Raw genomic sequence first — 57,671 nt, forward strand, 5'->3', positions numbered from 1 at the left:
AGATTATGGGGTTGATAGGCCGGATCTGGAAGCACAGTAATGTGTGGAGGTGACCGGTACTAATTTACCAACACAACAAACACACCTTCCGCCTAGGCGAAACAAAACATTGGATCATCACCTTGTGGTGTGGTTACTCGCGTTCACTGTGCAGTATCTCTTACAGCACACCACCTACTGTTGGTGGTGGTTGTTAGGGACAACAATGATGTGTCGGTGGTTATTGCGGCAGGGGTACGCCCGGTCCCTTTCCGAACCCGGAAGCTAAGCCTGTTTGCGCTGATGGTACTGCACCTGTGAGGGTGTGGGAGAGTAAGTTGCTGCCGACCTAAAACTTGATACGGCGGTGTGTGGCACATAATAACCCTAGGGTTGTTGTGTACCACACACCGCCTTTTTCTATGACTACCTAAAAATTTCAAAACATACTGTATATATATAGGGCCTAGCGAGGGCAGCCTTCCAAAGCGCCGCCAGCCACCGGCCAGGCTTGACTGGCCACCTCACCAACGGCGAGGAGCCTCAAAGAAGCGTTCCTCACCACTGATCGGGTCAATAAAGCTGATACTGCGCGACATTAAATGCAGTGTCGTGTCATCTTCTGCCTCCGGCAGCACCACCGGATACAGCGGATCCCCCAGAATCGGAACCCCAGCATCATTCATATGGCGGCGAAGCTGATGGGTTTTCCCGGTATACGGACGCAAAGAATAACGCGCCATACCCGGCTTCCCAGGCAGCGGTTCCACCGCTAATACTTCAGTCAACGCATTGTGAGGCTGAGTATCCGTTGAACGGGCCTGTAAATCGCCCACTTTCTTTTCCATAAAGGAACTCCACCGCGTACCCGCGCTAATCCGCGGATCATGAGCGGCGAGTGCCTCATAAGTTTTGCGCACCAACCCGGGCTTAGAAAACAAAGACTGATAGGCCCCACGTACTGCTGGGTTCGCAATGAAGACCAAGATCCCAGAGGTCAAGCGATCCAAGCGATGCGCCGGCACCAGATCTGGGTTCGAGGTTTTCATCCGCAACTGCACCAACGCTGTTTGGGTTTGGTGCCGCCCTCGCGGCATGGTTGCCATCCCGGCTGGCTTATCCACCACCAACAGGTGCTCATCGCTAAATAACACGCAGCACTCTTCTCCCAGTGGCGTTTCTGGTGCGGGCATGCGATAAAACCACAGGTCCTGACCGGGGAAGAGAAGATCATCCGGTTCACAGGGGCCATCGACTGTGGCCACCAACCCCTCGTGGAAGCGCTGCATGATTGCTTGCTCACCATCGTCGGGGTGGCGGTGACGCTGAGTACTAATCATGTGGGTGAGGACATCAAAGGCACGCATCCCATCAACCGCGGATTCGGGGATACGCACCCGAGTGGGATTTAAACCATTGCGCACCCCCAAAGGCGAACGCTGTAAGCGTCGCGAACGCCGCGATCGCATACCGCGTGTTGAGTCTCCGCCGGGCACCGATTCCCCCTGGGATTCTACTTTCTCGCGATCCTGATCACCATCCCGCGCTATCCTATGAGCCATGGATATCCTCGCATTTCTTCAACCAGTGATCGACTTCTTCAATAACGATATTGGGCGGGTAGTACTTCAGGTGCTCCGCGCAATCTATGCCATTATCTCGCCATCTAATACCGATGCCGCGCACCCCGTGCCTATCCCGGCCTAAGTTTATTGGCGAGGAAAATTTTCTTCGCCCGCACCCCTGCCTAGCCGCACCGCTGCTAGGTACACTTGAATTAGTGGTGAGGTGTTCACAACCACAGAGCCGAACAACTGTTGCCTGTGCCGCTACTTCGGCGCCCGCAACCCAGGCTTGAGGCATGAAGGCACCTACGAACTAACACACAATCACCGCGCGGAGTACCTGTGCGCGGGCGAAAGCAGATCCTGAAGAAAGGTCGATGCACACCATGACCAGGGAAGACATTGTCGTAGCCGCAGTTGACGGCTCCGAAGCCTCCAAGACCGCTGTCCGCTGGGCCGCCAACACCGCAGCCAAGCGCGACATCCCATTGCGACTTGCCGCCAGCTACACCATGCCCCAATTCCTCTACGCCGAAGGCATGGTTCCCCCGCAGGAACTTTTCGATGACCTCCAGTCCGAGACTTTGGAGAAAATCGACGAAGCTCGCGCCATTGCCCACGAAATCGCCCCGGATATCAAGATCGGGCACACCATCGCCGAAGGTTCGCCAATCGACATGCTGCTGGATATGTCCCGCGATGTCACCATGATCGTCATGGGTTCCCGCGGTCTCGGCGGGCTTTCTGGCATGGTCATGGGCTCGGTGTCCGCAGCTGTTGTCTCGCACGCTGACTGCCCGGTCGTGGTGGTCCGCGAGGATAACCACGTCGATGAATCTACCAAGTACGGCCCCGTCGTCATCGGTGTGGATGGTTCCGAGATTTCCCAGAAGGCCACCGAATATGCTTTCGCCGAGGCTGATGCCCGCAACTCCGAGCTAGTTGCCGTGCACACCTGGATGGATATGCAGGTCCAAGCTTCGCTCGCCGGCCTGGCGTCTGCGCAGCAGCAATGGGATGAAGTTGAGCGTGAACAAATGGGGCTGCTCACCGAGCGCCTCCAGCCGCTCATTGATGAATATCCGGATGTTCCGGTCAAGAAATTGATTACCCGCGACCGTCCGATCCGTGCGCTCTGCGATGCCGCGGAAGGTGCGCAGTTGTTGGTCGTCGGCTCCCATGGTCGCGGCGGATTCAAGGGTATGCTGCTCGGCTCCACCTCCCGTGCACTCCTGCAATCCGCGCCCTGCCCCATGATGGTTGTGCGCCCGGATTCGGAGTAAAACTTCGCTCTCTAGCCCTCGACGACCTGATGGTTGCCGGGGGTTTTGGGCTTTACCCGAGATCGGGACTTTCCGCGGCCAGGTTACGCCCGCGAAGGTTCGTGCCCGGGGCAGACAATGGTGATTGCTGCTTAAGAAGGGAGTGTGAACTTGCTACGCGTTGGGGGTAAAACGCGCCTAGTTTTGGGGGTGATTCTCAGCATTGGCGGGTAACAACAGGGTCGAGCTGACCTAACATTTTGGCAACAAACACGGTGCGTAAATTGTGCACAAGTGAGAATCGGGGGTAATACAAACTACTATTAGCGCTTGCTCGAAAACCAAACTACCTGCAGAAATTGGCCTGAACTAGTCTCCCCCCGCGGCTCCATTGAACCCTGTATTCCCTCGCAAGGTGGGGTTAGGGTGGTGTGGAAATCCCCCGGGACATATGCAAAAATTGCGATTGCACAAATTAGTCCAACATGAAGAAGTCCGGTTCGATATCCTGAACCGGAACGTTTGAGGAGGAAAACATGGGACTAGGACTTGGAATCTTTGGCTGGATCATCATTGGCGGTCTGGCCGGCTGGATTGCTTCCAAGATTAAGGGCACCGATGCCGAACAGGGCCTCGGTCTCAACATCATCGTTGGTATCGTCGGCGGTCTGCTTGGTGGCTGGCTGCTCGGCCTCTTCGGTGTTGACGTCCAAGGTGGCGGGCTGATCTTCAGCTTCCTGACCTGCCTGCTTGGTGCAGTCATCCTGCTGACCATCGTGAATATGGTTCGCGGCCGGAAGTAAACACTTTCAACTTTAGACTTACCGTCGCCATCGTCCCTATGTGGGTGGACATGGCGGCGGTATTTTTTTATGCCTACCTGCAAAAAGCCACAAAAGTGGACCGGGTTGTCTATATTGGGTGAGACGAGGTTCAGCAAGGAATCACCGCACGAGTTAAGGGAAGGATACTTTAACGTTGGCCACCACGCGACGCCCGGCTAAGACCCAGGGCACTGGCGCTGCAACGAATGAAAGCAGCAGCACCAAGGGACGCCGCCGCCGCGACCGCCCCAGCCCCCGCCAACGCCTTCTCGCTAGCGCCACGCAGCTTTTTAGCACCGAAGGTATCCGCGTTATCGGTATTGACCGCATCCTGCGCGAAGCAGATGTAGCCAAAGCATCGCTATATTCCCTTTATGGTTCCAAAGACAACCTGGTGATCGCCTACCTGAAGAACCTCGACGATATTTGGCGTGCCGAGTACGCCGCCCGCACCGAAGCGCTGAAAGACCCGGGCGATAAGATCCTCGCCTTCTTTGACCAATGCATTGCCGAAGAACCCGGCAAGAACTATCGCGGCTCGCATTTCCAAAATGCCGCCAGTGAGTTCCCACTCCCGGAGACCGAAGCAGAATATGGGATCTTAGAAGCCGTGATGGATCACCGCCGCTGGTGCCGGGAAACCCTGTCTGAATTATTGACCTTGCGCAATGGCTACCCAGGCTCCAGCCAAGCAGATCAGCTGATGTTATTGCTTGATGGAGGGCTAGCGGGCACCAAGCTGGCGCATTCGGTGGAACCGCTTCTTACCGCCCGCGATATGGCGCGCCAATTGATTAGCGCACCACCAGCGGATTATTCGATCTAAGGTTTATCCGAGGGCGTATCCGCCGAAGCATCAGGTTGATCTGGCAGAGCTTCGGGAGCCTGCGGGTCCGCAGATTCCACCTCAGCGGCAGTGTCGTTCTCGGAGGAAGCTTCTTGCTCAGCCTTCTTTTGCGCAGCCTTCTCGCGATTGGCTTGTTGTAGGGACTCGAGCTTTGCCTTGCGCAGTCGTTTCTTTTCTTCCTTCGCGCGTTGTTTCTCAGCCTTGATTTCGGCTTTGTGCTCGCGCAGCTGTGTGCGGGCCTCTTGGCCGCCTTGGGTGGGCAGGATCCCCTTGACGCGGGTGCGGCGGCGCCACCACTTGGTGGAGCGCTTGGTGCGCATGCGCTCGCGGTGTTCGCGTAGGTGAGCCTTGCGGGCGGCGCGATACTCCTGGGAGTAAGGCATTTCTTTTTCGAGCTTGTAGTCAATCACCGCGGATTGGATGAGGGTCCACAGGTTATTGGCGACCCAGTAGACGATAATCGCCATGGGGATGGGGCCAGTTAGGCCGGCGCTAAAGAGCATCAGCGGGATGAAGATCAGCATGAAGTAGGTGAGCTTCAAAGAGAAGCGAGCTACCTTGGAATCCCAATCCAGGGAGGGACGGGTGCGGCGCACGGAGAGCAAGAGGTTCACCATGGTGGCCACCACGGCGATAATCAGCAGCGGCCACAGGAAACCGAGGACGGCTTCTTTGGTGGTGCCGAGTTCCGCGAATTGTTGGGGGGTCATGCTGGCGTAGGCCGGCAGTGGCACATCCGCGATGCGGGAATCAAGGAATTCGCTGACATCCTGCGGGGTGAGGAAACCGATGGCGCGATGCTGGTTAGACTCTAAGCCCTCAGACGGGCGCGCCATGCGGATAAGTACCTGGTAGAGACCAATGAACGCGGGGAACTGGATAAGTGCAGGTAGGCAACCAGCAGAGGCTTTGAAGTTATAGCGCTGTTGGATTTCCTTGCGGCGCTGCTCGAACTCCTTCATGGAGTCTTTATCGGTGCGGGTTTTGTACTCTTTGGCCAGCGCCGATAATTCCGGGCGCATGAGGCTCATAATGCGGGAGCTGCGCATTTGGATCAGGAAGAGCGGCGCAATGAGGCTGCGGATAATAATCACCAGGCCGAGCACCGAGAGCGTCCAGGCGAGGGACTTCTCTAGCCCGATAACATCGGCGAGCAGGAGGTGCCATAATTTCATCACCGCGGACACGGGGTAGACGAATATCTCTAACACTGTGTGCTCGAACCGTCCTTTACTTAGCTACTTAAGATGCCTATTGCGTACACTGGTCGTGTTGATCGTACGTGCTGAAGTGAAAAGATGAGAACACGTGCAGCACTGATATGACCCCTGCGTGGGGCGACATAACTACAGAAGTCACCCACCCGAGGAGCGCAATGACAGACTTTGAGCAGCAGCGGCACCTGCGGGATGTCGAAAGAAGGCGACCGGATTTAGCTTATGACCCGGATCGGCCTACCCCGCGGCGCTTACCGCGACGTGATATTGATGATCCTTCCACACGCAGGGTAGGAAGCCACCGTGAGGAATATCTCCGCCGGCGCGCCGAAAGAGAACGTGCGCGTGCCGCTGGTGGTGGGCGACACCATCGCCGCGCCAAAGAAGAGACCCCGCCGAATAATGCGGCGCAGGCAGCTGGAGCGACTGGTGTCGCGGAAGCTGCGGGTGCGGTAGGTGCCGCTGGTGCAGCTGGCGCTGGTGTACCTAAAGCTGCAGCTTCGCCCAAAGCGCCGGCAACGCCTAAAGCGAGCACCCCACGAAACCCGGTGGATCCGCCAACAGAGAAGATCCCCTCTTTAGCCGATAAGGTTCAGGTTCCCCCACGCCAGCCACTTAAGGCTGAGAGCAAGGCCCGTGGCGTACACCCTGGGGAAGCTGCCTATTCCGCCGACAGTACTGCTGAGTCCCCGCGGGTTAGTGCGCGTTCGGCATCCCAGCGCCCTGCTTCGCAACGCCCTGCTTCGCAACGCCCTGCGCCACAGCGTGCGGCTTCTGCGACGGTGCCGGCGAGCAAGCGGCGTCAAGGTGCGCGGCCTACCGGCGCTCGTCCTGCTGCCCGTCCGGTGGCGAAGCGGAAGCGTCGACCGCGGATCTCCGTCACCCAGGTGATTGGTGAAATCCTTTTGACCGTAGGCGTTCTCTTCTTCCTCTTTGCCTTCTATGAGGCTTATTGGACGAATCTGAACTCTGGTCGTCTCCAAGCGCAGGCCGCGGAGAAACTCGACGATAAATGGTCGGACACTTCTTCCTCTAATAACCCGCGCAAGAAACTCACCCCGGATCTAGGTGAGGCTTTTGCGCGCATGTATATTCCCTCCTTCGGCTCAGACTTCCACTTCGCGGTGGTAGAGGGCACCTCTGATGAGGACCTACAAGCCGGCCCGGGACGCTATGTGGATACGCAGTTGCCTGGTCAGCCCGGTAACTTCGCGGTGGCTGGTCACCGTGTGGGGAAGGGCGCGCCCTTTAATGACCTGGGGAACCTGCAGGTATGTAATGCGATTGTGGTGGAAACCCAAAACTCTTGGGATGTCTACCGCGTGATGCCGATTGATTCCCAGGGCGAGCAGCGCCACCAAGAAGCGTTGAATTGCTTTAGCCCGGAACAAGCTGATCGCATGACCTCCGGGGATTATGCCAATGTGTTGGGCCGTTCCATCACCATCCCTGGTGATGTGGGAGTGATTTACCCGATCCCTGGGCAAGGCGATATTGGCCAAACCGATGAGCACATGGAAAAGCTCATTACGTTGACCACCTGCCACCCGCAATTCTCTAATGCTGAGCGCATGATTGTGCACGGGATGATGACGGAATCTATCCCCAAGGCTGCTGATGGTTCGCGCCCGGCCGTATTAGATGAGGACTAAATAAGCATGTACACACTTTTATGGCACGCTTTACCCGGCCGCTGGCCGGTGAAGGTGCTGCTGCTGATCATCATGGCGGTGGCAGTGTTCTTCCTGCTGATGGAAGTAGTTTTCCCCTGGGTATCAGCACTTATGCCCTATAACGACGTCGCTGTTTAGCCGCTGCGCTTATTACTCCGGCTACTCGCGCCCTTTAAAAAGTGCGTGCGGCATAGCCGGGGCCATCTGGGGTGCCCGCGCCGGAACTGCCTCAGCTGCGGGCACCTGATCTCGAGGGACGCAAAAACCCCGCTCGAGGAAGCTGTGGGCTAGAGGTTGAGGTTTTGGATGACCTCTTTAGCCACCAACTCCGCCTTGAGGGATTGCTCCTGGTTGGTGAAGACCACGACGGCGACGGTGCCCTTAGCCACCGCGTAGAGAGCCGTTTCATGCCCGGCGATCCCACCGCCGACGCGACCGCCGCTCCAGCCCTCGGGCTCCTCGGCGGGCTCGGTGGTGTCGATGGGAGCAGCCCAGTCGACCACCGCGGTGGCTTCTTCGGGGGTGTGCATGTGGCGCACGATGACGGTGAGCTGCGGCTCATCGGGGTAGGACCAAAAGACGCAGGCGGGGGTGTCGAAGCGCTCGTCTATGCCGAGGCCGGTCACGCGCTGACCATTGGTGTCGGCAACCCACTGGGTTTCGAGGTAGGGGCATTCCACCCACCCGGCTTTGCCCTCCGGGGTTTCCGGGAGTGCGTCGATGGGGAGGTTGGAGTCGAGGACCTGGTCGGCGGGGGGAAGCTCGACGGTGGTGTCTGGCTCCTGTGCGGGGGCGCCTTCGCCTGCAGGGGCAGCTTCGCTGCTTAGCTGCGAGGTGGGGGATTGCGGGGATTCAGTTTTATCACCGCAGGCGCTTAAGGTGAGCAAGCTGAGGCTGACGCCGAGAACGGCGATGCTGCGGCCTAAGCGGTTGTGGCCGAGCTTGCTCTGGGGGGTGAGCCTTCGAGATGAACCGGCGGCGATAGGTAATGTACGACGCATGACCTCCAGCGTAGAGCCCGAGCGGCAGCCACGGGGACAAGACTCACCTAAGTCGGCCTCTAACAGGGCCGCGGTGGGTGGTGTTTCTGCGGACCATGCGTTCCCGAATAGTCCTATTGCTGCCTTGAATCCGCGCGTGAAAGTGCCCTTTATCAAGAAACTGCGGTGGCGTCGCGGTGATGAGTCGCAGGCAACAAGCGATGCGGCGGAGAAGAAGAAACCGAGCCGCCATGATCCGGGGGCGGATGCCTTAAGAAATGGCATCCACATTTTGACCTCCGTCATTTTGATTGTGGCGGTGGGTGCCTCGGTGCAATTACCGCTGTGGGTGGCGGTGACGAACCTGGGGTTATCGGCAGGGTTCGCTTTCCTCTATTTCTTTGGGGCCTCGCTCTATGAGATTTGGGGGGATCGCCAACGCCTGGTGTGGGTGGCGGGGTTGACCATCGTGTGGATTGCGCTGACCCCGATTGCCCCGGTGGGTATTTATTTGGTGTTCCCGCTCTTCTTCCTTTATTTGCGGGTCATGCCCGATAATCGCGGCGTGGTGGCAGTTATTGCGGCCACCATTGCCTCGGTATTGGTGCAGGTACCCAAGGGCATCACCTTTGGTGGTGTGATGGGGCCTGCGGTTTCTGCAGTGGTGGTGGTTGCCATTGACTATGCCTTCCGCACCTTATCGAAGGTGAATAAGGAACGTGAGGAGCTCATTGAGCAGCTCATGGCCACCCGCGAGGAACTAGCGGAAACCCAACATAATGCGGGCATGGTGGCTGAACGCCAACGCATTGCCCACGAAATTCATGACACCTTGGCCCAAGGACTTTCGAGCATTCAGATGCTTTTGCATGTGGCCGAAGCGGAGATCCAAGGCACCGGCTTAAGCGAAGAGGAGAAGGAACGACCACTGGATCGGATCCGTTTGGCGCGTAGTACCGCCGCCGATAATTTAGCGGAAGCGCGCGCCATGATTGCGGCTTTGCAACCGGCAAGCCTAAAAGAAACCTCTTTAGGTGCGGCATTGCAGCGCATTGCCGAAAGCTTTAGTGCCACCGGTGGGTTCCCTGTGACCGTGGAAGTGCATGGCGATGGGGAGCGACTACCGATGGGTGTGGAGGCGGCGTTGCTGCGGATTGCCCAAGGTGCGGTAAGCAATGTGGTCAAACATGCGGATGCTTCGCATTGCGAGATTGTGCTGAATTATGCCGGTGATGAGGTGCTCTTGGATGTGGCTGATGATGGGAAGGGCTTTGATCCCGAAGAGCTAGAGGAAAGACCAGCCGGATTGGGGCATATTGGGTTGGATGCGATGCGCCGGCGAGCAGCGGAACATGATGGTCAGGTGACGGTGGAATCCGCGCCGGGTGAAGGTACTTGCGTGAGCGTGATCATGCCAGCGCATCCTAACGAGTAGGGTAGAAGGGACGTCCTAGGCAGCGGTGTGTTTGCGATTATGATGCTGAGCGCATTGCAGCCCAGGTGGACTGCGGTGAACTGTGCGTTGCGCAGCCAGAAGGTTTCCAGCCCGAACCTTGCTGCGCTGTGGCCTTGAAAGACTCACCCTCTTGAAGCGACGCATGGTGATGCACTGCATGTGTGTGCTGGTGAGGTAGCCAGCAGAGTTATCTTCATCCCCCGTATCAGGGAGACCATGAATGACAAGCGTAGGAACGAGGAGAAATGATCCGCGTACTCTTGGCAGATGACCATGAGATTGTCCGTTTAGGTTTAAGGGCTGTCTTAGATACCGCCGAGGACATTGAAGTGGTTGGGGAAGTCGCTACGGCTGATGCCGCGATCTCTGCCGCCCAAGCTGGTGGCATTGATGTGCTGTTGATGGACCTGCGCTTCGGCCCCGGCGTGGAAGGCACCCGCGTGACCACCGGCGCTGAAGCGACCGCCATTATTCGTTCTTCTATGGCTAAACCACCGAATGTTCTGGTGGTAACCAACTATGACACCGACGCCGATATTTTGGGGGCCATTGAAGCTGGCGCGGTGGGTTATTTGCTGAAAGATGCTCCCCCGGAAGAACTCTTAGCGGCGGTGCGTTCTGCGGCGGAAGGTGATTCGGCCTTATCCCCGGTGGTGGCGGATCGTCTGATGGACCGCGTGCGTGCCCCGCGTACCTCTTTGACCCCACGTGAGCTTGAGGTGTTGAAGCTAGTGGCGGCAGGGTGCTCGAACCGTGAGATTGGGCAGACCTTGTCGCTTTCGGAAGCGACAGTGAAATCCCACTTGGTGCATATTTATGACAAGTTAGGTGTGCGTTCGCGGACCAGTGCTTTGGCTGCGGCGCGAAGCCAAGGGGTGCTCTAGGCCTGCTCGGGGAGCGCGGAAGAAGGCCTCGATGTTGGATCTATAACATCGAGGCCTTTAGTTATTGTCTGATAACGCCACGTGTAACTGCGGGGCCTGAAGCGCTGCGTACCTCAAGGCTGTTCTATTGCAGCTGCGTGAGGCGTTGAGACGCTCAGGGGCGCGGCTCAAGGTAGGTATGCGGGCTATCGTCAACGCATAAGCGCCCACATGTTGAGCCAACCCCTATTGCCGCAGTGCAATAGCAGGAACCAACGTCCCCCTGGTTATTCCGCATAGCTGCGCTAGATAGAGCTCCTAGGGCGCTAGAGTCTTTGGGGCTTTTGGCCTTGGGGGCCTTTGCCCTCGGTGCTGTACTAGCTAAGAGCTGCGGAGATAGGGAGGGGATGAAGAGGAAAGCGAGGTCGGGGGGTTAGAGGTTATTGGCTTCGCGGTACTTCTCGATAATCTCAGCGGGAATCTTGCCGCGCTTTGCTACCGAGAGACCATTTTCATTGGCCCACTGGCGGATGCGGCGGGCATAGCCATGATCAGAACCAGCGCCCGGCTTGTTCAGGCGGCGACCATATTGCTCACGGCCCTTGGTGATATAGGGGTCCATGACCTCACGAAACTTGTTGGCGTTCTCTTCTGAGAGGTCGATCACATAGTCTTTGCCGTCAAAGCCGAAGCGAACAATTCGGAGCTCGCTCTCGGAGAGCTCGGTGTCATCGAGGTCGTCGTAATATTTGGTGATCTCGCGGCGTGCCATGTTCTAAGCAGATCCTTTCCTACAGGTGTGGTTGCCTTTAGTGACGATATTTAGGCAATTCAACTAACACTCGTTAGTTCATATGCGAGTGTAAAACATATTCCTGGGAATGCACCACTTTTTTACCGAATTTTCCCTTAAGGGGGTAGAGGGTGCTACGTGAGGTGACGCTAAAGTCGGATACGCATACTAGTTGTGCCGGTACATTATTACTGGTCAAAGGCATTGGTTGAGTTTCAATCTATAAAGCTTCGTGCCTAGGTATGTTCCTCCACATTGACCGAATCAGCATAGGCATAATGACGCTCATTATTAGCTGGGCAAACGCTGGAGACTCTTTGGGTAACATCTGATGACCTACCGATCTGTCGTATTTGGTCATCAAATGAATGCGATTCATTTTGCACATTGAATGCTGCATGTGAGCAATCATCACTCCAGCACGAATGCTTTATTAATCGTTACCGTTTCTGATAGAAAGTACCATTCGCTAGTGCGCTGTGACTTTGGGGTTGGGGTCACTCTTTAAGTGTTGCGGCGGCCTTCAATAATTTTTCCGACAGCGCGGTCAGGGATCTTTGCTTTGTGCAGGTGAGCGGGGTTATCGCCCTGCTTGGGGCTAGCGTTGGGGGAGTTTTATAAACCGAGACCACAGCCCCTCCTGCGATATAAACTCACCCCGGGGGTGAGACTTCGGGGGTAAAAGCAATCATTTTTGTTAGGTTTATCGACTTATTATGTGTGGCAAGCTACCGTATATGGCACATCATTTTCCTTGGGGAAAGCTCGCCAGCGGTTCGGGGTTCCCCATAGGGGAACCCCGGCGCGAAATGCGGGAGCGCGAGCAGTGCCTTTTCCGCCAGCGGCACGCGTCAGTTAGGATCAAGAGAATCGGCGATGAAGCAGCACACCACCACTCCGGAGAAACAAGTTGAGGACCACCCTCAGATCCGCTCTTTAGCTTTCGGCATTACCCGCGAACGCATCATCATTCTGATCGGCTTCGCAGTGCTGATCGGTTATGTTTATGTCGTTACCCAGCATGCCGGTGAGGTCACCTGGCTTCCGTGGGTGCTGGTTGGCTTCCTCGTGCATTTGGCGGTGTTCAACATTGGACTGACGGTGACGGACAAGCAGGTCATCATTCGATGCTGCGGGGTGCGGGTGAAGCGGGTTGATCTTGAGCAGATTCAGCGCGTCGTCAAGGTTAAAGAAGGATCCGGTATTGAAAGGTGGAGCTTCGGCCTGCACTACCTAGGTGGCGGCTGGGCCTACCACGTCGGCGCCCTGAATCTGGCATTCCAACTGAAGAACAAGAAAATCTTCTTGGTCACGGTGGAGGACCCCGAAGCGGTTATGGAGAACATTAAATCCAAGCAACCTGCAGTGGAGCTGGGTACTCGCGATAACTCCGCACAGGCCATGATCATGGGGATGAGCTTCGCCCGGCGCTAAGCAAACGTCTAAGGGCCACGCCTCCCATAGCCACGCCTCCCATAGCCACGCGCCGCCGACGGCTATGCCACTCATGGCGCGCCTCCAAACACGCAAAAACCACGCCTCTACGCTCCTCTAGCTTCGCCACCGAAGTGAAGTACTAGAAGCGCAGATACGCGGCTGTGTATCCCCCAAAGCCCTGCAGGCCTAAAGCCCCGCAGGCCTAAAGCCCCGCAGGTTCTAAACCCGCACACGCTAAAGCCCCGCGCTCAGACAGCACCACAGGCACTCGACGAGCACCACAGGCGCTACCACCAACGCGGGGCACAAAGCTTAAAGATTTAGCCCTTCAGCAGGCGCTCATTAATCTGCCCGGTCAGCTCATCCAGGTCACGATTAATCCCCGCCAATGCGCGACGACGCTGCTCCGGAACCATCAGCTCCGCATTATCGGCAGCTTCCTTCAGCTCATCCAGACGCTCCTCAGCATCCTTCTTAAACCCGGTTGCTAGGGAAGAATCCTTCAGGTTCTCCCGCACCGACTGAATCCGCGCCTTCACCTCAGCAACAGGCCCTGCGAAACGCGAAAGCTTCTCCGCATCCACCCCCAATTGCCGGGCACGGGTCTGTGTTGCCTGATCACGCACACTGGTCAGCGCGCGATACACCAGCGGCAAAGCCAAAGGAATAATCACCCGCAAAGCACCAGTCCACCGCATCACCTTGTCCTTATTCAGGGATCCGGCACGCTTTTGCTCCAGCAGGTTCTCCGCCAGGCTGCGCTCATGCTTACGCTTCGCCTTCAGCCCCTTCTTTTCGGCCTTAAGCAGGTTCTTCTCCTGCTTAGCCAACAACTTCTCACGGCGGTAATCCAGCTTTGCGGCTTCCTTAGCCTCCTTCTTCGCCCGCGCAGTCGCGGCCTTAATCTCGGCCTTAGTCCTCGCCCGGCTCTTTCGGATGCTCTCTAGGATGCCCATAGTCTTCGTGTCCTCCCTGAGTAGGTGCTTCGTTAGTTATGCGCTTTTTAGAATATGGTAGACGCCTTCGTTTCAACACTACCCGCCCCCTGCCTTAAGCTGGGGTGCATTGTGGCTGAACAACCTCCCCTTAACCCCGCAGATTTGGTGGGGTGTCGCTATCGCCAGGTGCAAAAGCGCCGCTACCCAGAACTCCCACCCACCCCCGCACAACAACACCGCCACCAACGCAGCGAAGCCGCCCGCCACGAGGTTTATTCCCTCATCCCCTATCGCCGCGCACTGGGCGACCCACGCCGCGACTTCCGCCGCCTCGACCTAGAAGGCAACCTCGAAGAACGCGAATTCGCTACCCTCGAAGCCCTCGCCGCCGGGGTGGACATCATCACCTCCGCGGTCTTAAGCTCCGATATCTGCGATAGCGCCCTTGGCCAACCCCTTAAGTCTTCCCCACGCTGGCTCACCGAAGTCGACGTGCTGCTTAGAATCAGCCCCACCCTTCAACCCCTCGACGCCCACGCCACCACCTGGTCCTATCTGCCCATAAGCATCAGCAACCACCGCGTGGCCCGCCCCAATGCACACACCGAAGCCACCATCATCCCCACCGCCCGCCTAGGGCTTGGCAAACCACTTCAAGTCCGCCAAAAAATCCGGCACCACACCAGCGATAGCTACCGCCTCTACCTCGCCCAAGAAGCACTCAAAGCCCTCGGCTTACACTGCGGGCAGGTCGGCATGATCGGCCAAGACCGCAGCCTCGCCTTTATCACCGGCACCCCCAACGTCGCCCGCAGCGTCCACTCCGCCCTCCAGGCCCCCGCACCCACCCGCGCCCGCCGCGTTCGCGAGTGCGCCGATTGCCGCTTCTGGCCGATCTGCGAATCCGAACTTCGCGCCCGCGATGATATTTCGCTCTTCCTCCCGGGCGATAAATCCCAAGCTTTACTCGAGATCGGCATATCCACGGTTGAAGGTTTGATTCAGGCTGGGCAAGGGGAACTCTCAACGTTCGCACTCGCCTGGCGTACGGGGGTTAGCGTGCTTAAACGTAGTGCCCCGAAACTCCCCGAAGATAATGCCCTAGAACTCGATATCGATGTGGAAGCCTACCTTGATCAAGGCGCCTATCTTTGGGGCACCTGGGATGGCCACACCTACCGTCCCTTCGTCACCTGGGAAGGCTTAGGCCGCACCCCAGAAGCCCGCGCTTTCGCCGCCTTTTGGCAGTGGCTTAATACCCAACGCACCCACGCACATGCCCAAGGCCGCCGCATCCGCGTCTATTGCTGGTCCAACCACGGCGAAAACCACTGGCTGCGCTTTAGCGCCCGCCGCTTCGGTGGGAAAATTTTTGATGACGGAAGCTATTGCCCCACACCTGAAGAAGTAGAAGAGTTCATCGCCTCGGAAGAGTGGGTGGATCTTTTCGCCATTGCTCGCACCCATCTTGCCGGGCCCACCGGGCTGGGGCTGAAAACCGTTGCCCCTGCAGCCGGGTTCCACTGGGCAGAAGAAGATTTCAGCGGCGAAGATGCCGTGCACGCCTACCGTATTGCCGCCGGGGTGGACCCCGGCAATAGCGCTGCGGTTAAGGCACAACTATTGCGCTATAACGCCGATGATTGCCGCGCCACCGCAGAGGTCAGGGCATGGCTGCGACGCGGCGCGCCGGGTATCCCGGAACTCTGCTCGGTTTAATGCACCCGGGCCTTGAGCTTTTCCGCCTCAGGCATGCTGACCTGCTGGTGCGCCACACTGCGCTCCCGCTTCGCTAGGTACATAGCGATCCCCAAAATCAGCAGCACAATCAACGCCAAGCAGCCAATAAACCCAGCCCAGCTAAGGGAAGCAAAAACCAAGCCGGCGGCCGCGCCAACTACTGAAGAGCCAACGTAATAACAGAACAAATACATCGAGGAACCTTCAGCGCGGTTCTCTGTGGCAATTAAGCCCACCCAACTAGAGGCAGTGGAGTGAATCCCAAAGAATGCCGCGGTGAAAGCAAAAAGCCCGATGAGCACCATCGCTAAATTCGGGATGCACATAATCCCCAAACCCACCAGCATGGTGAGCGCGAAAATAATCATTCCCAGACCATTACCCGTGCGGCTGGTCAACACCCCGGCTTGGGCAGAAGACCAGGTTCCAGCCAGGTACATCAAAAAGACCAAACCCACCAGGGCCTCGCTTAACCCAAAGGTGTGCACCATGCGGAACCCTAAGAAGTTATAGAGCGACACAAAACAGCCCATGGATAAAAACGCGGTGATAAATAGCGTGGCCAAACGCGGATTACGCCAGTGGTTCACCATCGCCGATAATTCCCCGCGCACGTGAATCTGCTTGGGCTTAAAACGGCGTTGAGCAGGCAGGAGGAAGGCCATCGCAATACCCACGAGCACCGCAAAACCACCAGTAGCCCACAAGGCCACTCGCCAATCCGCGATCTCTAAGGCAGCAGCCGGAATCAAACGCCCTGTTAAACCACCTACCGAAGTGCCAGCCACATAAATGCCCATGGCTTTGGGCAAAGCCTCTGGGTCTAGCTCTTCACTGAGCCAGGTCATAGCCACAGCCGGCACACCAGCAATTAATGCGCCTTGGAGTGCCCGCAAAGCAATCAACCATCCAATCGAGGGCGCAAGCGGCAGGATGAGGCTAACCACCGTGGCTGATAGCGCAGAGATCACCAGGATCCTGCCGCGCCCAAAGCGCTCCGAAAGGATGCTAAAAGGCACAATGAACAAAGCCAGGGTGCCCGTTGCCGCAGATACCGTCAGGGCCGCTTCGGTGGGGTTTACACCCAGGTCACTGACCAAGGTGGGCAGCATGGCCTGCGTGCAATACAGCGCATTGAAGGTGGCCAACCCAGCGGCCAGCACAGCAAGTACCGCACGGCGATACGCGGGTTCGCCGCGGCGGATACCTGGGGGAGTTGTTGGACCCACAACTGTGCTTGGAGTGCTCATGAACATAGATCATGGCTTAGCAGGAATAATGAGTAAAATATAAAAAATGAAGCGATTTCATTCCATTTTGGAATGATCCCTGCTAGGAGTAGATCTTTTATGGAAGAAACCCGCGCTCTTATCCGCCGAATCCGCCGCATGCCCGCCATTAGTCTGCGTGATCTTGGCTACTTCTTAGCTGTTGCCCATAGCGGGCACCTAAGCGATAGTGCTGCCACCTTAGGCATCCCGCAGCCCACCCTTAGCCGGCGAATAGCGCGCCTAGAAGAAGTACTCGGCGCCCAACTTTTTGAACGCGGCGGCCACCAACTACGCCTTAATACCCGCGGCGAAGCACTTATCCCGGCAGCCACCGCCATCATCCAACAAGCCAACCTGGGCTTCGGCCAGGTGCACCGCCTCATGGATCCGGAACGCGGCACCGTGCGCTTAGACTTCATGCACTCCCTAGGCACCTGGCTGGTACCGGAATTAATCCGCAGCTACCGCAGCTTGCACCCCCAGGTAGAAATCCAATTACACCAAGGAGCTGCCGCGCATCTGATAGAGCGCGTGCGCGCCGGGCTAACAGACCTGGCCTTGGTGGGGCCTAAACCAGATACCGAATTAGGCTGGCAACAACTCCGCCGCCAACGCTTAGCCCTAGCGCTTCCCGAAGATCACCACCTAGCCCACAGTACCGACCCCATCTCTTTAAAAGAAGCCGCTGAAGAGCCCTTCATTGGGATGTTGCCTGGCTATGGCACGCGGCTTCTGCTTGACCGGCTAAGCGCCGAAGCTGGGTTTAGCCCACAGCTGGTGTTTGAGTCCATGGAGTTAACCACCGTGACGGGGTTGGTTTCTGCGGGGCTAGGAGTAGCACTTCTGCCACTCGATGATCCCTACTTGGCTCCCACCGGGATTGTGCTGCGTCCCATTGACCCACCGTGTTATCGCGAATTGGGATTGGTGTGGCGGCGCAGCGAGCAAGAAGCCCCGCCGGTAGATATGTTCCGGCGGTTTATCTGCGCTTAAATCCCGCAGGCCACCCCGGTGGAGTGATGCGGGCAATAGCCGCCAGGGTTCTTGTGGAGGTACTGCTGGTGTTCTTCCTCTGCGCGATAATAAGAACCGGAAGGAGTTTCCGATAAGGGCATCACTTCGGTGGTAATAGCACCGAATCCATGCTCCGCTAATTTCTTTTCATAGCCTTTAATAATCGCTCTGATTTCTTCAGCCTCAGCCTCAGTTTCGGTATAAAACGCCGAACGATACTGAGTACCCACATCATTGCCCTGGCGATAGCCTTGCGTTGGATCATGCGCCTCCAGGGCAGTGGCAACCAGCTTCGCCAAGCTCACTTTTTCTGGGTCATAGACCACCTCCACTACCTCGGTGTGGTTAGTGCGCCCCGTGCACACCTCGCGATAGGTGGGGTTGGGTGTGATCCCGCCGGCGAAACCCACACTGGTGGATTCCACCCCGGGGATCTGCCAGAGGAGCTTCTCGGCACCCCAATAACAGCCAATTGCTACATAAAGGGTGCGTTGGTTTTCCTTCCACGCCCCGGTTATGGGGGTGTTCAAAACAGCATGCGGGGCTGGGTCCACCAGCACTGGATGCGGGCTACCATGAAGGGCCTCCTCGGGTTTAACCAGACCGACCGGGCCGCGGTTGAAGAGCCATCCCATCTGTATCTTCTCCTTAAAGTTTGCTGTGACGTAGTTCTAAAGATCGGGTGCGCGGAACCGCTAAATAAGGCTTAACAGTAAAGGATAGTTTCGTAAGGGGAACGTTGCGAAAAGCGTTTATCGCGTTACCATAGGCACCATCGCGTCTTGCAAGTATGCAGCGCAAATCACGACACCCCATAGTCGAAAGGCAATACAAAATGGCAGTCTACGAACTTCCCGAACTTGATTACGCATATGACGCGCTGGAGCCCCATATCTCCGCTGAGATCATGGAGCTGCACCACTCCAAGCACCACGCCACCTATGTTGCTGGCGCTAATGCTGCCCTAGAGGCCATGGAGAAGGCACGCGAAGAGGGTACCAACCCCGACCAGATCCGCGCACTGTCGAAGAATCTGGCCTTTAACCTGGGTGGTCACACCAACCACAGCATCTTCTGGAAGAACCTGTCCCCCAATGGTGGCGGCGAGCCCGAGGGTGACCTGGCCAAGGCCATTGAGCGCGACTTCGGTTCCTTCGAAAAGTTCAAGGATCAGTTCTCCTCTGCAGCTCTTGGCCTGCAGGGCTCCGGCTGGGCTGTCCTGGGCTATGACCACATGGCAGACCGTCTGGTTATCGAGCAGATGACTGACCAGCAGGGACAGATCTCCATTAACCTCACTCCATTGCTCATGCTGGATATGTGGGAGCACGCCTTCTACCTGCAGTACAAGAACGTCAAGGCCGACTATGTTAAGGCCGTTTGGAACGTCTTCAACTGGGATGACGTTGCTGAGCGCTTCGCCGCTGCCAGCAAATAATCTCTAGCGTTCCGCACACCCCCAAGGCTCATCTTTTTGAGATGGCCTTCGGGGGTTTTGTGCTGCGTGGGGTTAAAATACTTTTCTACTCGCGCCGCAGTTGCTATCAAGGCGTGGCAGAGCCTCGGGAGGCTGCGGATGTTTATGGAGTGTGCGGAGTGGGTGTTCGGGGCTCGGGGGAAGCGTTGCTGGAGATAGTGATGAAAAAGGTTATCGCTAGGCCAGTGTGATTTGTGTCCGAATATGTGTGTACGTTTGTGCAGGTCATTGGCGCGAGGAGTCTATGGGCCATGGAAGAGCTTGGAGAATGCGGGCAAGGGGGCGGGCCCGATCGGGCACGAAGAAAGAAAATCGGGCATAATTGGGGGCAGTGCGGAACGTGAAGCTTCGCGCCTGGGAATGCGCACACGCGCACGCCCTGGAACTCAATCAGACGCCGACGAAGAATCTCACCCCAAGCTTGAAGGCATGACGCAACCGGGATTCTGTCGGCAGGGAGAAGGCAGAAGATGAAGGATATCGTCGGCAATAAGATCGTCCTGATTGGCGCAGGTGACGTGGGAGTTGCCTATGCGTATGCGCTGGTGAACCAAGGTATTTGTGATCACCTGGCGATCATTGACATTGATGAAAAGAAGCTTGAAGGCAATGTCATGGACCTGAACCACGGTGTGGTGTGGGCAGGTTCGCGTACTCGCGTGACCAAGGGGACCTACGCCGACTGCGAAGATGCCGCCATTGTGGTGCTGTGCGCTGGTGCCGCGCAGAAGCCCGGGGAAACTCGCCTGCAGCTGGTGGAAAAGAATGTGAAGATCACCAAGAACATTGTTGATCAAGTGATGGGCAACGGTTTTGATGGCATCTTCCTTGTGGCCTCCAACCCGGTGGATATTTTGACCTATGCGGTGTGGAAGTACTCCGGGCTGCCACACTCGCAGGTGATCGGTTCTGGTACCGTGCTGGATTCCGCGCGCTTCCGCTATATGCTCGGCGAACTCTATGAGGTGGCGCCGACCTCCGTGCACGCCTACATCATCGGCGAACACGGCGATACCGAATTACCGGTGCTTTCTTCTGCCACCGTTGCGGGTGTGAGCATGCGGATGTCTTTGCAAAAGGATCCGGAGCTAGAGGGGCGCCTGGAGAAAATTTTTGAAGACACCCGCGATGCGGCCTACCACATTATTGATGCCAAGGGCTCGACCTCTTATGGCATTGGTATGGGCTTGGCGCGCATTACCCGTGCCATTTTGAAGAATAATGATGTGGCTTTGCCGTGCTCGGCGTATTTGCAGGGCGAATATGGGCAGAATGACATTTATATTGGCACCCCGGCGATCATTAACCGCAAGGGTATCCGTCGCGTCGTAGAGTTGGAGATTAACGACCACGAAATGGAGCGCTTCACGCACTCCGCTAATACGCTACGCGAGGTTCAGGAACGTTTCTTCCCGCCAGAGGGCTAAGGCCCTGTGGAGGGCTAAGGCCCTGTGGAGGGCTAAGGCCCTGTGGAGGGCTAAGCGAGCCTCGCAGAAAGAGACCGCGATGAGCCACACCCATGCCACCACCCCAGGCATTGTGGCGCACCGCGGTCTTTCGCATGCGCACCAAGAACTCTCGCTCGCCGCCTATGAAGCAGCCTTCGCCTTACCCATTGACGGCGTGGAATGCGATGTGCGTCTAAGCGCTGATGGGGTGCCGATTTTGGTCCATGATGCGGATTTCAGCAGGCTAAGTGGGGGTGCAGATAAGCGCCTGATCCGTGAACTTAGTGCCCAAGAAGCTGCCCGTGAGCACGGGATTTTAACCTTAGATGAGTTCTTATCCCTTGCGCTGCGCTACCCAGAACACCGCATCTACATCGAATTCAAACAAGCTGGGCGCAATGAGGATCTCGCACTAGAACCAGCGGTGGTGAAAACACTCATCCGCCACGGTTTGCGCAATAAAGCGGCGGAAAGAATCTGCTTCATTTCCTTTTCGCCCTTCTCTTTGCACCGCGCGAAGCAATTAGCGCCGACGATCCCCCGGATTTATTTACGCCCGGAGTGGTTCCGTTGGGCGAACCCCATGGATTTTTTGCCCCGAGACTATGCCGGATTAGGGGTCTCCATTGAGCGGGCGAAGCGCCGCCCGCAGCTGCTTTATCGTCAGTACCTGCCCAGTTATGTGTGGACGGTGGATGAGGCAGACGACCTTTTATGGGCTGCAGAAAATGGCGCTGATTTTATTGCCACGAATCGCGCTGATCTGGCATGCGAGGTATTTGACTTGAAGTAGTTATCCTTTAAGCCATGGCCAAGAAAAATAAGAAGAATGCTGATCTGCCGGAGGGTATGAGCCGGCGCCAGGCGAAGCTTGCTGCGCGTGCTGCCGAACGTGCCGCACTTGAGAAGGACCCGCGCCCCTATGAGGGCTTGGATTGTGAAGCTGATTTGGTGGCTTTGCAGGAGTTCGTTCCCTCTGCGGTTGCTGACCTGAAGATCAAGGGCGCTGAGGATCGCACGGTGCGGATTGTGACTGTGCTGCCCGGCGCGGGTGCCGCGGTGGTACGTGAGCTACCGGATGGCACCGTGGAGGCGCTGGTGGCTTTGCAGGTGCAAACGCACTCCCAGAACCCCGGCCGTGACTTGGCCTATGCCATTTCTTGGGCGCTGAAGGCCGCCCCCGGTGAGCAGCTGGTGTCCACCATTGCTGATGGTTCCCAGCCGAAGATCCAGGAACTTATTGCCGCGGATGAGCAGCTGGAGATCAGCGAGCACGATAACTTCGATTGGTGGGTGGCCGAAGGCACCCAATTGGATCCGATGTACCAGCGCTCCATGCAGGCCGCTAATGATGCGGTGGTGGAATCGCACCGCGTGAGCGCGGATGTTCCGGGTTCACTGTGGTGGGTCAACCCCGGTGGCGCGAAGGCGCATCTGCGTTGGGTGCGTACCGAAGCGGAAAACCCCATGCTCAATGCCTTGGCGCGGGTGGCGGCACGCGGGGAGCTGAACCTGGGCGAGGCTTCGCGTTTTGCTGGGGTCTTCCGTACCCACGGCATTGTGGTTCCAGTGTTTGACCTGGACCCGGAGCGTGCTTATGACTCCTATGAGGAGGAAATCAAGCGCGTGAATGATGCTCTGGTCAAGGAGCTGGATAATGATGCGCCGCTGAGCTCGGATGAACGCCGCCAGCTGCAAAATATTAAGTCCCGCCAGGTGACCTTGCGCGATTAGCGCTTAACTACTGCGCACCGTTAGAGCAGCAACAAACCCCGCGTTAACAGCCTTAGAGGGCTACGAACGCGGGGTTCATGCGCTGTCCGCGCTGCCTGCCGCAGCAGTTAGCGCATGGAATCCCATAGCGCGGGGGCTTGAACCTCATCCCAGAGCACCACCGAACCCACGTCATAGTTGGCAAAACCACCCACCGGCACGGTCTCGGTTTCCACCCCAGATTTCATGGCCAGAGCCAGGCGCGCGAGATGCCACACATGGTCGCCCTCACCCACGGTGAAAGAACCCACCGCACCATTAATCAGCGGGAAGAAACGGAAGGGATTGAGCAACGTCGAGGGTTGAGTAGCGGTAGCCACAATCGCAGAAAAGAACTCGCGTTGGCGTTGCACACGGTCTAAATCACCCTGCGCGGTAGCGCGGGTACGCACATAACCCAAGGCCGTCGGCCCATCCATTTTTTGGCACCCGGCCTGCACATTCAGGTTCGCCAGTGGATCATCAATCGGCTGATCAGGGCACAGCTCCACCCCACCAACCGCATCAACCACATGCGCTAACCCGCCCATACCGATCTCGGCATAGTGATCAATATGGATGCCGGTGGCTTGCTCCACAGTTGCCGCAAGCAACTTCGGCCCACCATAAGCAAAGGAGGCATTGATTTTATCCATGCCATAACCAGGGATAGCCACATAGGAATCACGCGGAATAGACACCAACTTTGCCTTCCCCACAGTGGGGATATGCAACAACATGATGGTGTCGGTACGACCAGTCCCAATATCCCCGCCGGTGCCTAAGCGGGCAATATCTTCCTCAGTCAACCCCTGCCGGGAATCCGACCCAACCAGCAACCAATTCGAGCCCGAGGTCGACGCAATCGGGGTATCCGGGAAAGCATCCACGCGGGTGAGCTTCGAATCAGCCCAAATCCCAGTTCCTAAAACCACCACCAGCAGCAGGATGAGCACATTACGTACCGGCCGGAAACACCCACCGCGCCGGGCCCGCCGCCGACGCCGCGGCGCAGGTGGCGGTGGGGGTGCCACCTGTGGCGACACTGGGGGCGCCGCTTGGGGAGGCGGTGCAGCTGGGGCTTGATAGCGCGGTTGATAGCCCTGCGCTGGGGCGGCAGGATACTGCTGGGTGTACAAGGGCGGCGCCGCGGCCGCCGGCTGCTCCGGGAATACCTGGCGGGGTCTCTCCCGGGGTGGTTGTACACGTGGGCGTTCTTCTGCGCGGGGCCTTGCGCTTTTCGAGATCGGGGGTAAAGGATTCCCGTCTGGATCGGCGGTGCGTGGCCGGCGTGTGCCAGGCCGTGCAGTAGAAGGCCGGCGTCGAACCGGACGACCATAACGGTCGAGGATCGGGCGACCATGGCGATCCCGGGCGATGTCATCGCCATAAGAATCGCGGTAACGCCCGCCTTGGCCTTCATCTCCACGCATATTCATGCCTTAGACAGTAGTGCGCCTAGCTGTGAAAAATATAGTGTCAGCTAAGTAGCGGCTGAGTGGAACCTGGGAATATCACCTGCGCGCATGCCAGGATTTCCGCTGGTAGAGCGCGTAGTGCCCCAAGTTGCACCCCAACTGCCGGACCATCATCAACGGTGATGGGGACACTTACCGCCCCGAGCCCGGAAATATTGAAAAGGCTTCCCCAGGGAGTCCACCGGGTTTGTTCATCAAAATCCTCTTGGGGTGAAAGCCCAGAAAAACTACCCACCGCTGGGGGATCATAAGCCAGCATGGGGCTAAGCAACACATCTACTTCCGGCCAAGAAGAGCGCACCTTCTCTGCTGCTTCAGACATGGTCCAAACGGCTGCTAGATAATCCTCATGAGCAATATTGCGGCCTTCTTCCCTTAACCACTCCACCATCCGGCTAGCAGGCCCTTTAACCCTGGCAGCGGAAGCCAAAAGCACAGTTTGGAAGGCATAGAACAACTCCCCGGCATCTATTGCCGCTGCTGGGAACACCTGGTGGCCATGGGCTTTTAAGATATCTGCGGCTTGTTGAGCACCACGAAGCCAACGCTCAGCCACCTGCACGTGGGCGAAGAGTGGTTCAAGGAGCACCCCGACGCGTAGCGGGCGTTCGCATTCTGGGGTGATCCCATGAAGATCTGCATTCAGTTGCACCGAGCGCGTTAAAAACCCCTGGGCCCCTAGCCGACCACCGCGGGAATCATGAGGTGGTTTATAGCCCACCACCCCACAAGCCGCCGCCGGAACCCGGATTGATCCACCACCATCAGTGCCATGGGCAGCATCAACAAGCCCCAAAGCAACGGCCGCAGCCGCCCCGCCACTAGAACCACCTGGGGTGGCACCGGGGTAGAGCGGATTCATAATCGCCGGGGAACCCACCGGCTCGGTGTAGGCCGTTAAACCCAATTCACTGGTTGCTGTTTTACCCGGGATCAGCGCCCCACCTTCGATGTAGGGGGTTAAGAAAGGGTCCGTACTATCAGCCATCACCGTGCGCGATACCGAGCCAAAACCAGTGGGCATGCCCGCCACATGAACCAAGTCTTTAGCTGGGAGCAATAAGCCATGGAAAATGCCGCGTTGGGGAAGTTGATCAATCAAAGCAGCGCGGTGGCGTAACCCAGGGGCGTCCACGAAACTAAAACCATGGTCGCTGGGATCCACATCCGCTAGTGCCGCTAAGAACGCTTCGACACGATCAACTGCTGAGAGCATGCTCATGGTGGTCACTGTACGTGGGAGATGTCTACGCTGAATAGCTATGAACCCCCAACCTGACACCTGCACCAGTGAATCCGATTATCGCGTTGCCTACCTTGGGCCGGCCGGTACGTTCACCGAAGCAGCCGTGCGCCAATTTGAAGACGCCGGTGCTTTCCCGCGGGCAGTGCACTTGGATTCCTGCTCTAGCCCAGGCGAAGCTTTGGATAAAGTGCGCGCCGGGCACGCCGATGCCGCGGTGGTGGCTATTGAAAACTCTGTTGATGGTCCGGTAACCCCCACCCTTGATGCTTTAGCCAAAGGTGAGGTGCAGATCTTTGGGGAAACAGAACTAGATATTGCCTTTGCCATTATGGTTCGCCCAGGCACACAAGCCGCGGAGGTGGAGTCTTTCTCCACGCACCCCGTAGCGCACCAGCAGGTACAGGGGTGGATGAAAGAGCATATGCCGCGTGCGCGTTTTATCGCGGCCAGCTCTAATGCTGCTGCCGCACAAGCTGTTGCTGAAGGGGAAGCGGATGCCGCTGCAGCGCCGCTGCGCGCCGCGGAGCTTTTTGGGTTGGAAGTATTGGCGGAAAAAGTCGCTGATGTGGGTAATGCCCGCACCCGCTTCGTGTTGGTTCGCTTAGCTGGCGACCCGGCCCCGCGCAGCGGACATGATCGCACCGCCTTGGTGTTCCGACTGCCGAATGAACCAGGCAGCCTGGTGGGGGCTTTAAATGAGTTTGCTGTTCGCGGGGTAGATATGTCGCGTATTGGTTCCCGACCCACCCGCCGCGAACGCTATACCTATGACTTCCATGTGGATTTGGTTGGGCACATTGAGGACCAGGATGTGGCGGAAGCCGTCGAAGCCGTGGCAACGCGTGCACAACAGTTAATTTATTTAGGATCTTGGCCGATCGGAGACCCACAATGAGCATTATTTTATTAAGGCACGGTCAAACCACCGCGAATGTTGGGCGCATCCTAGACACCGTTGTTCCTGGTCATCCGCTCACCGAATTAGGCGAAGAACAAGCCCGCAAGGTTGGTGCTGAATTAGCGCAGGAATACCCCGGGATGACCCAGGTGTGGCACTCCCCGGCCCTAAGAGCCCGACAAACAGCGCATCTTGCTGCCAGCACCTATGGGGAACTGGTACCAGAGGAAAGAGAAGGTATCCAGGAGATTTCCGCAGGGAACTTGGAAGGCGATAACTCACCAGAGAGCCTGGATATGTACTTCCAGGCTGTTGGTGCCATGATGCGCCAAGAACTTGGGGCGAGTGTGCCCGGTGGGGAAGATTTTCAAACGCTCTTAAACCGCTATCAACCAGTATTAGAAGAAGCCAGCGATACTAATACCGTGCTGGTTAGCCATGGTGCGGCGATTAGGACAATGGCCTGTTTAGCAACCGGTGTGGATCCGCGTTATGCACTCCGCGCTTATGTGCCGAATTGTCGCTATGTGGTCTTAGAGCCTTCCGGCAGGTTCGGGCAATGGGGTATTCACCGTTGGGCAGATGGGCCTTTGCCCTAAGCACTGCACTTAACCCCACCCCAGGCGGTGTAGGTCCTCTTCCTCTAAACCGAAATAATGGCCTACCTCGTGGTGCACGGTGACGATTATTTCCTGCACGAGCTCTTCATAGCTTTGGCAGTATTCCTTGAGAGACTCCCGATAAATGGTGATGGTATCGGGTAGTACGCCGGTGTGGTCGAAGGTTCTTTCCGGCAAGGCAACGCCGGAATATAACCCCAAGATCCCTGGGTTGGTGGGGTTGCGATCCTCAATGAGGAAAGCAAGGTTCACCATCTGCTGGGCGAACTCCTCGGGGATCATATCCAAGGCGTCGCAGACTAACTCTTCGAAATCTTCGTCGCTAATCTCGATCATGCTGGTGGGGGCTGTTGGTCAGGCCTTAAAGGATTGCGTTCTGGGCGTGGCGGCGGGGGAGCACCATTGATAAGGAAGGGTGCAGTGGCGGTGCCGGTTAAAGTAGCGAAACCATTAGCATCCGGATTTGCCGCAACCAGGGCACAGTTGACGCTACGGGAACCACCTTCCCAACCGGTGCGCGGCTGGGTGGTCCAATAAGGCTGCAAGGTGGAGTAATAGAGTTGCTCCTCGCCGCCGAGATAATCCATAGCGGCTTGGGTACAGGCGTGGCGAAGATGTTCGTCCTGCTGCTCAACACTTGGGGTGCCCTCAGGGAAAACCGGGGCCAGGTTCACAATCGCGGTGGCTTCTAACTGGTGGTCTTCAGCACAGTCAACGGTTCGCAGGGCACCGGCTTCATCAACTTTGGCGCATTGGCCGGGCTGCATGACCCGCGCCTGGTCTTGATCCTTGGCATACCCAATGGTGGTCATGGGGGTGCCATGAGGATCGGTGGATTGGATACCGCACAGCATGGTGCGATCACCTTGCGCCCAGGCTTCTGGCGGGGGCAGGATCGGCGCGATGGAATAGCGGCCGACTGGGTCAAAAACCCCATCGAGATAGCGCAGCGTGGGAGTGCGGCATAGCTCTTCGCGTAATTGGGCTTGGCGCGTGAGATCAGGCATGGCAGCCTCTGGCCCGAACTCACTGGCCGGGTAGGTGGCTAGGTTCTCGCGGGCAGATACCTCGAAGCGGTGCTCACTATTGCAATCTGTTTTGTCGAAATTGCTGATCTTGCCGGCTTCGTCGATATCCCAGGTTAAACAATCACCCACATCGGCGGTACTAAATGGCGCGGGTGCGCCGGGCAAGGTGGAGGTAGTGCTGCTGCTGGGATCAGTTGGGGCAACCGCACTGATGGTGGTTGGCTCAGTATCCTCGCTTACATTTTGGTGCTGCACCACATAGGAATAGCCCATCATGCAGGCACTAGCGGCCATTGCCGCCACCAATCCGGTGCGCACGGCAAGGGCGCTGCGAAAACCTGATACTGAACTCATATGCGTCTTATTGTGCCACGCGGGTAGCCTTCTTAGGCGACCCCCATGGTCAATTACCCCTCTAGGGGCACACCCCATGCTGCATCAACTTCTCAAAAGCAAAGAGGCCTGCCGAAGCATCGTGACTACTCAGAAGCAGAAACCCTGCATTATCTCGTGGCCGGCACACCTACTAGGCCTTCTGCCTGGGGTCATCACCGTGCTGCTTAACCGCGGCCACCAACAACCCGATGATTGGGCCTCGCTGTGGATCGGGGGACGGATCCTCCGCGAGGGCCTTAATGAGCATCTCTACGACCACAACCCGGAAGATTTTGCGGCCTGGTCTGGCCCAGTATGGGGCAGCTTCGTAGCGGAAACTTCACCCTGGCCGCACCCTTTTGTGCAAGCCCCGGTGGTGGCGCAGGTAGTTGGTTACCTCAGTGAAGTGATCAGCTTTGATACCTCCGTCATGCTGTTGACGCTGGCGAATTGTTGGGCGCTTGTGGTGCTATGCGCCAGCGCCTATTACCTGTGGTTCCACCGCGTTGCGCCCATTGGGTGGTTGGCCTTAGGGGTGCTTGCGCTTTATTGCACTGCGGCTTTCCAAGGCTCGGTTTTCCTCGGGCAAACTAGCCCCCTGATCTATGCCGGCGCGGCATACGCGGTGAGTGCAGCCCGCACGAGACCGCTGAGCTCAGGGCTCGTTCTCGGATGTGTAGCTCTGGTAAAACTCACCCCGTTTGCGCTGATCATAGTGATGTTTGCCTTCCGGGATCGCGTGCGTGCTGCCGTGATTGCGGGGCTGAGCAGCGTCATGTTATTGGCTGTGTCTGCGGTGACTTTGGGCACGGAGATTTATGGGACTTGGCGGGAGACCTTGTCTTATTGGGCGGGAACTTTTATTTCCGTGCCGGTGGCGCAATCTTTGCCTTCGGTGCTGCTGCGGAACCATTATGTGGAATCCGAGGCGCTGGTGCCGGTGATTCATGAAGCCCCCAGCTATGTGGTGTGGGCGCCGCAGGTGCTGGCAGCGGTGTTATTGCTGGGGTTGGTGGCAGCGATGATGAAGCAGCGGCGGATTCGCTATGAGCTGGCGGTGAGCGTGGTGCTGTGTACCGCCACCGCGACGACCGGGCTGGTGTGGTTGCACTACATCATTGTGATTGCGCTGCCCATTGCGGGGTTGTTGTGGCTGCGGCAGCGTTGGGTGATTGCCGTGATTTTTGTGTTTCTCTTGCCGCCGCTAGCGCCGCTGGACCTGCCGGGGACGCACCTTCCGGCGCTGATGCCGGGTAGTGGATTGTTGGCTTTGGTGTTGGCGACGGCGGCGCTGCTGGGAGTAGCGCTGATGAAGAAGGAGGTCACACGCTAGGCTTAGAGGCGTGATTGACCTTAAACTGCTCCGTGAAAACCCAGACCTTGTCCGCGAATCCCAGAAGAACCGTGGGGCGGACCCCGGTTTAGTTGATGAGTTGCTGCAGGCGGATGAAGCCCGCCGCGAAGCCATTCAGCGTGCCGATGAGCTGCGAAGTGAACAAAAAGCCTTTGGGCGCAAGATTGGGCAGGCAGAGCCGGAGGATCGCCCGAAGTTGCTGGAAGGCTCCAATGAGCTCAAGGCGAAGGTCAAGGAAGCCGAAGAAGCCCAAAAGGCAGCTGAGGAAGCTGTGCATGGGATTCAGATGCGGCTGGATAATATCGTCGAAGGTGCGCCCGCCGGCGGCGAAGAAGACTTTGTGGTGTTGGAGCATGTGGGCGAACCCCGCACCTTCGATTTCGAGCCGAAGGACCACCTGGACCTGGGTGAATCCCTAGGTCTGATTGATATGAAGCGCGGCACGAAGGTGTCTGGGGCGCGCTTTTATTACCTCACCGGTGATGGGGCGTTGCTGCAGCTGGGCATGATGAACCTGGCGGCACGCAAGGCTGTGGAAGCTGGATTCCAGCTGATGATCCCGCCGGTATTGGTGAACCCCGAAATTATGGCTGGCACCGGTTTCTTGGGGGAGCACTCCGATGAGATCTACTACCTGGAACGCGATGATATGTACCTGGTGGGGACCTCTGAGGTGGCGCTGGCTGGCTACCACAAGGATGAGATTATCGAACTAGATAATGGGCCGATCCGTTATGCCGGCTGGTCGAGCTGCTTCCGCCGGGAAGCGGGCTCCTATGGCAAGGACACCCGCGGGATTTTGCGCGTGCACCAATTCGACAAGCTGGAAATGTTTGTTTATTGCAAGCCCGAAGAAGCCACGCAGCGCCACCAAGAATTGCTGAAGATGGAACGCGACATGCTGGCAGCCGTGGAGGTGCCCTACCGCATTATTGATGTGGCCGGTGGGGACCTGGGCTCTTCAGCGGCCCGCAAGTTCGATACCGAGGCGTGGGTGCCGACCCAGAACACCTACCGCGAGCTGACCTCTACCTCGAATTGCACGACCTTCCAGGCGCGCCGACTGTCGACGCGTTATCGCGATGAAAATGGCAAACCGCGGATCGCCGCAACCCTCAATGGCACGCTGGCAACCACCCGCTGGTTGGTGGCCATTTTGGAAAATAACCAACAGGCCGATGGTTCGGTTGTGGTGCCGGAAGCATTGCGCCCCTATGTGGGCAAAGAGGTGCTTGAGCCAAAGGGCTGACCATTTTGTAAAGCTAAGTTGCTATAGTTACCCGCATGCGCGTTGATTCGGTGTACCGCGGGATTATCCAAGTCGGCCGGGTGCTGATGGGCTTTCAAGGCCTACAAGTAACCGTGGCGGGCACCGAAAGGATCCCCGCCGAGGGCGGCGCAATCTTAGCTTTTAACCACACCGGATATATGGACTTTGTCTACGGTGGCTACGCCCCCTGGCGTGCCCACCGCCGACTGGTCCGCTACATGGCTAAAGCCAGCACCTTCAAGACCCCCGGTGTGGGCTGGCTGATGAATGTGATGGGGCATATCCCCGTGGATCGCATTGATGGCTCAGAGTCTTTTAATAAAGCCGTGGCATTGGCGCGCGCCGGGGATTTCATTGGGATCTTCCCCGAAGCCACCATTTCGCGCAGCTTTGAGATTAAAACGCTGCGCACCGGGGCAGTAAGAATCGCCCATGAAGCTGGGGTGCCGGTGGTGCCGGTGCTGATGTTCGGCTCTCAACGCATTTGGACTAAAGGTGGGCGACGTAACCTAGGCCGCACCAAGGTTCCGCTTTATGTGCAGGTAATGGAACCTTTCACACCCACTGGGGATCCGGTAGAAGATACCGCTACCTTGCGCAGCCTCATGCAGGAAGGTTTGAGCCTGACGTGGGATGCCTACCGCCGTGACCATGGCGAATTCCCCAAAGGGGCGTCGTGGGTGCCGGCACGTTTTGGTGGTGGTGCGCCTACCTTAGAAGAAGCGCAGCGTGAAGATGATGCCATTGAGCAGGAACGCCATCGCGTGCGCCAACTCAATGAGGATCTCACCAGACTGAATGAGCGGATTAAGGAAGTCACCCATAATGCGGTGGATGGTGCCTATCAGGCCTATGAAAAACTCACTGGCGATGAAGAGGCTCGTAATTTAGCTTCCTTGGCGCATTGGGTGAAGACCACCGCTGACCAGCTTGCCGCCGAAGGTGTGGCTGGGGTGAAAGAAGGCGCGGGGCGAGTAAGCCAGGCATCAGAGCAATTGCGCTCTAACACCACCGCGCTATATAACCAGCTGACTGCAACTGGGTGGGAGGCCTATGACGGCTCGAAGCTTGAAGAAGTGCTGACCACCTTGGCTTCTCAAACCCGCCAAATTATGGACCGTCTGCCAGAACGCATGCGTGGGCGAGTAGCGGGTATCCCGGATGCTGTGGTGTTGGATGTGGAAGGCACCCTTGCTCATGAAGGCATGGTGGGGGAGCGCTCAATTAGCGCACTGCAGGAGTTACATTCCCGCGGCGTAGAGATCATTTTGACCAGCGAGAATGGCTATGAGGCAGTGGATGCTACGGCCGGGCAGATAGGTATTCCGGTGATTGGGCTTTCCGATAATGGGGCGCTGAGCTACCGCTTTGATAATGGGCAGCGCAGTGATGTGGAGTTACGCGGACATTTCACGCCCGGAGAGCAAGGCACCGTAGCTGGGATTCTTAAAGATGTCAGTGAAGACCTGCAGGTGAGCTGGGGATGTTCCCCAGAAGGCGAAGTGGTGCGCGGGGAAGTGCGCAGCACGGACCCCACGGTGGATAAGAAGACATTGCTGAATCTGCTGGCTGAGCCCTTGGGCCAAGAAGCTTTCCTAAGTATTGGTACGGCTGCGGATACCGTGTACCTGGCACCGCGTGGGATCTCTAAAGCTGGGGAAGTGGAATCTTTCTTGGAAGGCCAAGAAGATGTTTTAGCCATTGGTGATTCCCCCGCTGATATGGCGCTGTTGGCTCGGGTGCATACCGGCATTGCGATGGGTAATGCCGATGGGGAGGTGTTGCGGGCCTGCCGTTGGGCTACCGCGGATGCTGCTGATGATGGTGTGGGGATGGCGTTGTGGGATGTGTTGGATGAATTCCATGAACGCGAGGCCAGGGAAAAGGAAGCTGCGGCGGCGAAGGAGACTCGGGATAATCCTGAGCCACCGGTGGGGGAGTCCCGCTAGTAGGGGAGCTTGCCTGGGGCCTCTTGCAAGGGGCCTCTGGGCATGCGGGCCGAGGGTAGCGCGGAGTAGTTTCGATTGACGCTGCTCAGTGCTGCTAAGGTGAGCAAAACTAAATAGCGGCTACACCATAGCTGGGTCTATTTTTGAATTAACTGTTTAAAGAAATACTGCCCAATGTGGAGGTACCCTTCATGCGCACCCAACAGGTCTTCAACCCACAGGCCTATGAGCGTGCCTGGACCGAGTTTGGCCAGGAGCATTATGACGTCGTGATTATTGGCGGCGGTTCAGTTGGCGCCGGCGCGGCACTTGATGCCGCCACCCGCGGACTGAAGGTGGCACTGGTTGAATCCCGTGATTTTGCTGCCGGAACCTCGAGCCGCTCCTCCAAGATGTTCCATGGTGGGCTGCGTTATCTAGCGATGCTGGATTTCCGGTTGGTGGCTGAATCCCTCCACGAGCGGGAACTGAATATGTCCACCCTCGCCCCACACCTGGTGACCCCGCTGCGCTTCATCTTCCCGCTGACTCACCGAATTTGGGAAAGAGTGATGATGTTCGGCGGCTTCACCCTCTATGACCTTATGGGTGGGGCGAAGTCAGTGCCGCGCCAAAAACATATGACGCGATCCTCGGTGCTGCGGCTTAACCCCGGGCTAAAAGAAGATGCCGTGGTTGGTGGGGTGCGCTACTTCGACACCCTGGTGGATGATGCCCGGCACACCATGACGGTGCTGCGCACCGCCGGATACTATGGCGCCACTATTCGACCTTCCACCGAGGTGATTGGGTTTGAAAAAGAAAATGGTCGGGTAAGTGCGGCGATTCTTAAGGACACTGATACCGGGGCAGAGACCACGATTCGTGGCTCGGTGTTCATTAATGCCACCGGTGTGTGGAATGACTCCATTGAAAAACTTGCCGGCACCAAAGGCCCATTTAGCGTGCATGCCTCTAAGGGCGTGCATATTGTGGTGCCCAAAGATTGCCTGGATGCGGATGCCGCATTGTGCTTTGTGACTGAGAAGTCTGTGCTCTTTGTGATCCCGTGGGGTGAGTATTGGATTATTGGAACCACCGACACGGATTATGAAGGCAACCTCGCCGACCCCGCCCCGAATGCCAGCGATATCAACTACATCCTGGATGAGGTCAACCAACGAGTACGCCGCCGCATCACCCACGAGGACATTGTGGGCGTGTACTCCGGGCTACGCCCACTGCTGGCAGGCAGTAGTGAATCCACCACGAATCTTTCCCGCAACCATGCCGTGGCACGGGCCTGCCCCGGCTTAGTCTCAGTAGCGGGCGGCAAGTACACCACCTACCGCGTTATCGGGAAAGACGCGGTGGATCTAGCAGCTGAAGAAATGCTTGCCTCCCCGCACGCCTGCCACCATGACAAAGGCAAAGTGCCGGACTCAGTCAGTGAGCACACCCCGATCCTGGGGGCGAATGGCTATCACGCCCTGAAGAACTCCGTACCGGCATTAGCTGTCCGCTTTGGGGTGAGCGAAGAGATTATTGAGCACCTGTTGGGCCGCTATGGGGCCCTCCTGGATGAAGTCCTGGATGTAGTGCCTGAACTGCTTGATCCCATCCCAGATGCGGAAGGTTATCTCAAAGCCGAAGCTCTTTACGCGGTTACTCACGAAGGTGCCCTGCATCTTGAAGATGTGCTTAGCCGACGCCTCCGCATCACCATGGAATACCCGGATCGTGGCGTGAAGTGCGCGGCGGCGGTCGCCGATATTATTGCCCCGCACCTAGGCTGGGATGAACACCGCAAGGCCGCGGAAATTGAGCTTTTCCAGCGCCGAGTGGAATCTGAACTTGCTGCCGAACAGGCCCTCACCGATGAAGCAGCGAACCAGATTATGAACCGCGTCGGCGAAACCCGCAGCCATATGAACACTTAAACACGCCAAGCGTTAAGCGCGCGCTTTGAGGGAAGGAAACCCCCAGCACCATGGGATATATTGCCGCCATCGACCAAGGCACCACCTCCACCCGCTGCATCATTTATGACCAAGAAGGCAAGCAACTAGCCCTTGGCCAATATGAGCACCAGCAGATCATGCCGCACCAAGGCTGGGTGGAGCATGACCCCATAGAGATCTGGGACAATGTGCGCCGCGCGGTGGGTACCGCCTTGGCTGATAGCGATATCCCCCGCGATCAGATCCACGCGCTGGGATTAACCAACCAACGCGAAACCACAGTGGTGTGGGACCGCAGCACCGGCAAACCCGTCTATAACGCCATCGTGTGGCAAGATACCCGCACCAATGAGATCTGCCGCGAACTCGCTGGTGAAGAAGGACCGGACCGCTGGCGGGAGAAAACCGGGTTAAGGATTAACTCTTATCCTTCCGGACCGAAATTGAAGTGGATCCTGGACAACGTGGCTGGGGTGCGGGAGAAAGCCGAACGCGGGGAGGTGCTCTTCGGCACCATTGATACCTGGCTGTTGTGGAACCTCACCGGTGGTGCTGCTGGTGATCAGCATCAGGAGGCCGTGCATGCCACGGATCCCACTAATGCCTCTCGCACCTTATTGATGGATCTGCATACCCTGAAATGGGATGAAGAATTATGTGAGGCTATGGGGATCCCTATGGCGATGCTGCCGGAGATTCGGCCTTCGCTGGGGAAGTTCGGGACGGTACGCCAACGCGGCAGCCTAGCTGGGGTGCCGATAACCGCGATTTTGGGTGACCAACAATCCGCCATGTTTGGGCAGTGCTGCTTTAAAGAAGGCGAAGCCAAGAACACCTATGGCACCGGGCTTTTTATGCTGCTCAATACCGGCACCACCCCAAAGTGGAGCGAGCATGGGTTGATCACCACAGTGTGTTATCAGATCGAAGGCGAAGAACCTGTGTATGCGCTGGAAGGTTCCGTGAGCATGGGTGGGGCGCTGGTGCAATGGCTGCGCGATAATTTAGGGCTTATTCCAGATGCCCCGAGTATTGAAGAAATCGCAGCCGATAATAACGGCGGGGTGTATATCGTGCCCGCATTTTCAGGACTTTTTGCCCCACGTTGGCAACCTGATGCGCGCGGCGTGATTGTGGGGTTAACGCGTTTCGCCGATAAAACCCATATTTGCCGGGCAGCGTTAGAAGCCACGGCCTTACAAACCCGCGAAGTAGTTGAAGCGATGGCTAAGGACGCTGGTCGGGTGATTACTGAGCTGCGTGTTGATGGCGGCATGACGAATAACAACACCCTCATGCAGATCCAGGCCGATGTGTTGGGCACCGAAGTGGTGCGGCCGAAGAATATTGAGACCACGGCCTCCGGGGCTGCTTATGCGGCTGGTTTAGCAAGTGGGTTATGGGATTCGATGGCAGAATTGCGCCGCCATACTGACATTGATCAACGTTGGTCACCTCAAATGGATAATTCCGAGGTCACGCGCCTATGGCAGGAATGGAATAAAGCGGTCGAACGCACCCTATGAGTACGCCGGGCGGGCTATACTCGGGTGGCGAACAGTAAAGGTGGTTCGCGAAAGTGAAGACAACTCCGAAGCTGATTGTCAGCGACATTGATGGCACTCTTTTGACCCCGCAAGAAAGGGTGACCCCGCGCTTACGCGACGCCCTACACCGGGCGCACTCAGCGGGCACCAAGATTGTGCTCGCCACTGGCCGCCCGCACCGATGGATCCACCCGGTGCTGCAACAACTACCGGGGCTAAACCCAGTGTGCATTAGTGCCAACGGGGCAGTGCTTTTTGATTCCGAATCCGGGAAAATCATTAGCCGCCAACAACTCCAACCTGCTGTTCTATCAACGCTGGTATCGGCAGCTAGCGACGCCTTAAGCGACATTGGGCCGGTTGGGGTAGCTGTGGAGCGCGTGGGGCGTTCCCTGAATGAACCCGAATCGGAGCTATTTAGGGTGAGCCCGGAATACCACCACACCTGGGAGGCCCAGGACTATGGGGTGGCGGAGTTGAGCGAATTGACGAGCCGCCCGGCGGTGAAGCTTTTGTTACGGAGTCGAGAATTAGATTCCGAAAAAATGTATGGGTTGATTGCCCCGCTGATTGATGAGTCGCTGGGGCATGTCACCTACTCCATGAGCGAAGGACTTCTAGAGGTATCTCCACCTGGGGTGACGAAGGCCCAAGGTTTGGAGAAGGTTGCGGAGTTTTATGAGATTCCCGCCGAAGAAGTCATTGCCTTTGGGGATATGCCCAATGATAGTGAGATGCTGCAGTGGGCCGGATATGGCGTGGCGATGGGTAATGCGGTGCCGCAGGTCAAAGACATTGCTGATTTCGTGACCGGCACGAATGAAGAAGACGGCCTAGCGGAGGTTCTGGAGCGCTGGTTCTAAATGGTTTAACCTGGGCCCTATGAGCGAATCCTTTGATCTCATTGTTGTCGGCTCAGGTTTCTTCGGCCTGACCATCGCGGAACGCGCAGCTAGCGAAGAAAACCTCAAAGTGTTGGTGCTAGAAAAGCGCTCGCACATTGGTGGTAACGCCTACTCTGAGCCAGAACCAGAAACCGGGATCGAGGTTCACCGCTACGGTGCCCACCTCTTCCACACCTCCAATGAGAAGGTGTGGAACTACGTCAATAAATTCACCGACTTTACTGGGTACCAACACCGCGTTTTCGCCATGCACAATGGCAGCGCCTACCAATTCCCCATGGGGTTGGGGCTGATTAACCAATTCTTTGGGCGCTATTACTCTCCGGAGGAAGCCCGCGAACTCATCCAGCAACAAACCGATGGGATGGATCCCAAGGACGCCAATAACCTGGAAGAAAAGGCCATTAGCCTGATTGGGCGTCCGCTCTATGAAGCCTTTATTCGGGACTACACCGCCAAGCAGTGGCAAACCGACCCGAAGGAACTGCCGGCAAGCAATATCACCCGCCTGCCGGTGCGCTACACCTTTGATAACCGCTACTTCACCGACACCTATGAAGGCCTGCCGGTAGAGGGCTACACCGCGTGGCTGGAGAATATGGCCGCACATGAAAATATTGAGGTGCGGCTGAACACTGACTTCTTTGAAGTACGCGAAGAACTACCGGATGTGCCGGTGGTGTACACCGGCCCCTTGGATCGCTACTTTGATTACAGCGAAGGCCGCCTAGGCTGGCGCACCTTGGATTTTGAAACTGAGGTGCTGGATATCCCCGATTTCCAGGGAACATCGGTGATGAACTACAACGACGCGGATGTGCCCTATACCCGCATCCATGAGTTCCGGCACTTCCACCCTGAGCGTGATTATCCGAAGGATAAGACCGTCATCATGAAGGAGTATTCGCGTTTCGCGGAGGCCGATGACGAACCCTATTATCCGATCAACACCCCCGAAGACCGCGCGATGCTGAAGAAGTACCGTGAGTTGGCGGCACAGGAAAAGAATGTGTACTTCGGTGGCCGGCTGGGAACCTATCAATACCTGGATATGCATATGGCCATTGCGTCCGCGCTTACCATGTGGGAGAACACGCTTCGTCCACAGTTCCCTGCGGAATCCTAAACGCGAAAGCCGACGCTGCGGGAGGCGGGTCTCGGAAATCCGCTCCCCGCTAGCGCCCCAGCAAACTCACAGCTATTTTTGGGTCCCCATATTGGGTCCCCCAGTAGTGCAGCTATTACTCTGGGAGAACAGTATGTGCGCAGCGCTTAAAATGCGTTGCGCACAGTGAACACCCCACACCAGCATCCTTTGAAAGGCCCGGAACACACCATCGTGAGTGAGCATCAAAGCACTCGAGCCGTGGAACAAATCCAGCGTCTCCTCCTGCCAGCCCAAGGTGAACCGCATGATGTGCGCAGCCTGTACCTGATTGAATCCAAGCGCAACCTGGAGCGCGTCACCTGGGAAGATCGCCATAGTGTGCGGCTACCAGGAGGCAGTGAAGTAAGTTTTGAGACCTATTTCAATGCGCTGCCGGCCAGCTATTGGAAGCGTTGGTCGCAGCTGGACAGCGTGGTGCTGGCCATGGATATTGCTGGTAGCGCACGGATTGATGTGTACCGCTCCAAGATTGATGGCACCCGCGTGGCCGTGACGGGGGCGCTGGTGAGTGATCGCCGCGCTGAGTTTGAGGTACCGCTGAGCCACTTCGAAGATGGCGGCTGGCTATGGTTCGATGTCACCGCTGATAATGATGTGCTGATCTCCAATGCCGGCTGGTATGCCCCGCAGGCACCGAAGGCGCAGCTCATGCCAGATGGCACCGAGGTGGGGCCCTTTGAAAAGCAAATCACCGTGGGTATTCCCACTTTTAACCGGCCGAAAGACGTGATTAATGCGCTGCAGGCCTTGGCTAGTGATCCGGATGTAGATGCGGTGATTGATGCGGTGCTGGTGCCGGATCAAGGAACGGATCATCCATCTGATCATGAGGGATATGCCGAGCTAGTTGAGCATTTTGGGGATCGCTTCCGGGAATTCCGGCAAGGCAATTTGGGTGGCTCCGGTGGCTATTCGCGCATTATGTTTGAAGCCCAAGGTGGGTTTGACACCCTCGGCCAAGCCAGCGAGGGTGCTCCCTATATTTTGTTCATGGATGATGACATTGTCATCGAACCTGATTCGGTGCTGCGCAGCGTGCAGGCGGCCCGCTATGCCGCTAGCCCCATCATTGTGGGCGGGCAGATGCTGAACCTGCAGGACCGTGCGAAGTTGCGCTCCATGGGTGAGATTGTGGACCGTGATGTGTTCATGTGGGCGGGTGCGAAATATGTGCACTATGACCATGACTTTGAACGCCACCCGCTTTCGGATCGCGGTAACCCGGCGGCACCGGTGAATGCTGATGTGATTGAGCGCCGGGACCCGGAGGTATATGGCTCGCGGGATCTTCACCGCCGCATTGATGTGGACTTCAATGGCTGGTGGATGTGTATGTTCCCGCGGGTGGTGGCCGAGAAGATGGGGCAGCCGCTGCCGCTCTTTATTAAATGGGATGACACCGAATATTCCTTGCGTGCCGCGGCCGCGGGATTCCCCACCGCAACCTGGCCGGGGGTGGCTATTTGGCATATGGCCTGGGCGGATAAGGATGATGCCATTGACTGGCAGGCGTATTTCCATGTGCGCAACCGCCTGATTGTGGCGGCTTTGCACCATGATGGTTCGCCGGCTGGAATGTTGCGCACCATGAAGAAAGCCACCTTTAAGCACGCCATGTGCTTGGAGTATTCGACCCTGGCGATCCAAATTGAAGCCATGAAGGATTTCTTGGCCGGCCCGGAGCGACTCTTTGACATTTTGGACACCGCGCTGCCGACCGTGAATGGGATTCGGAAGGCCTACCCGGATGCGCAGGTGATTCCTTCGGCCACCGACTTGCCGGAAGCTTCGAATACCCCGGAGGTGCCGACCATTGATATTGATGGTGGGTTGACCACCCCGGGTGGTACCCCGCGGATGCCGGTGCATGGTGTGCGTGGCTTGGTAGGTAAAGCCCGGAAGGTGGGCTGGTTGCTGAAGGTGATCAAGCACAATGTCACCCCGGTGGATCCGGTTAACCATGAGGTTCCGCAGGCGAATCTTTCGCCCGCGGAGGCGCGCTGGTTCTCGCTGGGCCAATTGGATGGTGCGACGGTGACGACGGCTGGAAATAATGGGGTGTGCTTCCGTAAACGCGACCGCGAAGAGGTGAAACGCCTGGTGAAGGAAACTTTGCAATTGCAAAAAGAAATTGGGCAGCGTTTCGATGAGATGCGTGAGCGTTATCGTGCGGCGCAGCCGGATTTGGTGAGCCGGGAATCTTGGGCGGAGGTCTTCCGTGGTCAGTAAAGAAGAGGTTGTTGAAGGCGGCCGTGGTGTTGGGGCTGGTGGCTCTGCTGGCTCTGGCGCCTTCGGCCCTGGGAAGGGTTTTCCCACTGATGCCGGTGAAGCTGAAATCCTGCTGAGCATCCAAGGTGCCCTCAACCACGTCCCCGGGGTGTTGCCCGTGGCCCGCGGCATGTCTTTTGTGGGCGAGCACGCAGCCGGCTGGTTGTTGATGTCTGCTGCAGGGGCGGCGCTGGATAAACCGCGGCGGCGCCAATGGTTGGGCTTAGGTGCGGCAGCGTTTTGCACCCACGCAGCCTCGGTGGTGATCAAACGCATTGTGCGGCGCCCCCGTCCGCATGATCCGCGCATCGCCATTGGGGTGGGAACCCCCTCTAAGCTGAGCTTTCCTTCCTCGCATGCGACCAGCACCACGGCTGCGATGGTGGCATTATCGCGCACCATTGCACACCCAGCACCGCTGGCAGTTATTCCACTGATGATGATCTCGCGTATGGTGCTGGGGGTTCATTATCCCACTGACGTGACCGTCGGCGCGCTGCTTGGCGCTGCCGGCGCCCAGGTCGTCGACACATTGGAGAGGCGCCTTGACTGAAGAGCAGGTACTCATCGGCTCCGAACCGCACACCGAGGGCATCGATAATAATAAGAAGCGGCAGCCGCCGAAGAACCTCATCGACGGCATGATCAAAGCCCTTCGCCCCAAACAATGGGTGAAGAATGTGCTGGTGGTGGCAGCACCCGTTGCTGCCGGCTCCGAAGCACTCCTCGATGGCCGTACCCTCCAAGACGTCGCCTTAGCCTTCGTGGTGTTCTGCCTCGCAGCCTCCTCCATCTACCTGGTCAATGACGCCCGCGATGTGGAAGCTGACCGCGCGCACCCCACCAAGCGCTTCCGGCCGATCGCCTCCGGTGTGCTGCCGGAATCCCTGGCCTATGTGATGGCGGTAGTGCTGATCCTCGCCGCTGTGGGCTTGAGCTTCTTGGCTAGCTCTGGACATGGCTTGGCCATGGTGGTGGGCATCTATATTGTGCTGCAGCTGGGTTATTGCTTTGGGTGGAAACATCAACCCGTGGTGGATATCGCCCTGGTGAGCTCCGGTTTTATGCTGCGTGCCATGGCCGGTGGTGTGGCCGCGGGAATTGTGCTTTCCCAATGGTTCCTGCTGGTAGCGGCCTTCGGGTCGCTGTTTATGGCCTCCGGTAAGCGCTACTCGGAGCTACTTTTAGCGGAACGAACGGGCGCGAAAATCCGGCGCTCACTACGCGGCTATACCGCAACCTACCTGCGCTTCGTCTGGACCTTGGCAGCCACCGCGGTGGTGATGTCCTATGCGCTCTGGGGCTTTGAGCTGGCGCACCAATCCAGTGGCCATGCGGCTGTGTGGTACCAGATTTCGATGGTGCCCTTTACCGTGGCGATTCTGCGCTACGCGCTGGATGTAGACCGCGGTGATGGTGGCGCCCCGGATGAACTGGCATTAACTGACCATGTGTTGCAGGGCCTAGCGGTGCTGTGGATGCTGTGCATCGGCATGGCGGTTTATGTGATCCCGCTGATTTAAGCGACACGCCTTTCTGGGGTCTACAAGATTCATGAACTAACATCGTCAGCCATGACGAAACAACGGGCAACGACATCGATTTCACTTCTCATCGTTGCCCTTTTGGCTACCTGGGGTGGGTGGTCACGACGCTGGATCTCCGATGATGGACTGATCGTTTTACGCACCGTCCGTAACCTCCTAGCGGGAAACGGACCGGTGTTTAATGCTGGTGAGCGGGTAGAAACCAACACCTCAACCCTCTGGCAATATCTCATCGCCGCGGTGGGTGCGGTGAGCAATGCGCGCCTGGAAAGCATCGCAATCTATGGTGGCTTAGCCCTCGCGGTCATCGGCTGCGTATGGGCCACCTGGGGTGGTGTCCGGCTCTGGGCTGGAGCGGGGCGTGAGGGCCTCCGGCATCGAGGGGCTGCTGCGGATAACGCCCCAGCGGTCCGCAGCCGAGCGCTAGTGGAAAACGGCACACTCGTAGCACCGTTTGGCATTCTCATTTATCTCGCGCTGCCCACTGCCCGCGACTTTATGACCTCCGGGTTGGAATGGGGCCTAGCCGTCTTCTGGCTCGGCGGATTGTGGTGGGCCTTGGTGACCTGGTCCCAGGGGCGCGCAGTGTATTTCCTTGCCTTCTGGGCGGGGCTCAGTTGGCTGATCCGCCCAGAACTCGCTCTTCATGGCGGCATCATTGGGCTTGTCATGCTGTGGTGTGCCCATAGTTGGCGGGAACGCGCCGGGATCCTCGCCGCCGCTATCCCCGTGCCATTGGCCTATGAAATTTTCCGGATGGGCTATTACGGGTTGTTGGTTCCACACACCGCGGTAGCTAAGTCCGCGGCCGGCTCCGAATGGCGCTCCGGGATTTCCTATGTGGCTGACTTCGTGCGCCCCTACTATCTGTGGATCCCGGTGATCCTGGTGATCGCAGTACTACTGCTTAGCGTGCTGCGGGAAAAGCGTACTTGGTTGGTAAGCGTACTGATGCTGCTATGCGGGGGTTTGCATCTTCTCTACGTCATTCGAGTCGGCGGTGACTTCATGCATGGCCGCATGCTGCTTTTGCCGATCTTCGTTCTGCTGCTCCCAGTGGCGGTAGTGCCACTGAATAAGCTCACCGGGGCAGTAGTACTTGCTGGGCTGCTGTGGGCTGGGATCACCGCGGCACGCGATTACCAACCGCATGTCCCTGATAAAGCTGTGGATCTGCGGATCGTCGATGAACGCTTCTTCTGGAGCGGGGCTACTCATACCCGTGCCGCCGATAACCCATCGGCAAATTCGCCCGGCCCGATGCACGCCGAAGATTTCCTCAACTTCGTGGGACTCAATGACTTCCCGGAAACCCTCGCTCAAGCGCGGGAAAATAATGACGCCCAGATTGCCCAGATTCTGGTGAGGGAAGATCCACTGGAGTTTTCCTGGATCACCTTCCCTCGTGATGGTGGCCAGCAGATGCCTTCCTTAACCTTCATCAACTTGGGAATGGTTGGCATGAACGCACCCCTGGATGTGCGGGTCTTGGACTCGGTTGGTTTGAGTAATCCACTGGCCGCCCGCCAACCACGAATCGAGGGTGCCCGGATTGGGCACGATAAGTTATTGCCTCTGGAATGGCAGGCGGCCGACACCGATGCAGCTATTGATCAGCTGCCACCGTGGATTAACCAAGAAGCTACCGCTCAAGCCCGTAAAGCCCTGCACAGCCCAGAGTTTGAGGAATTCTTTAAGAGCTATCGCGAACCCATGAGCGTCAAGCGCTTCCTGGCGAACCTCAAGTTTGCGTTAGGGCCGGGCCGCACCCTGGAATTCAGCAAGGATCCGTGGGCTTATCCGGGTGGGGATGCTCAGATTGTTTGGCCGACTAAGCCAAACCTTGATCAATAGTCACGAGCTGGTCACAAATCATTGCCTATTCGTGACCTTCGTGGTGTAAAGTACATCCAGATTAAAAAACGTATACCTCGAGGAGTGTTATGTCCGCCCTTACTGGACTTCGCCGCGTAGGCAAGAAGGCCGCAACCTCCGTTGCAGCTCTTGCTGTCGCAGGCGGTCTCATGGCTGGTGTTGGTGCAGGTACCGCCGCCGCCGATAACCGCGACTGGCTTCGCCCCGACTCCACCGGTTCCTGTGACTGGGACCAGGCCGGCTACTGGGTTCAGCGCTGCGATGTGTGGTCTGAAGCCATGGGTCGCAATATCCCGGTGCAAATCCAACCCGCCGGCCGTGGCGGCAACGCTGCTCTCTACCTCCTCGATGGCCTGCGCGCCACGAACTGGGCTAACGCCTGGACCGTGGATGCCAATGCTCCGGCCCAATACGTGGATAACAACATCACCCTGGTGATGCCGGTTGGCGGCGCAGCTTCCTTCTACGCCGACTGGGAATCCCCGGCCACGTATGACCTGAACAACCCGGTCAACTACCAGTGGGAAACCTTCCTCACCGCAGAGCTTCCCACCTACTTGGAGCAGAACTTCGGCGTTGCTCGCTGGAATAACTCCATTGCTGGTCTGTCCATGGGCGGCACCGCTGCCATGAACCTGGCTGCCAAGCACCCTGACCAATTCCGTCAGGTGCTCAGCTGGTCCGGTTACCTGACCACCAGCCTCCCCGGCTGGCAGACCCTGCTGCGTCTCGCTCTTTGGGATGCCGGCGGATTCAACGTCAACGCCATGTACGGCTCGGTTATCTCCCCGAAGCGTCAGGAAAATGACCCCTACTTCAACATGGGCGGCCTGGCTAATACTGACGTTTATATCTCCGCTGCCTCCGGCGTGTGGGGTCCGGAAGATGCCGAAACCCCGCTGAACCAGAAGCTCAACGGCACCCCGCTGGAATGGCTCGCACGCATCTCCACCATGATGTGGGCCAATAAGGCTTCGAGCCAGGGCATTGGCTTCACCGCCGATTACCCGGTCACCGGCATGCACAACTGGAACCAGTTCGGTTCCCAGATGGTGAAGACCCATGACCGTGTGCTCGATGTCATGAACGCCTGGTAATCAGCCTCAGCTATAGCCCCTCATAGCTACTCAACGTCAGCCCAGCTTCTCACCCCGCGGCCTGCGTAGGTGAGAGAAGCGCTCACCTTGAGCGTGGAGCTTTCCTCGCTGCGAACTAAAGGCTTAGCCAGCACTCCCTCAAGCTCGAGGGAACGCGGCTAGGGTGGACTAGAACTCGCAGTTGTATACGTAAAAGCGCCTCTCCTTGAAAAAGGAGAGGCGCTTTGTGTTTGCCGTTATTCTTTATCACGCGTGTTATCGGTGTGTCGCACCCTAAACCTTCAAGTTGTACTTAAGATTGAGGCATTCCCGCGCAGAGGGTCGAGCTATGCCGCAGGAGGGGAACCTGCGGACGTGCATACCCTCGCTGCGGCATGCCCAAAGAACAAACATCGACATGCAAGGACATTTGCCCCATGCGCGCACACCCTAACCGGCGTTTCCTCCTTTTGGCCACTGCTTTGAGCACCGCTTTAGGCACCACGATGGTGCCGGCCATCGCTCAAGCTCAAAACAATGAGCTCAGCAGCCAGCTCAGCGGCAATCTAACTCCCCAAGGCAAGCGCACCGCACCAACTGAAGGTGTGGCGGACAAGGCGCCCGAAGGTGTGAGCATCGAAAAGTGGGATTGGCTGAATTCCCACCGCGTCGCACTCTATATCCGCTCCAAAGCGATGCCCGAAGAACTCGTCCAGGTGCAGGTCCTCCTTGCCCGCGACTGGTACTCGCATCCGGATAAGACCTACCCGGAGCTCTGGGCATTGGATGGTTTGCGCGCCCGCAATGACCACAACGGTTGGACCCTCGAAACCAATATCGAGAAATTCTTCGCCGATAAGAACGTCAACGTCATCCTTCCCGTCGGCGGCGAATCTTCCTTCTACTCCGACTGGCAAGCCCCGGATAATGGCAAGCACTACATGTGGGAAACCTTCCTCACCCAAGAATTAGTGCCGCTGCTTAAAGACAACCTGCGCTCCAACGGCAAGCGTGCCGTTGCCGGTATCTCCATGGGCGGTACCGCCGCAGTGAACCTAGCTGAACGCCACCCAGACCTCTTCAACTTCGTCGGCTCCTTCTCCGGGTACCTCGACACCACCACCGGAGGCATGCCTGAAGCTATTGGTGCCGCCACCCGCGACGCCGGTGGCTACAATGCCGAAGCCATGTGGGGCCCCTACGGTTCCCAAGGGTGGATCGACCATGACCCGAAGGGCGGCTTGGAATACCTCAAGGGCAAGACCGTCTATGTGTCTGCCGGCTCCGGCCGCTCTGACTTCAATGAGCCGAACTCCGTGGCCAAGGGCCCGGCACAGCCGGCCGGTATTGGTCTGGAGATCCTGTCCCGACTGACCACCCAAACCTTCTTGAGCCGCGCTGAAGAAGCCGGGCTGAACGTCATCTCCAAGTTCCGTCCCTCCGGCGTGCACTCCTGGGAATACTGGCAATTCGAAATGACCCAGGCATGGCCCTATATCGCCAATGCTCTGGCCATCCCCGAAGAAGACCGCGGCGCACTGTGCAACCCGGTTGGTGCCATCGCTGAAGCCACCAAGGATGGGGCACTCGGTACCTGCATCAACGATGAATACGATGTGCCCGGCGGCAAGGCAGAAGACTTCCGCAACGGCAGCGCCTATTGGTCCCCCGAAACCGGTGCGCAGCTACTCATCGGTGCCATTAATGGCCGCTATAACGCCCTTGGTGGCCCCGCCAGCTGGCTCGGTTTCCCGACCACCGGCGAATTGAGCACCCCTGATGGAGAAGGCCGCTATGTGCACTTCCAACACGGCTCCATCTACTGGACTCCGCAACTCGGGGCAGTGGAAGTGCCACGCGACATGTTCGACCTATGGGGCACCAGGGACTATGAGCGTGGCGACCTTGGCTACCCGGTCGCCGCACCCCAAGCTGTAGATAAGGGCTGGGTGCAGCAATTCCAGGGCGGCTATATTGTCCGCACCCCGGATAATAAGAACTTCTGGCTCCGCGGAGCTATTGCCGCGAAGTACGCCGAGATGAAGTTCGCTGATTCCGAACTAGGCTGGCCCAAGAGCAATGAAATGCTCATCAAGGGCGGTGCCTTCCAGGAATTCACCAACGGTAATATCTACTGGTCCCAGGACACTGGGGCGAAGTTCATCCGCTACGGCGCCATCTTCGACGCCTGGGGCAAGAAGCGCTATGAACAGGGCGCCTACGGCTACCCCAAAGCTGACTTCGCACCCATCCCCGCCGGTGGCGAAATCATGGAATTCCAGCACGGCACCATCCGTCAGGTCAACGGCCGAATTGAGGAGAGCCGCTAAATGAAAAAGCTCACCCTGGTTGCACTTTGCGCCGGAGCTTTAACCCTTAGCGCCTGTGGTGGTGGCGCCACTGTCGAAGACAGCACTGCCCCCACCACCGGCAGCACCATCACCTCGCTATCCAAGGACACCGCTGGCGCAAAAACCAGTACCACCGATAGCACCGAAACCACTGATCCTGGGAAGCACCAAAACGCTAATAACCGCCCAGCACCCGCCCCACGGGACCAAGGTGCCAGGGAAGTCAGCGAGGCCCCATCAGCCGCGCCGGTATATAGCGACACTGATCGTGCTCTCTTGGAACGCCTCCAAAAAGATGGTGTGAAAACCGACGGCGTAGAAGACCAAATCCTTGGAACTGCCAACACCGTCTGCCATGAAGAAGAGGATTATCGCACCACCGTCAGAGCGGTTGCAGGCCAGCTCATTGAGCAAAACCGCACCGATTTACCGCTCGACCGTGCCGCCGCTGTAATTGAAACTGCGGCGCGCGAGGCGTACTGCTAGAGCAATGAGAAAAGTCCTCACGGTTGTAGCCACCCTGATGGTCCTCGTACTCATCGTGGGTGGAGTGATGAACTGGCGTGCCACCCACGACGGTGGGCTGCTACCCAGCGACCCACCCGGTGGCGGCCAAGCCGCGCCGGAGGAAGCACCACAGGAAGAACCCTGGTGCCCCGAAGTGCAATTCGTTTCCGCACCAGGCACCTGGGAATCCGCTGCGGATGATGATCCCTTCAATCCGCACGCCAACCCGCACTCCTTCATGCTCAGCATTTCTCAACCGCTGCAGCAACGCTATGACATCAACCATGTCCGCGTCTGGACTTTGCCCTATACCGCGCAATTCCGAAATATCAATTCCCAAGAGGAAATGACCTACGACGATTCGCGGAATGAAGGCACCTCGCGGCTGGAAAACGAACTGCGCTTCGTGCATGAAAAATGCCCGCGCACGGACTTCATCCTCGCTGGCTTCAGTCAAGGCGCTGTCATCGTAGGTGATGTCGCCAACCAAATCGGCCAAGGCCACGGTGCTATCCCCGCTGAAAAAGTCCGCGGGGTAGCTGTTATCGCGGATGGCCGCCGCGAACCCGGGGTGGGGCAGGTGCCTGGAAACCAGGTATCCGGCTTAGGCGCGGAGATCGTCTTGGAACCCCTTAACTTGCTCGTGCAGCCGATTGTGCCCGGAGCTAGTATGCGTGGCCCCCGCGTAGGCGGCTATGGCAGCTTAAATGACCGCACCTTCGATATCTGTGCCCCCGATGACGCCATCTGTGATGCCCCGCGCGACGTGGGCAACGCCTTAGGCCGGGCACAGGCATTGGTGGCAGCTAATGGCGTACACGCGCAATACGCCTCAAACCCGAACGTAATTCCTGGGACAACCGCAAACCAGTGGGTTCTTGATTGGGCGATTAGCTTAATCGACCGCTAGTCGTGCTATGTTTGCCCAGAAAACAATTAAGGTGAGTACAACTGCTCGCCACGACCTGAGGAGCGCAATGGATATCACCGCCGCGATGGGCCGATTCTTCAATGAGAAAGGCGAGATCACACTCGCCCCACAGCTGACCTTGGCTGGACTATCGGAGCTCATGTACCAGGGTGACTTAGCCAGCGGCGGCGGTGAGCGTGTCGCCCTGAAGGCTTGGGATTTCTCCACTTCCAAAGAAGGGGTGATGAAAAGCATCACCCGCACCGAAGTTAACCAGCGCATCAAAGCCGTTGCTGCGCGACTCCAACAAGTCGCCAAAATCGGCGATCGCGTAGCCATCCTGGCCGGTAACTCCCCGGAATACCTCTATGGCTTCATGGGTGCGCTGTACGCCGGCCTGGTACCGGTACCGCTTTATGACCCACAAGAGCCCGGCCACGCAGAACACCTCAATGCGGTGCTCGCCGATTGCGGCCCCACCGTGGTGCTCACCACCTCAGCTTCCGCACCCGCTGTGCGTGCTTATTTCAAGGAACGCCCCGGCCGCCAGCGTCCCCGCATCATCGCCCTCGATGCACTCCCGGATACCCTGGCCGCCAGCTGGGTTAATCCCATGGCCACCCCGGAAGGGCAGATGCTCATGGCATCTTCCCAAACCATGCCGATCGATCAGCTCGCCTTCCTGCAGTACACCTCAGGTTCCACCCGCACCCCAGCCGGTGTGGTGCTCACCAACCGCTCCATTTTGACCAATGTGCTGCAAATTTTTGCCGCCGCGAAGCTGAAGACGCCCCTGCGCTTCGTCTCCTGGCTGCCGCTGCACCACGATATGGGCATCATCCTCGCCGCCTTCTGCCTCATCCTCGGCCTGGAACTGCAGATGATGACCCCGCGTGACTTCATCCAACAGCCCCGCCGCTGGACCCGCCAGCTGCACCGCTGCGATGACAACTTCATCTACACCGTCATCCCCAACTTCGCCATGGAATTGGCCGTCCGTTACGGCCTGCCAGAAGAAGGCGAAGAACTCGACCTCTCCGGCCTGGCCGGTGTGATCATCGGATCCGAACCTGTAACCGAGAAGGCTGTCACCAACTTCATCGACACCTTCAAGGAATATGGGCTCCCGAATTCGGTCGTGCGCCCCTCCTATGGTCTGGCAGAAGCCTCCCTGCTGCTCACCACCCCCCAAACCGAGGAACGCCCGCTGGTTTCGCACTTCGACCGCGAGAAGCTCGCCGAAGGCGAAGCGGTGATGGTTGACCCCAGCGATGAGAAGGCTGTGGCCTTCACCTCCAATGGCCAGGTTGTGCGCCCGCAATTCCTCACCATCGTTGATCCCGAAACCCGCCAAGAAATCGAAGACGGCAAGGTTGGCGAAATCTGGGCACAGGGCGAGAACATGGCTGTCGGTTACCTGGACCGCCCCGAAGACACCCAAGAAACCTTCCACAACACCCTGGCTGGCCGCTTAGAAAATAGCAGGGTAGAAGGCTCCGAGGATTCCCCGTGGATGGCCACCGGTGATCTCGGCACCATCATCAATAACCAGATCTACATCACCGGTCGCCTCAAAGACCTCATCGTCATTGCTGGTCGTAACCACTACCCGCAAGACATTGAGTACACCGTGGAAAAGGCCAGCGACCATATCCGCCCAGCCTGCGTTGCCGCCTTCTCCATCGACGGCGATGATGTAGAAAAGCTCATCATCCTGGCAGAACGCGACCTGGACCGCCAGGCCAGCGATGATGCCGAAGCTATCGAGAAGATTCGCTCCGCAGTCAGCGCCTCCCACGGTGTGGTTCCCGCGGATGTTCAGATCCTCGCCCCCGATGAGATTGCTCGTAGCTCTAGCGCAAAGATTGCGCGCCGGGTCTGCCGCAAGCAGTATCTTGCCGATCTCGAAGGCTAAGTTTTAGGTCACCGCCCTCTTCCCCCTAAGGCTATTTTGCTTGGGGAGGAGGGCGCTGCCTATGGTGAGCATTCCGCGCTGAGCGGACGTTGGCACTTAAGTACCAGGAATATTTGGTGTCATCTGGTGTGCGAAGAAACGTTTCTCATGTGGGAACATATATACCTGTGAGGTGTTCTGTGCCTAAGGTGCCCAGTGCCCGAAGCGTCCACCGCCGAAGGCATCACAGCACGCGCACACCCCCAGCGCGGGCACAGTAACTCCATATTGGTAGCTGCACCAAGCACACCCTGCTTTTCCGGCAGCTACTGCGCTCCACATAATGACCATTGATTTTCAACGAGGTAAGAGGCAGCATGACCGACACCCAGGCGGCATCCATGACGGTTGAGCAGCTGCGCACGTGGCTCCACGACTGGGTAGCTCGCACCGCGGGATTAGAGTCCTCGGAAGTTGGTGATGATCGGCCCTTAGAAAGCTTCGGCCTCTCCTCCCGAGACATGGTGCTGCTCTCCGGTGAGCTAGAAAACCTCCTTGGCGTGCATCTCGATGCCACCATCGCCTATGAGTACCCCACCATCGATGGCCTGGCCCAAAAACTCATCGAAAACGCCCAAACCGGAGCCCAAACCGGAGCCCAAGCCGGAGCCCAAGCCGGAGCCCAAACCGGAGCCAACGCCCACAGCTCCAGCCCCCACACGCCGCAGCAACGCACCCGCGCGGAGCACGATATCGCCATCGTCGGCATGGCAGCCCGCTTCCCGGGCGCCGATAACCTCGAAGAAATGTGGTCCATGCTGGTGGAAGGCCGCGACGCCGTTGGCCCCCTACCGGCCGGGCGGTGGAGCGAATACGCCGATGACCAAGTCATGGTCGACAAAATGGCCAACGTCAACACCGACGGCGGCTACCTCCAAGACATCGCCGGTTTCGACGCCGAATTCTTCGGCCTCGCCCCAGTTGAAGCCGCCAATATGGATCCGCAGCAGCGCATCATGTTGGAGCTCAGCTGGAAATCCCTCGAGCATGCCGGCATCGCCCCCAACACCCTGCGCGGCAAACCCGTAGGCGTGTACTTCGGCTCCACCAATAATGACTACGGGATGCTCATCACCGCCGACCCGGCAGAAGCACACCCCTACGCACTTACCGGTACCGCCAGCTCAATTATCCCCAACCGCGTCTCCTACGCCTTTGACTTCCGCGGCCCCAGCGTCAGCGTCGATACCGCCTGCTCCTCCTCGCTGGTTGCCGTGCACCACGCGGTACGCGCCCTTCGCGATGGCGATGCCGACCTCGCCCTAAGCGGCGGCGTTAATATCCTCGCCTCCCCTTTCATCTCCACCGCCTTCGGCGAACTCGGGGTCATCAGCCCCACCAGCGCCATCCACGCCTTCAGCGATGAAGCCGATGGCTTTGTCCGTGGCGATGGTGCCGGCGTGCTGGTCCTCAAGCGCGTTGCCGATGCACTACGCGACGGCGACACCATCCATGCCGTGATCCGCGGTTCCGCGGTGAACTCCGATGGCCACTCCAATGGCCTCACCGCACCCAACCCCGAAGCGCAGGTGGATGTCCTTCACCGCGCCTACCGTGATGCCGGCATCCGCCCCCACGAGGTCGACTATGTCGAAGCCCACGGCACCGGCACCATCCTGGGGGATCCCATTGAGGCCACCGCCCTAGGCGAGGTCCTCGGCAAGGGCCGCGATATCACCGAACCCACCCTGCTCGGCTCCATTAAAACCAATATTGGGCACACCGAAGCCGCTGCCGGCACCGCCGGGCTCATCAAGGTTGTCCTGGGCCTCCAACACGACATCATCCCGCCCTCTTTGCACTTCGATGCCCCCAACCGCTTCATCGACTTCGATGCTGAGCGCCTCGAGGTAGTCGAAGATCCCCGCGAATGGCCCCAATACTCCGGCCGCCGCGTCGCCGGTGTCTCCGGCTTCGGCTTCGGCGGCACCAACGCGCATATCGTGCTCAGCGATTTCAACGCAGCCGATTATGAGGTCCAAGCCACCCAGATCGACGCCCAGCTGGCGAAAGATAACCTCGTCAGCCTGCCGGTCTCTGGCCTGCTTCCTTCCCGTCGCCGCCAACTCGCCGAAGTTTTGGCCAACGATCTCGAGCAGCGCCCGGAAGAAGAACTCATCCCCTTCGCCTGCGTGCTAAGCGGCCGGAACCATGGGCGTTCCCGCGCCATCATTCACGCCGATAGCATCGAGCAGGCCGTCAAACGCCTCCGCCAGGTCGCCGAAGGCAAAGTCTCAGTCGGCATTGATGCCGCGGATTCCCCCGCCTCCCTCGGCCCGGTATTCGTTTACTCCGGCTTCGGTTCCCAGCACCGCAAGATGGTCAAGGACCTCTGCGAACTCTCCCCGATCTTCCTTCAGCGCCTCGAAGAACTCGATGAGCTGGTGGAGTTCGAATCGGGCTGGTCCATCCTGGATATCGTCCGCGATGATGAACAAACCTATGACACCGAAACCGCACAGGTCGCCATCACCGCCATCCAAATTGCCCTGACCGACCTGCTAGCCCACTTCGGTGCCCGCCCCGCGGCTGTGATGGGGATGTCCATGGGCGAGATCGCCGCCGCTTATGCCGCCGGTGGGCTCAGCGCCGAAGACGCCCTGCGCGTTGCCTGCCACCGCGCCCGCCTCATGGGTGAGGGCGAAAAGTCCCTGCCCGAAGATGAACTCGGCGCCATGGCCGTCATCGAGATTTCCGCTGATGACCTCGCTCAGCTGCGCGAGGAACGCCCCGAATATGCCGGCATTGAGCCCGCGGTTTATGCCGGCCCCGGCATGACCACCGTCGGTGGCCCCCGCGAAGCTGTGGTTGCGCTAGTAGAGGAGTGGGAAAAGGAATCCCGCTTCGCCCGCCTGCTCAACGTTAAGGGTGCGGGCCATACCAGCGCGGTGGACCCACTACTGGGTGAACTGGCCGCCGAAACCGGCGATGTGCAGCCCAAACCTTTGCGCATCCCGCTATTTAGCTCCGTGGATTGCGGCATGGTCTACCAGCCCGGCAGCACCGTCCACGATTCGGATTATTGGATCCGCTGCACCCGCCAGGCCGTGCACTTCCAAGAAGCTACGGAAGCTGCTTTCGCCGCCGGCCACAGCACCTTGGTGGAGATTTCCCCCAACCCGGTGGCACTCATGGCGATGATGAACACTGCCTTTGCCGTTGGCCGCCCGGACGCGCAGCTGCTCTACGCCCTCAAGCGCAAGGTTGATACCGCCCACAGCATGCGCGAATTGCTGGGCAAGCTCTATGTGCAGGGCCAAGACATTGACTTCCGTTTCTTCAACGGCGATGCACAAACCCCCATCACCCCCGTCCCCGGTGTGGCCTTCCGCCACCAGTCCTATTGGACGGACGCGCACCCCTCCAGCACCACCCGCGTGGGTCTACCAGGGGTTCGCACCATCCTCCCGGATCGCTGCATTGCCTTCCGCACCACCGCTGATCTCGCGCCCAGTGTGCTGGCGGTGCTTGAAACCGCGGCGGAAAATATTGACCCCACCGCCAACCTCAGTGCCTACCAGGAATATGGCACGCTCCCGCCATCCGGCGAGCTCACCACCATTGTGCGCCGCGTGCTGGGCGGACTGTCCTTAAGCGTGCACCACGTCACCGACAATGATGACACCGTGCTCATCGCCGAAGGTTTCGCCACTGCCGGCGACACTCCGCACACCCAGACGCCCGCGGAACTCGGCTACACCGCCCCCACCGAGCGCCCCAGTATGCCCACCGATGAAGTCCAGGTGGAGCAACGCCATTGGGACCCCACCTCCGGGGAATCCGTAGAAGACCGCATGCGCGCCATCGTCTCGGAATCCATGGGCTATGACGTCGACGATCTCCCCCGCGAGCTCCCACTGATCGACCTCGGCCTCGATTCACTGATGGGCATGCGCATCAAAAACCGCATCGAAAACGACTTCCAAATCCCGCCGCTGCAGATCCAGGCACTGCGCGACGCCTCCGTCGCCGATGTTGTCAGCATGGTCGAAGATATGGTCGCTCAAGAATCTTCTGCTATCCCCGAGAACGATTCCCCCAACTCCGCAGCTCCCGCAGCTGCGCAGGCGGCCCCCGCGGACGCTGCGGCTTCCCCGCAACGCGAATCCGCGGATAATAAGCCCAGTACCCCAAGCACCGGCGTAGGTGTTGCGCCTCGCGATGCTTCGGAACGCCTCGTCTTTGCCACCTGGGCGGGTATCACCGGTGCTGCTGCCGCAGGGGTTACCTCGCAGCTTCCCAGCGTGGATGAAGACACCGCCCAAAAGATCGCTGAGCGCCTTAATGAGCGCGCCGGGGCTTCCTTAAGCGCGGCGGATGTTCTTGCTGCCAGCACGCTGGAACCGCTGGCAGATCAGGTGCGCGAAACCCTCGAAACAGATGTTGAAGGCAATATCCGGGTATTGCGTGCCCGCGCGGAGGGCAGCACGAAACCCAGTGTCTTCCTCTTCCACCCCGCCGGTGGTTCCTCTGTGGTGTACCAACCACTAATGCGCCGCCTGCCCGATGATGTGCCGGTTTATGGTGTGGAACGCCTAGAAGGTTCCCTGGCTGAACGTGCCGCCGCCTACCTGCCGGATATTCAGCGGCTTGCTGATGGCAAGCCGGTGGTACTCGGTGGTTGGAGCTTCGGTGGTGCCTTGGCTTATGAGGTGGCCCACCAGCTTGAAGAATCTGATGTGGAAGTAGGCCTGATTGTGCTGCTCGATACCGTGCAGCCCAGCGAAACAGTGCCCGATACCATCGAAGAAACCAAGGCTCGCTGGGAACGCTATGCGGCTTTCGCGGAAAAGACCTATGGCCTGGAGTTCCCGGTGCCCTATGAGCTTCTCGAAACCGCTGGTGAAGATGCCCTCTTAGGAATGTTGGTGGACTTCCTCGCTACCACCGACCCAGCCGAGCATGGCTTAGCCGCCGGGGTGCTGGAGCATCAGCGCGCCAGCTTTGTGGATAACCGCATCTTGGATCGCATGGACCTGCGCCGTTGGGCGGATGTGCATGTACCGGTGATGCTCTTCCGTGCGGAGCGTATGCACGATGGTGCCATTGAGTTGGAGCCACGCTATGCCCAGATTGACCCCGATGGTGGCTGGTCCGCTATCGTTGATCAACTAGACATTATTCAGCTGCACGGTGACCACTTAGCCGTGGTGGATGAACCAGAGATCGCTACGGTTGGTGCACACCTAACTAAGCGCATCGAGGAGATGGGCTCCACGGGCCCTCAGAGCTAGAAATTGGTGATACACAAGTGACGCACACGACCGCGGAGAAAATCGCTGACCTGCGGGAACGCCTGCAGCAAGCGCAGGATCCCGGCAGCGAACGTGCCCGCGCTAAACGCGATGCTGCTGGTAGATCCACTCCGCGTGAACGTATCGCCGAACTCCTTGATGAAGGCTCCTTCGTAGAGATCGGCGCGCTTGGCCGCACCCCCGGCGATCCGGATGCCCCCTACTCCGATGGTGTGGTGACCGGCTATGGCCGCATTGATGGCCGCCCGGTGGCTATTTATGCCCACGATAAAACCGTCTATGGCGGATCTGTCGGGGTTACCTTCGGCCGCAAGGTCTGCGAAGTGATGGACATGGCCATCAAAATTGGTTGCCCCGTTATTGGCATCCAAGATTCCGGTGGTGCCCGCATCCAAGATGCGGTGACCTCCCTGGCCATGTACTCGGAAATTGCGCGCCGCCAAATGCCGCTGTCAGGCCGCAGCCCACAGATCTCGGTGATGTTGGGTAAGTGTGCTGGCGGTGCGGTGTATGCACCGGTGACCACCGACTTTGTGATCGCGGTGGAAGATGAAGCCGAAATGTATGTCACCGGCCCCGCGGTGATCAAAGAGGTCACCGGCGAGGAAATCACCTCCGCGGAATTAGGTGGCGCCCGCGAACAAGAACTCAATGGCAATATCTCCCTGGTGGTAGCCGATGAGGAAGAAGCCTTCGAGGCAGTGCGGGATCTTCTTGATCACCTACCGCTGACCTGTAATGATGCTGCCCCAGTCTTTGGTGCCCCCAGTGATGAAGAAGTGGCGGAAACCCCGGAGCTAGATAGCTTCATGCCGGATGATACCAATGCTGGCTATGACATGGTGGATTTGCTGCGCCAGCTCGGTGATGATGATTCCCTGCTGGAGATCCAACCCAACTACGCCCCGAACCTCATTACCGCCTTCGGGCGGATTGATGGGCGCTCGGTGGGGTTTGTGGCGAACCAGCCCATGCACTTTGCTGGGTGTATTGACGCTGATGCTGCGGATAAGGGTGCGCGCTTTATTCGCATTTGCGATGCTTACAATATTCCGCTGGTGTTTGTGGTGGATACCCCCGGGTATTTGCCGGGTGTGCAACAAGAAAAAGCTGGTCTGATTCACCGCGGCGCGAAGCTGGCGTTTGCGGTGGTGGAAGCTAGTGTCCCGAAGGTGACGCTGATTGTGCGCAAAGCTTATGGCGGCGCCTATGCGGTGATGGGGTCGAAGAACCTCAGCGGTGATATCAACCTGGCGTGGCCCACTGCCCAGATTGCGGTGATGGGTTCTGCTGCGGCAGTGGTGATGATCCAGGGCAAGCAGCTGGCAGCTGCGCCGCCGGAGCAGCGCGAGTACTTGAAGAAAGTCTTCATGGACTTCTATGACGAGAATATGACTAGCCCTTATGTGGCGGCAGAACGTGGATTCTTGGATGCCATGATTCAGCCGAAGGACACGCGGCTGGCGCTTCGTCGGGCCTTAAGGCAGATGACGGAGAAGCGCGAGATCGCGGTGGATAAGAAGCACAATATTATCCCCATGTAATTGTGGGGCTGTAACGGCTGGTGTATTAGTGTCGATGTAGCTCAATAGACTAAGTACAGCCCTATTAGAA

General features: G+C 58.1%; 46 protein-coding genes and 1 rRNA gene. 36 read left to right on the forward strand and 11 right to left on the reverse strand.

Annotation, left to right across the window (positions count from 1 at the left end):
- Positions 1 to 212: 212 nt before the first annotated feature.
- A 5S ribosomal RNA gene (gene rrf / locus BMZ01_RS09590) occupies positions 213 to 329 on the forward strand.
- 174 nt (positions 330 to 503) lie between these two features.
- On the opposite strand, the gene BMZ01_RS09595 is transcribed toward rrf, so the two are convergent.
- Positions 504 to 1,541 carry a pseudouridine synthase gene (locus BMZ01_RS09595; protein WP_223845964.1) on the reverse strand — a complete coding sequence of 346 codons (1,038 nt, stop codon included), beginning with the start codon at positions 1,539 to 1,541 and terminating at the stop codon, positions 504 to 506.
- Here BMZ01_RS09595 and BMZ01_RS11245 point away from each other — a divergent pair.
- The 4 genes from BMZ01_RS11245 to BMZ01_RS09610 all read left to right on the forward strand — a co-directional run bounded on the left by BMZ01_RS11245 (position 1,540) and on the right by BMZ01_RS09610 (position 4,456).
- Positions 1,540 to 1,686, forward strand: coding sequence for a hypothetical protein (locus BMZ01_RS11245; RefSeq protein ID WP_177180144.1), 147 nt, complete (start codon positions 1,540 to 1,542; stop codon positions 1,684 to 1,686). The two genes, BMZ01_RS09595 and BMZ01_RS11245, sit on opposite strands and share 2 nt — an antisense overlap.
- Before the next feature lie 244 nt (positions 1,687 to 1,930).
- Positions 1,931 to 2,827, forward strand: coding sequence for a universal stress protein (locus tag BMZ01_RS09600; protein ID WP_092286925.1), 897 nt, complete (start codon positions 1,931 to 1,933; stop codon positions 2,825 to 2,827).
- Between the two features lie 515 nt (positions 2,828 to 3,342).
- Positions 3,343 to 3,609, forward strand: a complete 267-nt coding sequence (locus tag BMZ01_RS09605; protein WP_092286836.1) for a GlsB/YeaQ/YmgE family stress response membrane protein — start codon at positions 3,343 to 3,345, stop codon at positions 3,607 to 3,609.
- 175 nt (positions 3,610 to 3,784) lie between these two features.
- Positions 3,785 to 4,456: a TetR/AcrR family transcriptional regulator gene (locus BMZ01_RS09610; protein ID WP_092286838.1), complete on the forward strand. Its 672-nt coding sequence runs from the start codon at positions 3,785 to 3,787 to the stop codon at positions 4,454 to 4,456.
- Here the strand turns inward: BMZ01_RS09610 and yidC are convergent.
- Positions 4,453 to 5,688: a membrane protein insertase YidC gene (gene yidC, locus BMZ01_RS09615; protein ID WP_092286840.1), complete on the reverse strand. Its 1,236-nt coding sequence runs from the start codon at positions 5,686 to 5,688 to the stop codon at positions 4,453 to 4,455. The two genes, BMZ01_RS09610 and yidC, sit on opposite strands and share 4 nt — an antisense overlap.
- Before the next feature lie 851 nt (positions 5,689 to 6,539).
- Between yidC and BMZ01_RS11420 the strand changes: the two genes are divergently transcribed.
- Entirely contained in the window at positions 6,540 to 7,346 is an 807-nt protein-coding gene (locus BMZ01_RS11420; protein ID WP_223845967.1) for a class E sortase, read from the forward strand.
- Between the two features lie 6 nt (positions 7,347 to 7,352).
- A complete protein-coding gene (locus BMZ01_RS11255; protein ID WP_092286844.1) occupies positions 7,353 to 7,505 on the forward strand; it encodes a hypothetical protein in 153 nt (50 codons plus the stop codon).
- A gap of 149 nt (positions 7,506 to 7,654) precedes the next feature.
- Here BMZ01_RS11255 and BMZ01_RS09630 read toward each other — a convergent pair whose 3' ends face one another.
- Entirely contained in the window at positions 7,655 to 8,368 is a 714-nt protein-coding gene (locus tag BMZ01_RS09630) for a DUF2020 domain-containing protein (protein WP_092286846.1), read from the reverse strand.
- A gap of 136 nt (positions 8,369 to 8,504) precedes the next feature.
- On the opposite strand from BMZ01_RS09630, the gene BMZ01_RS09635 reads away from it, so the two are divergent.
- Positions 8,505 to 9,782, forward strand: coding sequence for a sensor histidine kinase (locus BMZ01_RS09635; RefSeq protein ID WP_223845966.1), 1,278 nt, complete (start codon positions 8,505 to 8,507; stop codon positions 9,780 to 9,782).
- Positions 9,783 to 10,048: 266 nt separating this feature from the next.
- Positions 10,049 to 10,687: a LuxR C-terminal-related transcriptional regulator gene (locus BMZ01_RS09640; RefSeq protein ID WP_092286850.1), complete on the forward strand. Its 639-nt coding sequence runs from the start codon at positions 10,049 to 10,051 to the stop codon at positions 10,685 to 10,687.
- Positions 10,688 to 11,099: 412 nt separating this feature from the next.
- On the opposite strand, the gene BMZ01_RS09645 is transcribed toward BMZ01_RS09640, so the two are convergent.
- Complete coding sequence (locus BMZ01_RS09645; RefSeq protein ID WP_092286852.1) at positions 11,100 to 11,438, reverse strand: histone-like nucleoid-structuring protein Lsr2; 339 nt, start codon at positions 11,436 to 11,438, stop codon at positions 11,100 to 11,102.
- A gap of 897 nt (positions 11,439 to 12,335) precedes the next feature.
- Here BMZ01_RS09645 and BMZ01_RS09650 point away from each other — a divergent pair.
- Positions 12,336 to 12,893: a hypothetical protein gene (locus tag BMZ01_RS09650; protein ID WP_092286854.1), complete on the forward strand. Its 558-nt coding sequence runs from the start codon at positions 12,336 to 12,338 to the stop codon at positions 12,891 to 12,893.
- A 323-nt stretch (positions 12,894 to 13,216) separates the two neighbouring features.
- On the opposite strand, the gene BMZ01_RS09655 is transcribed toward BMZ01_RS09650, so the two are convergent.
- Complete coding sequence (locus BMZ01_RS09655) at positions 13,217 to 13,852, reverse strand: DUF6474 family protein (RefSeq protein ID WP_092286856.1); 636 nt, start codon at positions 13,850 to 13,852, stop codon at positions 13,217 to 13,219.
- 111 nt (positions 13,853 to 13,963) lie between these two features.
- Between BMZ01_RS09655 and BMZ01_RS09660 the strand changes: the two genes are divergently transcribed.
- The gene (locus tag BMZ01_RS09660; protein WP_244887606.1) at positions 13,964 to 15,553 is read left to right on the forward strand and encodes a TM0106 family RecB-like putative nuclease; all 1,590 of its coding nucleotides are present in this window, start codon (positions 13,964 to 13,966) and stop codon (positions 15,551 to 15,553) included.
- On the opposite strand, the gene BMZ01_RS09665 is transcribed toward BMZ01_RS09660, so the two are convergent.
- On the reverse strand, positions 15,550 to 16,824 hold the full coding sequence (locus tag BMZ01_RS09665) for an MFS transporter (RefSeq protein ID WP_177180145.1): 1,275 nt from the start codon (positions 16,822 to 16,824) through the stop codon (positions 15,550 to 15,552). The genes BMZ01_RS09660 and BMZ01_RS09665 overlap by 4 nt on opposite strands.
- A gap of 99 nt (positions 16,825 to 16,923) precedes the next feature.
- On the opposite strand from BMZ01_RS09665, the gene BMZ01_RS09670 reads away from it, so the two are divergent.
- On the forward strand, positions 16,924 to 17,838 hold the full coding sequence (locus BMZ01_RS09670; protein WP_223845968.1) for a LysR family transcriptional regulator: 915 nt from the start codon (positions 16,924 to 16,926) through the stop codon (positions 17,836 to 17,838).
- On the opposite strand, the gene msrA is transcribed toward BMZ01_RS09670, so the two are convergent.
- A complete protein-coding gene (msrA, locus tag BMZ01_RS09675; protein WP_092286861.1) occupies positions 17,835 to 18,494 on the reverse strand; it encodes a peptide-methionine (S)-S-oxide reductase MsrA in 660 nt (219 codons plus the stop codon). The genes BMZ01_RS09670 and msrA overlap by 4 nt on opposite strands.
- Before the next feature lie 200 nt (positions 18,495 to 18,694).
- On the opposite strand from msrA, the gene BMZ01_RS09680 reads away from it, so the two are divergent.
- The 4 genes from BMZ01_RS09680 to BMZ01_RS09700 all read left to right on the forward strand — a co-directional run bounded on the left by BMZ01_RS09680 (position 18,695) and on the right by BMZ01_RS09700 (position 22,518).
- Positions 18,695 to 19,297, forward strand: coding sequence for a superoxide dismutase (locus BMZ01_RS09680; RefSeq protein ID WP_092286863.1), 603 nt, complete (start codon positions 18,695 to 18,697; stop codon positions 19,295 to 19,297).
- A gap of 509 nt (positions 19,298 to 19,806) precedes the next feature.
- Positions 19,807 to 20,763, forward strand: a complete 957-nt coding sequence (locus tag BMZ01_RS09690; RefSeq protein WP_092286867.1) for an L-lactate dehydrogenase — start codon at positions 19,807 to 19,809, stop codon at positions 20,761 to 20,763.
- Between the two features lie 79 nt (positions 20,764 to 20,842).
- Positions 20,843 to 21,577: a glycerophosphodiester phosphodiesterase gene (locus BMZ01_RS09695; protein ID WP_092286869.1), complete on the forward strand. Its 735-nt coding sequence runs from the start codon at positions 20,843 to 20,845 to the stop codon at positions 21,575 to 21,577.
- A 14-nt stretch (positions 21,578 to 21,591) separates the two neighbouring features.
- Positions 21,592 to 22,518: a DUF5926 family protein gene (locus BMZ01_RS09700; protein ID WP_092286871.1), complete on the forward strand. Its 927-nt coding sequence runs from the start codon at positions 21,592 to 21,594 to the stop codon at positions 22,516 to 22,518.
- Positions 22,519 to 22,625: 107 nt separating this feature from the next.
- Here BMZ01_RS09700 and BMZ01_RS09705 read toward each other — a convergent pair whose 3' ends face one another.
- Entirely contained in the window at positions 22,626 to 23,969 is a 1,344-nt protein-coding gene (locus tag BMZ01_RS09705) for an LCP family protein (protein WP_092286873.1), read from the reverse strand.
- Between the two features lie 46 nt (positions 23,970 to 24,015).
- Positions 24,016 to 25,236 carry an amidase family protein gene (locus BMZ01_RS09710; protein WP_143067491.1) on the reverse strand — a complete coding sequence of 407 codons (1,221 nt, stop codon included), beginning with the start codon at positions 25,234 to 25,236 and terminating at the stop codon, positions 24,016 to 24,018.
- Between the two features lie 40 nt (positions 25,237 to 25,276).
- Here BMZ01_RS09710 and pheA point away from each other — a divergent pair, with 40 nt between their 5' ends.
- The gene (gene pheA, locus BMZ01_RS09715; RefSeq protein ID WP_092286877.1) at positions 25,277 to 26,155 is read left to right on the forward strand and encodes a prephenate dehydratase; all 879 of its coding nucleotides are present in this window, start codon (positions 25,277 to 25,279) and stop codon (positions 26,153 to 26,155) included.
- Positions 26,152 to 26,757 carry a histidine phosphatase family protein gene (locus BMZ01_RS09720; RefSeq protein ID WP_092286879.1) on the forward strand — a complete coding sequence of 202 codons (606 nt, stop codon included), beginning with the start codon at positions 26,152 to 26,154 and terminating at the stop codon, positions 26,755 to 26,757. Before pheA ends, BMZ01_RS09720 begins: the two co-directional genes overlap by 4 nt.
- 9 nt (positions 26,758 to 26,766) lie before the next feature.
- Here BMZ01_RS09720 and BMZ01_RS09725 read toward each other — a convergent pair whose 3' ends face one another.
- Positions 26,767 to 27,114 (reverse strand): metallopeptidase family protein, encoded by a 348-nt coding sequence (locus tag BMZ01_RS09725; RefSeq protein WP_092286881.1) that lies wholly within the window; start codon positions 27,112 to 27,114, stop codon positions 26,767 to 26,769.
- The gene (locus tag BMZ01_RS09730; protein ID WP_092286883.1) at positions 27,111 to 28,160 is read right to left on the reverse strand and encodes a septum formation family protein; all 1,050 of its coding nucleotides are present in this window, start codon (positions 28,158 to 28,160) and stop codon (positions 27,111 to 27,113) included. The genes BMZ01_RS09725 and BMZ01_RS09730 overlap by 4 nt, the downstream gene beginning before the upstream one ends.
- A gap of 121 nt (positions 28,161 to 28,281) precedes the next feature.
- Between BMZ01_RS09730 and BMZ01_RS09735 the strand changes: the two genes are divergently transcribed.
- The 18 genes from BMZ01_RS09735 (at position 28,282) to BMZ01_RS09820 (ending at position 57,601) form a co-directional block, all read left to right on the forward strand.
- Positions 28,282 to 29,514 (forward strand): glycosyltransferase family 87 protein, encoded by a 1,233-nt coding sequence (locus BMZ01_RS09735; protein ID WP_177180146.1) that lies wholly within the window; start codon positions 28,282 to 28,284, stop codon positions 29,512 to 29,514.
- 10 nt (positions 29,515 to 29,524) lie between these two features.
- Positions 29,525 to 30,784: a serine--tRNA ligase gene (gene serS / locus BMZ01_RS09740; RefSeq protein WP_092286885.1), complete on the forward strand. Its 1,260-nt coding sequence runs from the start codon at positions 29,525 to 29,527 to the stop codon at positions 30,782 to 30,784.
- Between the two features lie 35 nt (positions 30,785 to 30,819).
- The gene (locus BMZ01_RS09745; RefSeq protein WP_092286887.1) at positions 30,820 to 32,754 is read left to right on the forward strand and encodes a 1-acyl-sn-glycerol-3-phosphate acyltransferase; all 1,935 of its coding nucleotides are present in this window, start codon (positions 30,820 to 30,822) and stop codon (positions 32,752 to 32,754) included.
- A 191-nt stretch (positions 32,755 to 32,945) separates the two neighbouring features.
- Positions 32,946 to 34,673 carry a glycerol-3-phosphate dehydrogenase/oxidase gene (locus tag BMZ01_RS09750; RefSeq protein ID WP_092286931.1) on the forward strand — a complete coding sequence of 576 codons (1,728 nt, stop codon included), beginning with the start codon at positions 32,946 to 32,948 and terminating at the stop codon, positions 34,671 to 34,673.
- A gap of 50 nt (positions 34,674 to 34,723) precedes the next feature.
- Positions 34,724 to 36,220 (forward strand): glycerol kinase GlpK, encoded by a 1,497-nt coding sequence (gene glpK, locus BMZ01_RS09755; protein WP_092286889.1) that lies wholly within the window; start codon positions 34,724 to 34,726, stop codon positions 36,218 to 36,220.
- Between the two features lie 53 nt (positions 36,221 to 36,273).
- On the forward strand, positions 36,274 to 37,104 hold the full coding sequence (locus tag BMZ01_RS09760) for an HAD family hydrolase (RefSeq protein WP_092286891.1): 831 nt from the start codon (positions 36,274 to 36,276) through the stop codon (positions 37,102 to 37,104).
- Positions 37,105 to 37,123: 19 nt separating this feature from the next.
- Positions 37,124 to 38,272, forward strand: a complete 1,149-nt coding sequence (gene glf / locus BMZ01_RS09765) for a UDP-galactopyranose mutase (protein ID WP_092286893.1) — start codon at positions 37,124 to 37,126, stop codon at positions 38,270 to 38,272.
- Between the two features lie 213 nt (positions 38,273 to 38,485).
- The gene (locus BMZ01_RS09770) at positions 38,486 to 40,543 is read left to right on the forward strand and encodes a glycosyltransferase (protein WP_177180147.1); all 2,058 of its coding nucleotides are present in this window, start codon (positions 38,486 to 38,488) and stop codon (positions 40,541 to 40,543) included.
- Between the two features lie 106 nt (positions 40,544 to 40,649).
- Positions 40,650 to 41,135, forward strand: coding sequence for a phosphatase PAP2 family protein (locus BMZ01_RS09775; RefSeq protein ID WP_223845974.1), 486 nt, complete (start codon positions 40,650 to 40,652; stop codon positions 41,133 to 41,135).
- Positions 41,128 to 42,105 (forward strand): decaprenyl-phosphate phosphoribosyltransferase, encoded by a 978-nt coding sequence (locus BMZ01_RS09780; RefSeq protein ID WP_092286895.1) that lies wholly within the window; start codon positions 41,128 to 41,130, stop codon positions 42,103 to 42,105. Before BMZ01_RS09775 ends, BMZ01_RS09780 begins: the two co-directional genes overlap by 8 nt.
- Before the next feature lie 51 nt (positions 42,106 to 42,156).
- Positions 42,157 to 43,983, forward strand: coding sequence for an arabinofuranosyltransferase AftB family protein (locus BMZ01_RS09785; RefSeq protein ID WP_092286897.1), 1,827 nt, complete (start codon positions 42,157 to 42,159; stop codon positions 43,981 to 43,983).
- An 89-nt stretch (positions 43,984 to 44,072) separates the two neighbouring features.
- Complete coding sequence (locus BMZ01_RS09790) at positions 44,073 to 45,101, forward strand: alpha/beta hydrolase (RefSeq protein ID WP_092286899.1); 1,029 nt, start codon at positions 44,073 to 44,075, stop codon at positions 45,099 to 45,101.
- A 416-nt stretch (positions 45,102 to 45,517) separates the two neighbouring features.
- Complete coding sequence (locus BMZ01_RS09795; protein ID WP_092286901.1) at positions 45,518 to 47,410, forward strand: alpha/beta hydrolase-fold protein; 1,893 nt, start codon at positions 45,518 to 45,520, stop codon at positions 47,408 to 47,410.
- Positions 47,411 to 47,917: a DUF732 domain-containing protein gene (locus tag BMZ01_RS09800; protein ID WP_092286903.1), complete on the forward strand. Its 507-nt coding sequence runs from the start codon at positions 47,411 to 47,413 to the stop codon at positions 47,915 to 47,917.
- A gap of 4 nt (positions 47,918 to 47,921) precedes the next feature.
- Complete coding sequence (locus BMZ01_RS09805) at positions 47,922 to 48,848, forward strand: cutinase family protein (RefSeq protein ID WP_092286905.1); 927 nt, start codon at positions 47,922 to 47,924, stop codon at positions 48,846 to 48,848.
- Between the two features lie 67 nt (positions 48,849 to 48,915).
- Positions 48,916 to 50,763 carry a FadD32-like long-chain-fatty-acid--AMP ligase gene (locus BMZ01_RS09810; RefSeq protein ID WP_092286907.1) on the forward strand — a complete coding sequence of 616 codons (1,848 nt, stop codon included), beginning with the start codon at positions 48,916 to 48,918 and terminating at the stop codon, positions 50,761 to 50,763.
- A 356-nt stretch (positions 50,764 to 51,119) separates the two neighbouring features.
- The gene (gene pks13, locus BMZ01_RS09815; RefSeq protein WP_092286909.1) at positions 51,120 to 56,036 is read left to right on the forward strand and encodes a polyketide synthase Pks13; all 4,917 of its coding nucleotides are present in this window, start codon (positions 51,120 to 51,122) and stop codon (positions 56,034 to 56,036) included.
- Between the two features lie 17 nt (positions 56,037 to 56,053).
- On the forward strand, positions 56,054 to 57,601 hold the full coding sequence (locus tag BMZ01_RS09820) for an acyl-CoA carboxylase subunit beta (RefSeq protein ID WP_177180148.1): 1,548 nt from the start codon (positions 56,054 to 56,056) through the stop codon (positions 57,599 to 57,601).
- Positions 57,602 to 57,671: the final 70 nt, after the last annotated feature.

The sequence above is a fragment of the Corynebacterium spheniscorum genome (assembly GCF_900113445.1).
In the GTDB taxonomy this organism is placed as follows: Bacteria; Actinomycetota; Actinomycetes; order Mycobacteriales; family Mycobacteriaceae; genus Corynebacterium; species Corynebacterium spheniscorum.

Bases quoted from the DNA above. Each gene is read 5' to 3' on its own strand.
- BMZ01_RS11245 (WP_177180144.1), top strand. From the start codon at position 1,540: ATGGATATCCTCGCATTTCTTCAACCAGTGATCGACTTCTTCAATAAC.
- BMZ01_RS09595 (WP_223845964.1), bottom strand. From the start codon at position 1,541: ATGGCTCATAGGATAGCGCGGGATGGTGATCAGGATCGCGAGAAAGTA.
- BMZ01_RS09600 (WP_092286925.1), top strand. From the start codon at position 1,931: ATGACCAGGGAAGACATTGTCGTAGCCGCAGTTGACGGCTCCGAAGCC.
- BMZ01_RS09605 (WP_092286836.1), top strand. From the start codon at position 3,343: ATGGGACTAGGACTTGGAATCTTTGGCTGGATCATCATTGGCGGTCTG.
- BMZ01_RS11255 (WP_092286844.1), top strand. From the start codon at position 7,353: ATGTACACACTTTTATGGCACGCTTTACCCGGCCGCTGGCCGGTGAAG.
- BMZ01_RS09630 (WP_092286846.1), bottom strand. From the start codon at position 8,368: ATGCGTCGTACATTACCTATCGCCGCCGGTTCATCTCGAAGGCTCACC.
- BMZ01_RS09640 (WP_092286850.1), top strand. From the start codon at position 10,049: ATGATCCGCGTACTCTTGGCAGATGACCATGAGATTGTCCGTTTAGGT.
- BMZ01_RS09645 (WP_092286852.1), bottom strand. From the start codon at position 11,438: ATGGCACGCCGCGAGATCACCAAATATTACGACGACCTCGATGACACC.
- BMZ01_RS09650 (WP_092286854.1), top strand. From the start codon at position 12,336: ATGAAGCAGCACACCACCACTCCGGAGAAACAAGTTGAGGACCACCCT.
- BMZ01_RS09655 (WP_092286856.1), bottom strand. From the start codon at position 13,852: ATGGGCATCCTAGAGAGCATCCGAAAGAGCCGGGCGAGGACTAAGGCC.
- BMZ01_RS09665 (WP_177180145.1), bottom strand. From the start codon at position 16,824: ATGAGCACTCCAAGCACAGTTGTGGGTCCAACAACTCCCCCAGGTATC.
- BMZ01_RS09670 (WP_223845968.1), top strand. From the start codon at position 16,924: ATGGAAGAAACCCGCGCTCTTATCCGCCGAATCCGCCGCATGCCCGCC.
- msrA (WP_092286861.1), bottom strand. From the start codon at position 18,494: ATGGGATGGCTCTTCAACCGCGGCCCGGTCGGTCTGGTTAAACCCGAG.
- BMZ01_RS09680 (WP_092286863.1), top strand. From the start codon at position 18,695: ATGGCAGTCTACGAACTTCCCGAACTTGATTACGCATATGACGCGCTG.
- BMZ01_RS09690 (WP_092286867.1), top strand. From the start codon at position 19,807: ATGAAGGATATCGTCGGCAATAAGATCGTCCTGATTGGCGCAGGTGAC.
- BMZ01_RS09695 (WP_092286869.1), top strand. From the start codon at position 20,843: ATGAGCCACACCCATGCCACCACCCCAGGCATTGTGGCGCACCGCGGT.
- BMZ01_RS09700 (WP_092286871.1), top strand. From the start codon at position 21,592: ATGGCCAAGAAAAATAAGAAGAATGCTGATCTGCCGGAGGGTATGAGC.
- BMZ01_RS09705 (WP_092286873.1), bottom strand. From the start codon at position 23,969: ATGCGTGGAGATGAAGGCCAAGGCGGGCGTTACCGCGATTCTTATGGC.
- BMZ01_RS09710 (WP_143067491.1), bottom strand. From the start codon at position 25,236: ATGAGCATGCTCTCAGCAGTTGATCGTGTCGAAGCGTTCTTAGCGGCA.
- pheA (WP_092286877.1), top strand. From the start codon at position 25,277: ATGAACCCCCAACCTGACACCTGCACCAGTGAATCCGATTATCGCGTT.
- BMZ01_RS09720 (WP_092286879.1), top strand. From the start codon at position 26,152: ATGAGCATTATTTTATTAAGGCACGGTCAAACCACCGCGAATGTTGGG.
- BMZ01_RS09725 (WP_092286881.1), bottom strand. From the start codon at position 27,114: ATGATCGAGATTAGCGACGAAGATTTCGAAGAGTTAGTCTGCGACGCC.
- BMZ01_RS09730 (WP_092286883.1), bottom strand. From the start codon at position 28,160: ATGAGTTCAGTATCAGGTTTTCGCAGCGCCCTTGCCGTGCGCACCGGA.
- BMZ01_RS09745 (WP_092286887.1), top strand. From the start codon at position 30,820: ATGCGCGTTGATTCGGTGTACCGCGGGATTATCCAAGTCGGCCGGGTG.
- BMZ01_RS09750 (WP_092286931.1), top strand. From the start codon at position 32,946: ATGCGCACCCAACAGGTCTTCAACCCACAGGCCTATGAGCGTGCCTGG.
- glpK (WP_092286889.1), top strand. From the start codon at position 34,724: ATGGGATATATTGCCGCCATCGACCAAGGCACCACCTCCACCCGCTGC.
- glf (WP_092286893.1), top strand. From the start codon at position 37,124: ATGAGCGAATCCTTTGATCTCATTGTTGTCGGCTCAGGTTTCTTCGGC.
- BMZ01_RS09785 (WP_092286897.1), top strand. From the start codon at position 42,157: ATGACGAAACAACGGGCAACGACATCGATTTCACTTCTCATCGTTGCC.
- BMZ01_RS09790 (WP_092286899.1), top strand. From the start codon at position 44,073: ATGTCCGCCCTTACTGGACTTCGCCGCGTAGGCAAGAAGGCCGCAACC.
- BMZ01_RS09795 (WP_092286901.1), top strand. From the start codon at position 45,518: ATGCGCGCACACCCTAACCGGCGTTTCCTCCTTTTGGCCACTGCTTTG.
- BMZ01_RS09800 (WP_092286903.1), top strand. From the start codon at position 47,411: ATGAAAAAGCTCACCCTGGTTGCACTTTGCGCCGGAGCTTTAACCCTT.
- BMZ01_RS09805 (WP_092286905.1), top strand. From the start codon at position 47,922: ATGAGAAAAGTCCTCACGGTTGTAGCCACCCTGATGGTCCTCGTACTC.
- BMZ01_RS09810 (WP_092286907.1), top strand. From the start codon at position 48,916: ATGGATATCACCGCCGCGATGGGCCGATTCTTCAATGAGAAAGGCGAG.
- pks13 (WP_092286909.1), top strand. From the start codon at position 51,120: ATGACCGACACCCAGGCGGCATCCATGACGGTTGAGCAGCTGCGCACG.